Annotated in this window: 46 protein-coding genes and 1 pseudogene (2 of these 47 cut by a window edge); 12 read left to right on the forward strand and 35 right to left on the reverse strand. The window is 38.3% G+C overall.

Annotated elements, in window-relative coordinates; all coding sequences use genetic code 11:
- From AAGF08_RS02455 to AAGF08_RS02465, 3 genes are all read left to right on the forward strand, one after another.
- On the forward strand, nucleotides 1-508 hold the 3' portion of the coding sequence (locus AAGF08_RS02455) for a diacylglycerol kinase family protein (protein WP_343509344.1). 398 nt of this gene lie to the left of the window's left edge; only the last 508 of its 906 coding nucleotides appear in the window; the start codon falls outside the window, past its left edge; its stop codon occupies nucleotides 506-508.
- 72 nt (nucleotides 509-580) lie between these two features.
- A complete protein-coding gene (locus tag AAGF08_RS02460) occupies nucleotides 581-1,390 on the forward strand; it encodes a DUF1080 domain-containing protein (protein ID WP_343509345.1) in 810 nt (269 codons plus the stop codon).
- 79 nt (nucleotides 1,391-1,469) lie between these two features.
- Nucleotides 1,470-2,462, forward strand: coding sequence for an SH3 domain-containing protein (locus AAGF08_RS02465; RefSeq protein ID WP_343509346.1), 993 nt, complete (start codon nucleotides 1,470-1,472; stop codon nucleotides 2,460-2,462).
- Between the two features lie 71 nt (nucleotides 2,463-2,533).
- Here AAGF08_RS02465 and AAGF08_RS02470 read toward each other — a convergent pair whose 3' ends face one another.
- The 8 genes and pseudogenes from AAGF08_RS02470 to AAGF08_RS02505 form a co-directional block, all read right to left on the reverse strand.
- Entirely contained in the window at nucleotides 2,534-5,167 is a 2,634-nt protein-coding gene (locus tag AAGF08_RS02470; RefSeq protein WP_343509347.1) for a valine--tRNA ligase, read from the reverse strand.
- A gap of 130 nt (nucleotides 5,168-5,297) precedes the next feature.
- Nucleotides 5,298-6,680 (reverse strand): RagB/SusD family nutrient uptake outer membrane protein, encoded by a 1,383-nt coding sequence (locus AAGF08_RS02475; RefSeq protein WP_343509348.1) that lies wholly within the window; start codon nucleotides 6,678-6,680, stop codon nucleotides 5,298-5,300.
- Between the two features lie 11 nt (nucleotides 6,681-6,691).
- Nucleotides 6,692-9,670: a SusC/RagA family TonB-linked outer membrane protein gene (locus AAGF08_RS02480; protein ID WP_343509349.1), complete on the reverse strand. Its 2,979-nt coding sequence runs from the start codon at nucleotides 9,668-9,670 to the stop codon at nucleotides 6,692-6,694.
- A gap of 498 nt (nucleotides 9,671-10,168) precedes the next feature.
- The gene (locus AAGF08_RS02485) at nucleotides 10,169-10,669 is read right to left on the reverse strand and encodes a GreA/GreB family elongation factor (protein ID WP_343509350.1); all 501 of its coding nucleotides are present in this window, start codon (nucleotides 10,667-10,669) and stop codon (nucleotides 10,169-10,171) included.
- A gap of 120 nt (nucleotides 10,670-10,789) precedes the next feature.
- Nucleotides 10,790-11,131, reverse strand: a pseudogene (locus tag AAGF08_RS02490) (DUF4260 domain-containing protein).
- A 92-nt stretch (nucleotides 11,132-11,223) separates the two neighbouring features.
- Nucleotides 11,224-12,204, reverse strand: coding sequence for an NAD(P)-dependent alcohol dehydrogenase (locus tag AAGF08_RS02495; protein WP_343509351.1), 981 nt, complete (start codon nucleotides 12,202-12,204; stop codon nucleotides 11,224-11,226).
- Nucleotides 12,205-13,246: 1,042 nt separating this feature from the next.
- Nucleotides 13,247-14,185, reverse strand: coding sequence for an alpha/beta hydrolase-fold protein (locus AAGF08_RS02500; RefSeq protein WP_343509352.1), 939 nt, complete (start codon nucleotides 14,183-14,185; stop codon nucleotides 13,247-13,249).
- A gap of 598 nt (nucleotides 14,186-14,783) precedes the next feature.
- Nucleotides 14,784-16,667, reverse strand: coding sequence for a CocE/NonD family hydrolase (locus AAGF08_RS02505; protein WP_343509353.1), 1,884 nt, complete (start codon nucleotides 16,665-16,667; stop codon nucleotides 14,784-14,786).
- A gap of 222 nt (nucleotides 16,668-16,889) precedes the next feature.
- On the opposite strand from AAGF08_RS02505, the gene fahA reads away from it, so the two are divergent.
- Complete coding sequence (fahA, locus tag AAGF08_RS02510; RefSeq protein ID WP_343509354.1) at nucleotides 16,890-18,158, forward strand: fumarylacetoacetase; 1,269 nt, start codon at nucleotides 16,890-16,892, stop codon at nucleotides 18,156-18,158.
- Nucleotides 18,159-18,398: 240 nt separating this feature from the next.
- A complete protein-coding gene (locus AAGF08_RS02515) occupies nucleotides 18,399-19,919 on the forward strand; it encodes a hypothetical protein (protein WP_343509355.1) in 1,521 nt (506 codons plus the stop codon).
- Between the two features lie 66 nt (nucleotides 19,920-19,985).
- On the opposite strand, the gene AAGF08_RS02520 is transcribed toward AAGF08_RS02515, so the two are convergent.
- Nucleotides 19,986-20,897, reverse strand: a complete 912-nt coding sequence (locus tag AAGF08_RS02520) for a sugar phosphate isomerase/epimerase (protein WP_343509356.1) — start codon at nucleotides 20,895-20,897, stop codon at nucleotides 19,986-19,988.
- A 157-nt stretch (nucleotides 20,898-21,054) separates the two neighbouring features.
- Here AAGF08_RS02520 and AAGF08_RS02525 point away from each other — a divergent pair, with 157 nt between their 5' ends.
- Nucleotides 21,055-21,720: an FAD-binding oxidoreductase gene (locus tag AAGF08_RS02525; RefSeq protein WP_343509357.1), complete on the forward strand. Its 666-nt coding sequence runs from the start codon at nucleotides 21,055-21,057 to the stop codon at nucleotides 21,718-21,720.
- Nucleotides 21,721-21,988: 268 nt separating this feature from the next.
- Here the strand turns inward: AAGF08_RS02525 and AAGF08_RS02530 are convergent, their stop codons facing one another.
- The 9 genes from AAGF08_RS02530 to AAGF08_RS02570 form a co-directional block, all read right to left on the reverse strand.
- Complete coding sequence (locus AAGF08_RS02530; RefSeq protein ID WP_343509358.1) at nucleotides 21,989-23,575, reverse strand: serine hydrolase domain-containing protein; 1,587 nt, start codon at nucleotides 23,573-23,575, stop codon at nucleotides 21,989-21,991.
- Nucleotides 23,576-23,639: 64 nt separating this feature from the next.
- Nucleotides 23,640-24,911 carry a sodium:proton antiporter gene (locus AAGF08_RS02535; RefSeq protein ID WP_343509359.1) on the reverse strand — a complete coding sequence of 424 codons (1,272 nt, stop codon included), beginning with the start codon at nucleotides 24,909-24,911 and terminating at the stop codon, nucleotides 23,640-23,642.
- A gap of 111 nt (nucleotides 24,912-25,022) precedes the next feature.
- Complete coding sequence (locus tag AAGF08_RS02540; protein WP_343509361.1) at nucleotides 25,023-26,267, reverse strand: hypothetical protein; 1,245 nt, start codon at nucleotides 26,265-26,267, stop codon at nucleotides 25,023-25,025.
- Entirely contained in the window at nucleotides 26,264-27,040 is a 777-nt protein-coding gene (locus AAGF08_RS02545) for a DoxX family protein (protein WP_343509363.1), read from the reverse strand. The genes AAGF08_RS02540 and AAGF08_RS02545 overlap by 4 nt, the downstream gene beginning before the upstream one ends.
- A gap of 47 nt (nucleotides 27,041-27,087) precedes the next feature.
- Nucleotides 27,088-27,414, reverse strand: a complete 327-nt coding sequence (locus tag AAGF08_RS02550) for a hypothetical protein (RefSeq protein ID WP_343509364.1) — start codon at nucleotides 27,412-27,414, stop codon at nucleotides 27,088-27,090.
- 53 nt (nucleotides 27,415-27,467) lie between these two features.
- A complete protein-coding gene (locus AAGF08_RS02555; protein ID WP_343509365.1) occupies nucleotides 27,468-27,761 on the reverse strand; it encodes a transcriptional regulator in 294 nt (97 codons plus the stop codon).
- Between the two features lies 1 nt (nucleotide 27,762).
- Nucleotides 27,763-28,374 (reverse strand): hypothetical protein, encoded by a 612-nt coding sequence (locus tag AAGF08_RS02560; RefSeq protein ID WP_343509366.1) that lies wholly within the window; start codon nucleotides 28,372-28,374, stop codon nucleotides 27,763-27,765.
- Nucleotides 28,375-28,465: 91 nt separating this feature from the next.
- On the reverse strand, nucleotides 28,466-29,158 hold the full coding sequence (locus AAGF08_RS02565) for a LytTR family DNA-binding domain-containing protein (RefSeq protein ID WP_343509368.1): 693 nt from the start codon (nucleotides 29,156-29,158) through the stop codon (nucleotides 28,466-28,468).
- Nucleotides 29,155-30,228, reverse strand: a complete 1,074-nt coding sequence (locus AAGF08_RS02570; RefSeq protein ID WP_343509370.1) for a histidine kinase — start codon at nucleotides 30,226-30,228, stop codon at nucleotides 29,155-29,157. The genes AAGF08_RS02565 and AAGF08_RS02570 overlap by 4 nt, the downstream gene beginning before the upstream one ends.
- 213 nt (nucleotides 30,229-30,441) lie before the next feature.
- On the opposite strand from AAGF08_RS02570, the gene AAGF08_RS02575 reads away from it, so the two are divergent.
- The 3 genes from AAGF08_RS02575 (at nucleotide 30,442) to AAGF08_RS02585 (ending at nucleotide 33,658) form a co-directional block, all read left to right on the forward strand.
- Nucleotides 30,442-30,870 (forward strand): MotA/TolQ/ExbB proton channel family protein, encoded by a 429-nt coding sequence (locus tag AAGF08_RS02575; RefSeq protein ID WP_343509372.1) that lies wholly within the window; start codon nucleotides 30,442-30,444, stop codon nucleotides 30,868-30,870.
- 28 nt (nucleotides 30,871-30,898) lie between these two features.
- Nucleotides 30,899-32,128, forward strand: a complete 1,230-nt coding sequence (locus AAGF08_RS02580; protein WP_343509373.1) for an alpha/beta hydrolase-fold protein — start codon at nucleotides 30,899-30,901, stop codon at nucleotides 32,126-32,128.
- A 177-nt stretch (nucleotides 32,129-32,305) separates the two neighbouring features.
- The gene (locus AAGF08_RS02585) at nucleotides 32,306-33,658 is read left to right on the forward strand and encodes an amidohydrolase family protein (RefSeq protein ID WP_343509375.1); all 1,353 of its coding nucleotides are present in this window, start codon (nucleotides 32,306-32,308) and stop codon (nucleotides 33,656-33,658) included.
- A 42-nt stretch (nucleotides 33,659-33,700) separates the two neighbouring features.
- Here the strand turns inward: AAGF08_RS02585 and AAGF08_RS02590 are convergent, their stop codons facing one another.
- From AAGF08_RS02590 to AAGF08_RS02640, 11 genes are all read right to left on the reverse strand, one after another.
- A complete protein-coding gene (locus AAGF08_RS02590; protein ID WP_343509377.1) occupies nucleotides 33,701-34,981 on the reverse strand; it encodes an amidohydrolase family protein in 1,281 nt (426 codons plus the stop codon).
- A 105-nt stretch (nucleotides 34,982-35,086) separates the two neighbouring features.
- Nucleotides 35,087-35,299: a DUF2007 domain-containing protein gene (locus AAGF08_RS02595; protein WP_343509378.1), complete on the reverse strand. Its 213-nt coding sequence runs from the start codon at nucleotides 35,297-35,299 to the stop codon at nucleotides 35,087-35,089.
- A gap of 33 nt (nucleotides 35,300-35,332) precedes the next feature.
- The gene (locus AAGF08_RS02600; RefSeq protein ID WP_343509380.1) at nucleotides 35,333-35,782 is read right to left on the reverse strand and encodes a nuclear transport factor 2 family protein; all 450 of its coding nucleotides are present in this window, start codon (nucleotides 35,780-35,782) and stop codon (nucleotides 35,333-35,335) included.
- 150 nt (nucleotides 35,783-35,932) lie between these two features.
- Nucleotides 35,933-36,742 (reverse strand): ZIP family metal transporter, encoded by an 810-nt coding sequence (locus tag AAGF08_RS02605; RefSeq protein WP_343509381.1) that lies wholly within the window; start codon nucleotides 36,740-36,742, stop codon nucleotides 35,933-35,935.
- A gap of 140 nt (nucleotides 36,743-36,882) precedes the next feature.
- A complete protein-coding gene (locus tag AAGF08_RS02610) occupies nucleotides 36,883-38,283 on the reverse strand; it encodes an alpha-L-fucosidase (protein ID WP_343509382.1) in 1,401 nt (466 codons plus the stop codon).
- 37 nt (nucleotides 38,284-38,320) lie between these two features.
- Nucleotides 38,321-39,121, reverse strand: a complete 801-nt coding sequence (locus AAGF08_RS02615) for a prolyl oligopeptidase family serine peptidase (protein WP_343509383.1) — start codon at nucleotides 39,119-39,121, stop codon at nucleotides 38,321-38,323.
- A gap of 391 nt (nucleotides 39,122-39,512) precedes the next feature.
- Nucleotides 39,513-40,364: a hypothetical protein gene (locus AAGF08_RS02620; protein ID WP_343509384.1), complete on the reverse strand. Its 852-nt coding sequence runs from the start codon at nucleotides 40,362-40,364 to the stop codon at nucleotides 39,513-39,515.
- Nucleotides 40,365-40,621: 257 nt separating this feature from the next.
- Nucleotides 40,622-41,302 (reverse strand): hypothetical protein, encoded by a 681-nt coding sequence (locus tag AAGF08_RS02625; RefSeq protein ID WP_343509385.1) that lies wholly within the window; start codon nucleotides 41,300-41,302, stop codon nucleotides 40,622-40,624.
- Nucleotides 41,303-41,377: 75 nt separating this feature from the next.
- Nucleotides 41,378-42,430: a YncE family protein gene (locus AAGF08_RS02630; RefSeq protein ID WP_343509386.1), complete on the reverse strand. Its 1,053-nt coding sequence runs from the start codon at nucleotides 42,428-42,430 to the stop codon at nucleotides 41,378-41,380.
- Between the two features lie 166 nt (nucleotides 42,431-42,596).
- Nucleotides 42,597-45,152, reverse strand: a complete 2,556-nt coding sequence (locus AAGF08_RS02635) for an AAA domain-containing protein (protein ID WP_343509387.1) — start codon at nucleotides 45,150-45,152, stop codon at nucleotides 42,597-42,599.
- A 170-nt stretch (nucleotides 45,153-45,322) separates the two neighbouring features.
- Entirely contained in the window at nucleotides 45,323-47,677 is a 2,355-nt protein-coding gene (locus AAGF08_RS02640) for an ABC transporter permease (protein ID WP_343509388.1), read from the reverse strand.
- A gap of 394 nt (nucleotides 47,678-48,071) precedes the next feature.
- On the opposite strand from AAGF08_RS02640, the gene AAGF08_RS02645 reads away from it, so the two are divergent.
- Nucleotides 48,072-48,524 carry a small multi-drug export protein gene (locus AAGF08_RS02645; RefSeq protein ID WP_343509389.1) on the forward strand — a complete coding sequence of 151 codons (453 nt, stop codon included), beginning with the start codon at nucleotides 48,072-48,074 and terminating at the stop codon, nucleotides 48,522-48,524.
- 303 nt (nucleotides 48,525-48,827) lie between these two features.
- Here the strand turns inward: AAGF08_RS02645 and AAGF08_RS02650 are convergent, their stop codons facing one another.
- Together AAGF08_RS02650 and AAGF08_RS02655 are read right to left on the reverse strand one after the other, a co-directional pair.
- Nucleotides 48,828-50,183: a D-arabinono-1,4-lactone oxidase gene (locus tag AAGF08_RS02650; RefSeq protein ID WP_343509390.1), complete on the reverse strand. Its 1,356-nt coding sequence runs from the start codon at nucleotides 50,181-50,183 to the stop codon at nucleotides 48,828-48,830.
- Between the two features lie 869 nt (nucleotides 50,184-51,052).
- On the reverse strand, nucleotides 51,053-51,832 hold the full coding sequence (locus AAGF08_RS02655; protein WP_343509391.1) for a DUF6090 family protein: 780 nt from the start codon (nucleotides 51,830-51,832) through the stop codon (nucleotides 51,053-51,055).
- Nucleotides 51,833-52,393: 561 nt separating this feature from the next.
- On the opposite strand from AAGF08_RS02655, the gene AAGF08_RS02660 reads away from it, so the two are divergent.
- Both AAGF08_RS02660 and AAGF08_RS02665 read left to right on the forward strand, forming a co-directional pair.
- Nucleotides 52,394-53,269 (forward strand): carbon-nitrogen hydrolase, encoded by an 876-nt coding sequence (locus tag AAGF08_RS02660; RefSeq protein ID WP_343509392.1) that lies wholly within the window; start codon nucleotides 52,394-52,396, stop codon nucleotides 53,267-53,269.
- A gap of 6 nt (nucleotides 53,270-53,275) precedes the next feature.
- The gene (locus AAGF08_RS02665) at nucleotides 53,276-54,349 is read left to right on the forward strand and encodes an agmatine deiminase family protein (protein WP_343509393.1); all 1,074 of its coding nucleotides are present in this window, start codon (nucleotides 53,276-53,278) and stop codon (nucleotides 54,347-54,349) included.
- 617 nt (nucleotides 54,350-54,966) lie between these two features.
- Here the strand turns inward: AAGF08_RS02665 and AAGF08_RS02670 are convergent.
- The 4 genes from AAGF08_RS02670 to AAGF08_RS02685 all read right to left on the reverse strand — a co-directional run.
- On the reverse strand, nucleotides 54,967-55,266 hold the full coding sequence (locus AAGF08_RS02670; RefSeq protein WP_343509394.1) for a GIY-YIG nuclease family protein: 300 nt from the start codon (nucleotides 55,264-55,266) through the stop codon (nucleotides 54,967-54,969).
- A gap of 193 nt (nucleotides 55,267-55,459) precedes the next feature.
- Complete coding sequence (locus tag AAGF08_RS02675) at nucleotides 55,460-56,170, reverse strand: ABC transporter ATP-binding protein (protein ID WP_343509395.1); 711 nt, start codon at nucleotides 56,168-56,170, stop codon at nucleotides 55,460-55,462.
- Nucleotides 56,167-57,423, reverse strand: coding sequence for an FtsX-like permease family protein (locus tag AAGF08_RS02680; RefSeq protein WP_343509396.1), 1,257 nt, complete (start codon nucleotides 57,421-57,423; stop codon nucleotides 56,167-56,169). The genes AAGF08_RS02675 and AAGF08_RS02680 overlap by 4 nt, the downstream gene beginning before the upstream one ends.
- Nucleotides 57,420-57,671 carry the final stretch of an efflux RND transporter periplasmic adaptor subunit gene (locus AAGF08_RS02685; protein WP_343509397.1) on the reverse strand. Its footprint extends 864 nt past the window's final position, so only the last 252 of its 1,116 coding nucleotides appear in the window; its start codon lies off the right edge, out of view; its stop codon occupies nucleotides 57,420-57,422. Before AAGF08_RS02685 ends, AAGF08_RS02680 begins: the two co-directional genes overlap by 4 nt.

Raw genomic sequence — 57,671 nt, forward strand, 5'->3', positions numbered from 1 at the left:
TGCAGATTTTGGTTTTAATGCCAACTTGGTGAAGAATTTTGAATCAAACGATGGCAGAGGGATGATCGCATACATCAAAGGATCGGTATCAGAAATTTTTACTACAGAACCTAAGCCCTATAAATTGAAAGTAGATGGGGAAGAAAAGCAGGTGATGGCAAAAATGCTTGTATTAGCAAATGGGGATCAGTATGGTACTGGCGCTTTGATCAATTATAAAGGCAAAATGAATGATGGAAAATTTGAAGTAATTGCCTTAAATCCTCAAAGTACAAAAGATTACATTCGAATGATCATGGCTATGTTTAGAGGCGATTTAGAAGAGCAGAATTCATCTATTTTTTATCGCTGTGAGTCCTGTGAAATTGAAAATGAAAAAGAAGTTGATTTTCAAATTGATGGTGAGTTAATGGGAAAGCCACAGTCTATAAACGCCAGGATAGAAAAACATGCATTTCAATTTGTCACTTCAAAAAGATTTTCGCGCTATAAAAAGAATCTTTCTTAGGGTTATTGTCAAATCAAACTGGAAGAATACCGGAGAATTCTCTAAATTCCTTTATTCATTTCTCAAAGCACTATGATTAGAAAAGTTTTTCAATTCGCCATTTTGAGTAGTATCCTTTTTTCTTGTACCCATAATAAAGCAGAAGTTACTGATATTTTTCATGAAGAACCAATTTCGGAATGGGTTCAAATGTTTAATGGCAAAGATCTAGATGGATGGACTCCTAAGATTTACCATCATGAGACCGGAGATAATTATTCCAATACATTTAGAGTAAAAGATGGGATCATCGAAGTCAATTATGATGATTACAAAGAGGGCTTTAATGACCGCTATGGGCATTTGTTTTATGAAAAGCCTTTTTCTTCTTTTCATATGACTTGGGAATATCGATTTACAGATCAATGGCTAACGGATGCTGCAAGCTACACTTATAGAAACAGTGGGGTTATGTTTCATTCTCAGGCACCAAAAACTATTTTAAAGGAACAGGATTGGCCAATTTCAGTGGAATGGCAAATGCTTGCTGAAGAGAAAGAAGGGGTTGCAAGACCTACTGGGAATATGTGTTCGCCGGGAACAGATGTTGTCTATGAAGGTAAAGTGGATCCTAGGCATTGTATTAATTCTTCTTCACCTACATTCAAATGGGATGACTGGGTGAGCGCAGAATTGATTGTATATGGAGATTCCATTGTACATCATTTAGTCAACGGAGATACTGTTTTGACATATTCTTTACCGCAAATAGGTGGTGGTGTTGCAAATGGTTATGATCCTGCTATTAAAATAGATGGACAGGCTTTAACATCCGGTTATATAGGTTTACAAAGTGAAGGCCAAGGAGTTTTATTCAAAGATTTGAGAATCAGAGAACTTTAAGTTTGTTTTAGTCTGTTCGATTAGATTTTTCTAATTAAATTAAATGGAATAAAAATTTTTAACATTTAATCTACATTTAATGGAATCAAAAAATGGTTTTTTAAAGATGACCATGGCGGAATTTGAGCCTTGGCTCCAATCCCAAAGAATTGCAAGAACAATTCTCACTGTTCAACAACATCATACATGGAGTCCAAGTTATATCCATTTTAATGGTAGCAATCATTTTGAACGTCAAGCTGCCATGAAGAATTACCATGTACGGAATAATGGATGGCAGGATATTGGACAGCATTTCACAACTTTTCCTGATGGGACAATTGTTACTGGGAGATCCTTGGAATCAACTCCTGCCTGTATATATGGAGCAAATAGAGACTCAATATGTATAGAGCATTTTGGGAATTTTGATAAAGGTGGGGATACCATGACAAATGATCATAGGGAGACGATCGTTAGAATGACAGCAGCAATTTGTAATAAATTTAGGCTTCCACTTAATAGTTTCAGCATCATTTACCACCATTGGTTTAATCTTGATACTGGAAAAAGGAATAATGGAACTGGAGGTAATAAATCCTGTCCAGGAACAAATTTCTTTGGAGGAAATAAAGTAGATGATTTTAATTCATTCTTCCTGCCTTTGGTAGCTCAACATGGACAGGGAACGGCAGGCACTTTAGCACCCCCAACAAGTATCCAGAAATATGTTACCGTTACAGCATCAGCTTTAAATGTAAGAGAAGCCCCAAGTGGTACAGCTTCACTTGTTTCAGGTAGAGAACCTGCTCAATTGGGAGCGATTTTGAGAGTTTATGATGAATCAAATGCCTGGCTGAAAATCTCAAATAGCCAATCACATTGGGTGTATGGAAGATATACTGAGGATGTAAAAAGAGCGACTGTCAATGCCAATGTCCTTCGGGTTAGAAGCGGGCCCGGAACTAATTTCTCAATCGTAGATAATTTGATGAAATCCGAAGAGGTTTTTATTTCAGAGGAGAGAGATGGCTGGTGTAAAATCAGTTTGGAAGAGAAGTGGTTAAGCAAAGACTACCTAGACTTTTCCTGAAAAAAAGTGTAAGAAAAAAACCGGAGAATTTAATTTGCTCCGGTTTTTTCATGTAGACAGAGTCTTAGAATTTATCCAAGCTTTGCCAGGCTTTCTTCCAATGCTTTTATTTTCCCCTCAGCATCTACCAGCTTTTTTCGTTCCATTTCTATGACCTTCGCAGGAGCTCCATTTACGAATCGCTCATTACTTAGTTTTTTCATCACTGAATTCAAGAACCCTTTTGTGTAGTCCAGTTCCTTCTGAATATTGGCTTTTTCCTCTTCAATATTAATCGAATCACTCATTGGAATAAAACACTCATCAGATTTTACCACGAAGCTGATGGCATTTTCAACCTTTTCCCCAAAGTTTAGAGAGGAAAGATTAGCAAGTTTGTTAAGTACGGATTCAAACCGTTTATATAGATCGCTTTGAGAAGTTTTAATTGTCAAATCCAAAGCTTCTTTGGGAGACATTCCCTTGGATGCTCTCAAATTTCTCACTTGGGAAACTACTTCAAATATTTGATTTGCTTCTTCAATGATTTTTTCTTCGAATTTCTTTTCTTCAGGCCATGAAGCTAGAATCAAGGATTCCTCTACAGTTCTTTCTCTGATTTGGTGCCAAAGTTCTTCTGAGATAAAAGGCATAAATGGATGCAGAATTTTAAGAATATCCTCAAAAATCGAAATCGTCTTATCGTAGGTTTTCTGATCGATCGGATGCTGATATTCCGGCTTGATCATCTCTAGATACCAAGAACAGAAATCTCCCCAAACCAACTTGTAAGTAGTCATCAGGGCATCAGAAATTCTGAATTTTTCAAAATGCTCATTGATTTCTACTAACGCTTGATTGAATCGATTTTCAAACCAATCTATGCTAGACTCATTATCTGAAACATCCAAGTTTGGATCAATTTCCCATCCTTTTACCAATCGGAAGGCATTCCAGATTTTGTTGGCAAAGTTTCTTCCTTGCTCCACCAATTTATCATCATAAGGCAAATCATTTCCCGCAGGAGATGAAAATAACATTCCTGTTCTGACACCATCAGCCCCGTTTTGGGCGATGAGTTCCAATGGGTCTGGAGAATTACCCAAAGATTTAGACATCTTTCTCCCAAGTTTGTCGCGGACGATTCCTGTAAGGTATACATTTTTGAAAGGCCTCTCACCCATGTATTCGTAGCCTGCAATGATCATTCGTGCAACCCAGAAAAACAAAATTTCCGGTGCAGTTACCAAGTCATTAGTAGGATAATAGTATTTCAATTCCTCATTAGGTTTTCCAGTTGAGAAAACCTTGGGATCAAAAACAGAAATAGGCCAAAGCCAAGAGCTGAACCAAGTATCCAGAACATCTTCATCCTGCTTCAAGTCAGCTGCGGTAAATTGTTCGTCAAATTGTTCATTTGCTATTTTCAATGCCTCTTCGGCTGTTTTTGCTACGACAAACTCACCATTAGGTAGGTGGTATGCGGGAATTCTGTGTCCCCACCAGAGTTGACGGGAAATACACCAGTCCCGTACATTTTCCATCCAAGAACGATACATGTTCTTGAATTTTGGCGGATACAATTGGATAACATCTTCCATTACAGCGCTTAGTGCAGGTTTGGTGATTTCATCCATTTTCAGAAACCACTGCAATGAAAGCTTTGGCTCGATAACTGCATCTGTTCTTTCAGAATGACCGACATTGGATTTGTAATCTTCGATTTTTTCCAACTGGTCAATTTCTTTAAGCCTCTTCCCAATCATTTTCCTTGCTATAAAACGATCTTCACCAACTAGTATTTGTGCCTTTTCATTCAAAGTACCATCGTCATTCAAAATGTCAATGACCTCCAATTTATGTTTCAGTCCAAGCTCGTAGTCATTGATGTCATGCGCTGGGGTTACTTTCAGGCAACCTGTACCAAATTCCATATCCACGTATTCATCTTCGATAATAGGGATTGGGCGGTTGATCAAAGGAACAATAGCCTTTTTTCCTTTCAGATGAGTAAATCTTGGATCGTTTGGATTGACACAGATCGCCACATCGGCCATGATAGTCTCAGGTCGGGTCGTAGCAATGGTCAAAAATTCATTTTCAGTTCCTTCGATCTGATATTTGATATAGTATAGTTTTGAGGCAATTTCTTTGGTGATTACCTCATCATCGGAAAGCGCAGTTTTTCCTTTTGGGTCCCAGTTGACCATACGGATTCCACGATAGACTTTCCCTTTTTTGTGTAAATCCACAAAAACAGAAATTACAGCATCACTTAAGCCTTCATCCATTGTAAAGGCAGTACGGTCCCAATCGCAGGAAGCGCCCAATTTTTTGAGTTGTTCCAAAATGATTCCGCCATATTTCTCTTTCCAGGACCAAGCATGTTTTAAGAATACTTCTCTCGAAATTGACTTTTTGTCAATTCCTTGCTCTTTCAGGAGGTTTACTACTTTGGTTTCTGTAGCAATAGAAGCGTGGTCTGTTCCAGGTACCCAGCAAGCATTTTTGCCTTGCATTCTGGCCCGTCGGATTAATACATCCTGAATGGTATTATTCAGCATATGTCCCATGTGTAGTACCCCTGTGACGTTTGGTGGAGGGATTACGATGGTGTAAGGCTCTTTATTCGGATCTACTTTCGAAGAAAAAAGCTTGTGCTCCATCCAGTAAGCATACCACTTGGCTTCCGTAGAGGCTGGATCGTATTTGCTGGCAATAGACATAAATCGGATTATTAATTGAGGTGCAAAAATAGGGGAAAAATAGGATTTTGGTTGAACAGATGAGGCTTAATTGAACTAGAAATCAAAAAAGCTCACTGAAAAATCAGTGAGCTTTATAAAAATTTAAATATTAATTTTCTCCAACGTACTCATCCCAACTTAGTTCTGCTTGTGGATGAGGGAATTCTGTAAATATTGTTCCCCCGTCGTAGCTTGTTGGAATTTCGTCCAGTCTGTTATATCGGCGCGCATCAATCCAACGATGTCCCCAAGGTTCTGCCCAAAGCGAATATCTTCTTTGATATAAGATCTCATCAATCAAGGCGTCCATACTTGTACCTCCGGAATAATCTCCCAAGCCTGCTGCATTTCTGATTATATTGATTGCTTCAATAGCTTGATCTGATTGATTTAAATTAGCATGAGCTTCTGCTTTCAAAAGAATTAATTCTTCATTTCTAATGAAAGGAATCGGTGAGGTATTACTCGCCCATCTGGCATCCTGATGAGTACCCACTAGTGCCCCAGCATCCGTGGTAACGGTGACAGGATTTGTACGCTCAAGAAATTTACTTGCAACTCTCAAATCACCTGGTGTCGCATCATCCAATACAGAAGGGTGAACGACTACAATCGTATTTACTTCTGCATTTGGAACATAATAGAGGGGGTTGAATATGTCAGGAGCAGCTCCATAAGGATGTGCAGGACCTCTCTCAAGATCTCCATCTAAATCCATAAAAGAAGCATCCAGTTCAGTCAGAACACTTTGCCAATCTTTTCTATAAGCGTCCAGCCTTGCAGTAATGGCTCTATTTACTTGTTGAAGTCCCGGAATCGTCTTAAATCCATCGAAACCACTTGTTAGTTCAAAAGGAAAATCACCCGACCCTGCTGCGCCAAGAGCCTGAAAACCTTCATCCAAGATTGCCTTAATTTGATCTAAAGCCTGATCATAAGGGACAAATGGACCTGGGTTTAGTGGGTCTGAGACATCCATTCTGATTCCGTTGGAGTATACGAAGTTGGCAGGGATCATAAATTGATATCCTTGGATTGTTTTCGCAAATCCTACCACAGCGCTTTTTGAACTTGCAGTTATACTCTCTGTATTTTCAGCGGCAAGCTGAAGAACATCTGCTTGATTAATAGCTTGATATGGAGAGGCCCAAGAGCCACCCCCTGTGTTGCCGAATCCAAAATAAGAGTTGTCAGGTACACGTCCATTTTGTCCTAGCCAATCTGTTTGGAACCTTGGATCTGAAGCATTCAAGTACCATATCTCTCTTCCAAAGGTATTCCAAGATCTTGCCACACTCGTAATGTAGCCTCTATGTCTGGATTCAAGTCCTGTGATCAAAAATTGAATCTGTTCTGGGCTTGCATTATTAGCGATACTTCCGACCGAGGGATTGTTTGGATCCTGTATTTCGTCTAATTGAAGTGGGTTACATCCGAAGAGTAAACCGGCGGCAATCAGAGTTATTCCTAGTTTGTTTGCTATATATTTCATGATTAAGCCGATTAAAAGTCAATAGTTAAATGAAAGAAAATTCTCCTTGGAGTAGGATAAGGAGCAATGTCCACGTTGTTGGCCACTGCCTGAGCACCAAATGTTGAAGTCTCAGGATCGTAACCCTTATAATCCGTAAATAGAAAAGCATTATTTACGGAAGAGCCAACGCGGATATTTTGAACCGTATTTCCAAACCATTCGCCAAGCGTGGCTTTAGGTATGGTATAGTAAAGTCCGATCTCTCTAACTTTTACAAAGGTTGCATCTTGAACCCATCTTCCTGCGTTATTATAAGGCTCTGGAGGTCGCTGACGACCATTAGGTGTTCCATCGTTATTATCATCATCAAACCAACCGTTTGTTGTTCCACCGCCGTCAGTTAGGAAGGATGTAAGGTTTATATTATCTCCACCTTGTCTCCAGTCAACAAGAAAAGATAATTCTAGTCCATTGAAAATATTGAAGGTGTTGTAAAAGGACATATTAAAATCTGGCTGAGCATTCCCCCAGATGGTAAAACCTCCCGGGATGGAAGGGTCTGCAGGAGTACCCACAATAGTAGTTGGAGAATATCCCTCTGCATAAAGAAACGTACCTAAGCCAGCACCAAAACCTCCAGAAATGTAAGTAGGTATTCCCAGACGGGTCATTTCAATATCATTCTGCCAGTAAAGAATTCTGGAAAACCAGCGGAAATTTGATTTTTCTACAATTGTACCAGATAATCCCAATTCCAATCCTTTGTTTTGAAGCTCTGCCTCGTTACTTGGGGTGCTGTTTACTCCGGTGGAAGGAGCCAGGTTTAGGTTCTGAAGATTGTTCTGGGTGTTTTTGATGTAATAAGTTGCTTCCAGACTAAGGCGACTATTAAAGAAACCTGCATCAATACCGAACTCAAGCTCAGTGGCTGTCTCAGGCTGAATTTGTGTATTTCCAATAGAGGTAGAAACAGTAGAACCAAGAAGTCCACCGATATTGGTACCTCCTAGTGGAGTAAAGGTTGCTCCAAAGGCAACAGGACCTGCAGTCTCTCCATATGCAATTCTTGGCTTCAACTGACTTATGGCGGAGCTATTGAAGAAATCAAAGTTTGCAAGATTTATTGCTAAACTCGCTCTAGGGAAAGCATAATACTTATTAGGGTCTCCATTCAAAGTAGACTTATCCCATCGAATACCAACTGTACCAATAATCTTATCTTCATAATTTGCTTCTTGTTGTAAGAAAATACCTGCTTCCTGTATTTCACTTTCAAATTGGCTGTTGATCTCTTGAATAGCAGCTTGCTGAAGATTTGTTTGACCTGGTACTAGGCCTCTACCTCTGTTGAAAAGTGAACTGTTGTTAAAGTCAAGTCTTACCAAACCTGCCTGAGAATTCATATTAACTTTTCCTAAATTCCAGTTGTATACCAAAGCTGCCTGGAGATTAGTATTAAAACTTTCTTGACGGCCTATCAGAATATCACCTGGATTTGCCTGTCCTCTTTGAAACTGTAAAAACTCCGGTAAGTAAACTGTAGTAGAATTTTGGAGGTAGTCCAATCCACCTGATATACTGGCTCTCAAGAAACTGTTAGTAGTATTAAGCAAATCAACGTCAAGTGTAAAAGCCTGAATAAAACGATTCACTTCAGAATTGTTAACCCCATTATCTGTGATTGCAACAGGATTGTCAGAGAAGTAAGGGTTTACAGGATAGGTGCCATCTTCATTTCGTCTCAGATCAAAATAATTGGGAACATAAGCAATGCTATAACCTATACTAGCACCTGTATTATTCTGATTTCCGGTAAATCCTCGATCCGTATTGGAACGAATATAGTTAGAGGAAACTCCAAGTTTAATTCCATTAGTTATGTTGTGGTCGATGTTTGCTCTTACTGAATATCGCTCAAACCCGGTTTCTTTTACCGTACCATCTTCTGATGTGATGCCTGCAGATACGAAAAATTTTGTTTTTTGATTTCCACCGGAAACATTAATTCTTGAATTGAGAAGAAGTGCTTGATTGTTATAAAAGTAATCTTCATAGTCTATAAAGTTTCCTGAAGATTGGGCAGCTCTGAATCTTTCTAACTCAACAGGTCTTCTGGATTCTGGAAAAAAGAAATTGATCTTCTCTTCAGACCAGTCATCTACGCCTAGCAACCTAAGTGGTTGTGCAAATCCTACATCCTGGGATAAAGAAACAGTTGTACGTCCTTCAACACCTCTTTTTGTTGTAATAATAATTACACCTGCATTTGCCCGAGTACCATAAATGGCAGCAGCAGAAGGACCTTTAAGGATTTCTATTGTTTCGATGTCCGCTGGATTAAGATCAGCAAGTCTATTGGAACCATCATCCTGATTAGATCCACCAGCACCCGAAACAGATGCACGACCTGTTCGTTGAGAAGCATTATTAATATAGACTCCATCAACGATGATAAGTGGCTGAGAGGCTCCCTGCAAACTAGAGATTCCTCTCAATTGAATAGAAATACCTCCTCCAGGCGCACCACCATTAGAGCGGATTGTGGCACCTGCTACTTTTCCGTAGAGTGCCCCATCGGTGGTTTGAATTGTGGTAGTCCCTGTAAGATCTCTAGCTGAAACAGAAGAAACCGCATTTGCCAGATTACTTCGTTTTACCGAAGATGCCAGACCAGTTACTACAACTTCCTCAAGATTTGTCGCATCCTGCTTCAGTTGTATGTTTAAAGAGTTTAGGGAAGGGCTTACATTCACTGTTTGAGAAAGATATCCTATGGAGGAAATCACTAACTCTGCTCCTTCATTTGAAGGGATTGTCAATGTAAATGTACCATCTAGGTCTGTAATCGCTCCTGTTGTGGTACCTTTCAATAGGATACTTGCTCCTATCAAAGCCTCTCCTGTTCGTTCATCAGATATAGTACCTGATACCGTATATTGGGCCCAAGCCCAACCGACCGAGAGCCACATCATGGCTATCGTTGCTAGTAATTTGTAAGGTTTTGACATAAAAAAGAATATTTGGTTTTGTTTAATTTCTAAAAATTCTATCAGCTATAAAAATTGTTTACCTATACGATTAGGATTTAATTATATGAATGGAAACTACAGGTGACGTTTTGACCAATCTATTATTTTTAAATGTTCTGGAAATAATAAAAGATGGTAAGTTCCATCTTTTATGTTTGAATTAAGTTAAGATTGATTTTAATAAGTTATGATCCGTATTGTTGTTCTATTCAAACTTTTACCTCCATGATGAATGGAGTTAGTAACTATCTCACCTCCTTCTTTCATCCTGACTTCCTTGCCACAGCTTTCTCAGGATCATATTTGTTAGATGGGTTCCTCTAGCTTGAATATTTTCCTTTCTTATCAAATGTTAGATATAAAAAAATGATTTTTGAATAGTTCTTTTATTAATGAAGATCTTAATTCGGATAATATTATTTAGGATGTTTAATCCTGAAACCCGATCCCTAACCTGGGAGTATCAGCGGGACAGCATCAATACTTAATTCCTTTTATTACAAAGACTCTGTCTTCTTTTGCCAACTTTAAAATAGCTTTTTCTCCGACTTTTTTTCCAATTAATAGTTTGGCTATAGGAGAAATAAAAGAGATCTTATTCTTAGAAATATCAGCCTCGTCCACACCTACAATTTGATAGCTTTGAAGCTTGGGGGTTTTTCCGATTTTAAGGGTGACCGTAGCTCCAAAGCGGATTTCACTTTTTGGTTGCTTGCTCAAGTCTACAATTTTTGCTGTGGAGATCCTCTCTTCCAATAAATGGATTTTGGCAGTGATGAAGTTTGATGTGATGCGTTTTTCCTGTTCGGTACTTCCTTCAAAATTTGCCTTCTCTTCAATGAGTGCTTGTTTTTCAGCAATTAATTCATCCCATCCAATTTGGGTAACATAATTGGTCAATCCATTTGGGATTTCAGCTCTAGGCGGAACAAGTGGAGTTACTTCCTGATCATCTTCTTTTACAAATCCTCTACTCATATCGTGGTCTTTATTATCTACCTTAAATAAGGCATAGAACAGGAATTAAGTTTCATGTTTTCGAATTGAGAAAAAGAACAATTGGAAAGTAGATTTTGATAACCTAAACTATACTCGGGTTTATGACCTAATATTCCCAATTTTTCCCAGATGTGTATGGTTAAAGCTATCGTTAAATTTCAAGCTATAGCCCATGATTCTATCAAAAGAAATATGCGCAAATAGGATAATCCCAACTAGTATCAAATACCCATTTCCAAATGCAAGTCCTTAAATGCAAAGACTTGCAGCGACCAAACCGTGATTGAAAAGATTATAAAAGAAGGCTCCAGTTTTTGGGGTGGTTAAATATGCGATCATTCCTATGTCTGGGGCTAGTAAAAGCACTGGAAACCACCACCAGCCAAAATCTAATCTGCTAAATAAATACAGTGGGAGCAGAAATATTGCTGCTTCTTCCAGTTTTGATTAGTTTCGGATTTTCTAGTGAATTATGGAGAGAACAATCATTTTGAAGGAAGTTTTGCTATAATTTTTGCATCATCATAAACTTGTTATGAACGGCCACTCACCTTAATAACAATTTTCCCCTTATGTTTTCCTTCTCCGAAGTATTGAATTAGATCTGCCGTATTTTCTAAAGTATAAGGGCCATCTATTTCAGGTGAAATTTTATTTTGGATTATTAATTGGGCAATTTCATCCAGCCCTTCATTTGGTTTTAGCCCCAGTATTTTAAGTTTTTTGGAAGAGAATAAGGTAAATATCATTCCCCAAAAAAGTACAGAGATTAAACTGCTAGGGTTACCTCCAATAGTTACATAGATTCCAGTTGGCATTAAGGCACGTAAATATGAAAATGGAGATTTGGTTGATTTACAATCCAGAATAAGATCATACTGCTCTCCCGTTTTTGTGAAGTCTGTTTTTTTGTAGTCGATCACCTGGTCATAACCAAGGGATTTCATCATCCCCAATTTCTCGTCTGAGTCCACTCCAGTTACCTCACAGTTGCTGAGCTTAGCTATTTGAAGTCCTATTGTTCCTACACCTCCTCCTCCGCCATTGATAAGGACTTTCTGCCCTTTTTTTATCTTTGCTATCCCACGAAGTGCTTGAAGAGCTAAAAGAGAAGCATGGGGAATTGCCGCTGCTATTTCAAAACTCAATTCATCAGGCTTGACAAGTACTGCATCCTCATGGATACCGATATACTCAGCAAAAGTCCCGAATCCAAAATTTGAAATATCTCCAAATACAGCATCCCCAACTTTTAGTTTGCTAACCTTAGCTCCAATGCCCTCTACCACACCTGCCAATTCCATTCCTACGATTGGATTCTTGGGTTTGGATAGTCCAAATAACAGCCTATGCAAATAGGGCTTGCCCCGGACCATGCTCCAATCATAATCATTGACTGTAGTAGTATAAATTTTAATCAAAACCTCGTTTTCCTTAAGATTAGGGATTGGTATTTCTTTCAACTCAAGTACTTCTTTTGGTCTTCCGTACTTCTCAAGTAAAATGGCCTTCATGTTGTATAGCTTTCATTCGTTCAAATCCCCTTAGCATTATTTCATTGATGAAATCATGTTAATACATTTAAGGATTACCTTCGATAAATTTCATTTTAGGTTAAGATGTATTACTAATGGAGCTTAACATTCCAATTTGGCCAAAAACCCACAAGCATTTTTCTATCTTCTATATTTTAATCATTCCTTAATCTTTCCTCTATTTTGGTGTGAAGTTCAGGTATTCTTACTGCATCGGTGGCTTGTGACAATTAGATAATTAAACTCTACTGATTAATACAGATGAAAGTAGCCATTCTTTCTTATAGAATGTGCCTATTTGCGGAAAAATGAAAAAGTGTAACTCATAGAGTGAGTTGCACTTTTTCATTTCCTTTTAAAAATTCTGATTTCTATTTCTTTATAATTGGAAGTATAATTCTACTTAGATTTTTAGCTCCATAATGAATAGAGGTAGAAGGAATCACACCTACTGTTTGATGAGAAGTTTCATACATTATTAATATTTCGATTGGAGCGAGACCAAGTAGTTTGACCTTTCTAGCAAGTTCTAATTATCTTTATAAATAGGAAAACTGAATTGTGGTATATGGTAGATATGAATTATAACAGGTGCTAGTGTTTTGCTATTTTATGTTTTTATATATAGTAATTGATCTAATAATAATTGTATAGAATCAATTACATTTTGCATATGAATATGTTGTCTCCGGCAAGAAAAAGTTAGAGCCATAAATTTCATTTATTAGTTTTTACTTTGTCAAGTAATCTTAGGCTAAGCGCTCATTAATAGTTCTTTTTCTTGTTTTGAGAATCCATAAGGATACTGGGGGTAACAAACGCTTGCAAAAGGAATAATTATAAATCTATATTCCGGTAAAAGATCTTAGCCAACAACAAAATCCGAACTTAGTAGGATTGATGTCTTCCACTTTATTAGCATCAATTTTAATCCTTTGTTGTTTAATTTTACTCTTTTTGAAAAGAATTTCTATCCTCTACCAAACATAATTTTTTGATTATAAGAGATAAGAAAAAAAGCTCATTTATATATGAATTGAAGACCCTTTTTCATAGACGGTTCTAATACTGGTGGTTTTATTCCTTCAGAATCTTCAGCCTCGAAAGTGTAAAAATCAATATCTAGCCATGGGAACTCTTGTGCCAATAAAAGGTTATTAAACCAATCAGCTCTGCTTGTTCCACTCACTTGAGAAATGTGAATTTTGATATTTTTTGCATCCCCAGAATAGCTGAGATTCTCTACCATATCTGTAATGATATCTCTACTCCTATCTTGTGGGTCTACTGATAAAAACCCCTTGAAAAATTGATCTTCAGGAGCTTTATTTAAAAGTGAAAAGTTAGTAAATAAACCAGAAGGATTAAACCCAATCAAAGTTCTGGCTTCATGATCATTTTCGTAGTTAGCATCAATATAAGGCACAACCTCTTCTATTAGGAAATTGTAAAAATTTAAATGTCCTGCAGTAGTCCCACTGGTTGGAATATAGTCCCTAGCAATTTTATCAAAATTCTCTTCAAATAAATTATCTCCAATTCCAACGATAATAGCCTCTACATCAATGTCGGATGACCAAGTAATCAAATCTTGATAATACGTTTTGCCTTCTAGCAAGTACAGTACAGGAAGATTTTTGGTTTCATATCCTCTTGGTAAATATATCGTAAGAGGATAGGTTTCACCAATGTAAACTGAGTTTATATCTTTAAAAACCAATTGAGTTGAAGGATCTAGTGTATCGTTATCATCATCATTATTATTGACATAACCTAGGGGTTGAACACAATCCGTAATGGAAATATCCGGATTTCCAAGACCATCATTATCGAAATCTTGGTACCAAGTAGTTTCAGGACAAGTATCATCGTCATTTTTACAGCCTGATAAAATAAACATAGTAATTGCAATAAGAATAATAAAAATGGCGGGATTGAGGAAGTTTTCTTTAATATTCATGATTCAAGTATTTTGTAAAAAACCCATTTTGGTTGGTACTAACTTATTATACCCGAAATTGCGGGAATAATTCTAATCTCTATAAAAACCTGGCACTAACTTATTATACCCTAAATTGTAGGAATAATTTAATATCGAAATAAAAAAAATATAATATTTTGAATAAAATTACTTTTTTTAATATTTAAAAATCATATGAATATATTTAATTTTTTATTAAAAAACTATGATAATGTATTATTTATTAAAATAAAAATATTTGTTTATTTCTATTTTAACAAATAAGAATTGAATTATATCTGTCCTTTTTAATTTAATCCTTTAAGAATTTCAACATAATATTTAATTCCAGTATCCCTTAAAGGGTTTTTTATTGGAAAGAGACTGAGGTTATTTGTTTAAGATTTTTGTTTTGTAAAAACAGGAACTAGGGTAGAATGGAGTGGTTAGTTTCCGAAAAGAAAAATAATGATTCTTGGAGAGAAGTTGAGAAACATTTGAAACATTTTTGATCTACTTTATAATGATTAGATCTCAAAAAATGAAAAAGAGAAGATTTGAATTCTTCTCTTTTTTAATATCCTATTTTTAAGTCTTGCTACTTTTTCATAATCGGCAATACTATCCTACTCAGATTTTTACCTCCATGATGAATGGAATTTGTAGCAATCACACCTTCTGTTTCATCGTAAATATTTCCTCCAGTATTCAAATTTCTGTCAAAACGAGGGAAGTTGGAGCTACTTACTTCAATTCGGATTCGGTGACCCTTGTCGAAGTAATTGGAAGTACTCATCGGTGTCATTTTTACTTCATATACTTCACCTTCTTCCATCCATACTTCTTTTTCATAGCCTTCTCTGTACCGTACTCGTTGGATTGTTTCATCAAGGTTGAAAGCCTTTCCATCAGGGTGCACGTCAATCAACTTGATAGTTACATCAGTGTCTTTTGCATCAGACGAAAGATATAAGTAAGACTCTATAAAGCCAGAAACCTCAATACCTTCTTCCAATGGTTCTGAAGTATACACGAGGATATCATCTCGCAATTCCATTTCAGACTGGTCAAATGAACCACCGACTACAGCATTTCCTGTACAGCAGACATTTCCTCCATAAGAAGTTACCGGGTTCATAGGATCATATTGGAACGTGTCTGGATTATCATTTTTAGGTTTTTTAGGAGTCAATTTTCCGTCTCCATTCCTTGTGTTTGCGTTACCTTCAGAATCCAGATACATGGTAGTCATTTCTGCTTCAGCAGGTGGCCATACATCTGATGTCTGCCACTTATTCGACCCCATGGTATAATATTGAATTCTTGGAAGTTCTTGAACTGTTTCATTATCCTCTCCTTTTAGCCACTTATCAAACCAAGCTGTGATTATTTCATCATAGTTAAGCCTTGCATCTCCTACATTCAAGTCCCCAACCATGGTGTTTTCGGTTGCTCGAGTGTAAGAGCAATGCAAAACAGGAGCTATCACCAGATACTGATTGTCTCGTGCCATTTGAGAAACTGCGTTTTCACGCATGTGATTGAATAATGCAATGTTTGGTCCTGCAGACACATCAAACCATGAAACAAACCAGAAGCTTGGCTTATCAAATGGCATATCTTCATGATATAATCCACCATTAAACCACTTAGGATTATTTGGTTTCCGAGTGATCATCTCTTCATAAATTCCCTTTGGACCATGTTGGTTTTGAATAATATCTTGTATTGGAAGATGACTCAATGCCTCTTTGGAATCAATCCTTGGATACTCTGGAGACATGTCATAAAATCTCTGTAGCCTAAGTAAATCCTCTTGACTAATCCCTCTTGGTAGCTTAGGAGCCATTGGGTCATGCTGAACGCTGTAAAGCCAGTTTGTGAAAAGCATTTGTCCAGCTCCACCACGATACCAGTTTCCCTGCTCCCAAAATTCTCCAACCTTACCTACACCAGCTCCAAATCCTTGTGGAACCATTGCTGCCAATGCGGGATGATCTAGCGAGGCAACAGCCATTTGCCATTCAGCAGTTGACGAGCATCCCAATGTTCCAATCTTCCCATTACTCCAAGGTTGCTTGGACATCCATTCAAAAGCATCATAACCGTCCGTTAAAGGCACTCCAAGAATATCCCAATCTCCCTCAGAAAAATATCTACCACGTTCATTCTGAACCACGTAAGCATAACCTTTTTCAACCCAAGAAAGCGCTGTTTGCATTGTTCTTGTGTTTAACTCACCATTTCCCCAAGTATTGAAGTTGTAAGGAGTTCTCGAAAATACGATAGGATATTTTCCTTCGCCTTTAGGTCGATAAATATCTGTTGCAAGTCGAACGCCATCGCTCATTGGCATCATGACTTTTTGATCAACAATAGCAATTTCTTCTAGCTGATCAATAATGCTTTTCTCTTGGGCAAAAGAGGCAGAAACCACCAATACCAGTAGTAGCGTCAGGAAAATATTGTTAAGGTTTTTCATTTGATGGGATTTTTGTTTCAATCTAAGTTATTAAAGACTTCTTTTATATGAAATGAAAAATGATGGGAGGTTAAATTATTTATAGTTTAGGTGATACCTGTCAAAAACCAAGAAACCAAACACTTATGGGGTAATTTAAAAAATGAAATTTTTTACTATTCCATTTAACACTTTTCATTTAAGGTATTAACCCTAAATTTACCACCTGAAAGATTTTTACACATGAGCGATAGCACTACCAACACCTTGGCAACTTGGGTGGAAGTTCCCAAAAATTCTGATTTCACAATTTATAATCTACCGTTCGGTATCTTCAAAAACAAAAGATTGATCCCCAGAACCGGAATTGCGATCGGAGATAAAATTGTTGATTTGAGTGTATTGGATCAAGAAGGCTTTTTTTCGGATCTTTTTCTTCCGGAGGGGATTTTCCTGAATGAGACTTTAAATGATTTAATTTCCCTAGGTAAATCTCAGACAAAGAAGATCCGTGAGCGGGTTCAGGACTTGCTTTTGGCAGATAATGAGAAACTCAGAGATCATTCTGTAAGGGGTAAAGTGATGGTAAATCGAAAGGAAGCAGAAATGCTTCTACCGGTCAAAATTGGCGATTACACTGATTTTTACAGCAGTATTGAACATGCCACTAATGTGGGTAAAATGTTTCGTGACCCAGAGAATGCCTTGCTTCCAAACTGGAAACATTTACCGGTGGGTTATCACGGAAGAGCATCCAGCATTATTCCTTCAGGTGTTCCAATTCATAGGCCGAAAGGTCAATTTAAAACTCCTGATATGGAGTCTCCTGGTTTTGGGCCGTCAAAAAAGATGGACTTTGAATTAGAGCTCGCATTCATTACAGGTAAATCCACCAAGTTGGGGGATTCTGTCAGTACTGCTGATGCCGAAGATTATATTTTTGGATTTACGTTGTTCAATGATTGGTCAGCCCGCGATATTCAGGCTTGGGAATATGTGCCCTTAGGTCCGTTTCTTGGAAAAAGTTTTGCCTCCTCCATGTCTCCTTGGGTAGTTACTTTGGAAGCTTTGGAGCACTTTAGAGTGGAAGGTCCTAAGCAAGATCCTGAAGTTTTACCGTATTTGAAATGTGAAAACCCTCATAGTTTTGATATCAATCTAGAGGTTCAAATACAGCCTGATGGAAAGAAAGCCTCAAAGGTATGTACATCCAATTTTAAGGCGATGTATTGGAATATTGCACAACAATTGGCACATCATACAGTGAATGGCTGCAATATCAATGTCGGGGATTTAATGGCTTCAGGAACCATCTCTGGACAAACAGAGGATTCTTTTGGTTCGATGCTAGAACTTTCATGGAATGGAAAAAATATCATCAAGTTGGAGTCTGGAGAGGAAAGAACATTTCTGGAGGACGGGGATACAGTCATTATGAAAGGGTATGCCGAGAAGGATGGGATTAGAGTGGGCTTTGGTGAAGTCAGATCCAAACTACTTCCATCAAAGTAAAATCTACATAGAATAATATAATTGAGGCTTCTGATAGTGATATCAGAAGCCTTTTTGTTTCTGATTATTATTTTTTTTGCCCACAAATTGTTACTTTATAAGTAGTTGATCCTCATAAACTTGTAGATCAGGTTAGGATTGCGTTAAGGTTCCCTATTCAGGGATTGTTTTTATTTAACCTCCATTTTTTTAGGAGGATTTTATTCCATCAAATTTCAACTTTTACTAAACAAAAAAGTCATGGCAAAAATTAGAAAACTTTCTATTACGACTCCATTGCTGTTTGCTTTTCCACTAAGAAGTGAATGGGCAGTTACTCCAATTGATCCAGCTGCTCCTATAAATTCCGGTGGATGGGAGGATGCAGGAAAACTCAAATTCTCAAGAGGGTATGTAATGGCAAAAAACGATGCTAAATTCCTGTATTTAGCATTAGATGTATTGGAAGATACAGGCAATGATCATGGAACAAATGATTACTTCTGGCTAAGTTTCGATTATAACAGAGATAGAGCAATCACCAGTAATGTGGATGTTAATTATGGACTGTACAAAAACCAGCCAAATAAATTAGCACTCCAAAAATATTTAGGCCCAGGTCAGTGGACAGGGATATCAGTTCCTCCAAAATCTGAAGTAATCCAAGAATTCGGACCGAGCCCTAATTCAGATGTAAGTCATAGAATCTGGAAGTTTAAAATAGAACTTAAAGAAATCAACGTTTCGCTTTCTTGGCCTCTAAGTACTCCTTACACATATTTTGGTTTTAGAGTAAGGTCAAGTAATCCTGCCTTTACAACTGATTTTCCAGGTAAATTCTATAAGGATTTCACCAAGTTGAGACAACTTATTCTGTCAAGAAAACCAACTATTCCCTCTAGTTCTTTAGGGTCATTGATTGGGAGTATTGGTCTTATACCTGCAGGTAAAAATTCCGCTAATCAGGACATTATCAATCAAGTAACAGGTCGGGCTACTACAGATTCAAGCTATTATGTCCATGTGGAAAATGCTGCCTTTGGTGGTACGCTGAATTTGATAGGAAATAGAACAAAACTTCAGCAGCTATGGTCAGCAAATAATAGAAAATATAAGGTGGAAATAGCTCCTCCCGGTGGATCATACACTAAGCTGATTAGCAATTGGTCAAATTACAGATGGACAGGAAGCACCTATGCCCTTCAATCATTTGCTCCTTCTTCTTATGGATATTATCAAATGGCAAATCCAGGAATTGATTATTCTATTGATGATCTTTTGATTCAGTTCCCAACGACGGCCCTTTTGCCTGGTTTATATAAAATCAGAGTGACGTTCTATGTTGGAAGTAGCTATTCGAACATAGCCAGTCAACAAGAGCTAAAAATCTATATAGATAATCATGTGCCTGCTACTAACATTGAAAGTGTGAAACATGGAAGCAGTGAAGTCTCTGCATGTGCCATAGAAACTATTGGAGCTGCACCAGATGGATTGAATTTTAGAATCACGGCAAATGATCCTGAAGGAAATTTAAGGGGAGTGTCCTTCTATGCAACGTATGGCGCTGGTTTAGCAACCACCATCTATTCAGAAGGCTATTCACTCTCCAAAGGAAACTGGACAGGCTTTACAAATAAGCTAATTCCTGTATCTGGAAATTGGAGGCCACCTCAATCCTGCGCCTACAGTTTTATTTTGGTGGCTACAGCTAGAACAACGAATGGCTACTCTTACATCGGTAAGAATACTATTCATAGAAATCTAACCTTGCTTTTATAGAGGCATATTAAATCAAAAAAGCCAACCTCGTGGTTGGCTTTTTTATTGTGATTTCTCTTTCTTTATTTATTGAAAACCAATACTCTCTAAACCTATATGGCTGATTTTAATGGCTTCCATTGGGTCCAACCCGAATGTATTATCTTGTTCAACTAAATAATACTCCATTCCGGATTTTGCTTTTTCATTAAGGATTCTTTGAAAGTCGATAGACCCTGTTCCTACAGGTGCAAAATTCCCTTCTCCGTTCATGTCTTTTACATGCCAGGACTTAAATCTCCCAGGATATTTATCGAAGTAAGTTAAAGGATCGACACCTGCTTTGGTCACCCAGAATAGGTCCATTTGAAAATTCACAAACTCTGGATTACATTTTTCCAAAAGGACATCTTCAATGACAGTACCATCTTCCATTGCTTTGAATTCAAAGTCATGGTTATGATAAAGTAACTTTAAACCTGCATTGGTACATTTTTCTCCTAACGTATTTAAAATTTCTACCAAATCTTCTACTGTTCCTTTCATTCCCATTCCGTTAGGGCCAAAAGTAAACATACCCATTGGTGGGACTGGAATAACAAAGTATTCAATTCCAGCAGCCTTTACATCAGCAATTAACTGATCAGCGTTTTCCATGGTAACCATCCCCATATGAGCACTTTTTGCAGTCAAACCGATTGATTCTAAATAGGATTTGAACTCAGCCGGAGTCATCCCATAAAATTTGCCATCTTCATAATTTGCAGCTTCTACATAAGCGTATCCAGCATCAGCAACAGCTTGGAGTGTGGATTTAGGATTTATTGCCATTGAGTCTCGCAGCGTATACAAGGCCAATCCTCCAAAAGAGGATGGCTCAGCCACTACGGGTTCCATGGTATCTGTACTTTCTTCAGTGGAGGTCTTAGAGTTGCATGATGTAAAACCAATTAAAGCAAGTAAAACCAACGATGAGAATAAACTAAAATATTTTTTCATAAGGGTTATTTTAAGAGGTTGCAAGTTAGCCAAATCATATAAATTTTGAAGAAACTTGGATAGAATGTCTATGAAAGACTTTTAAATAAACTGGATGATTTTCTGAACAAAAACGCTGTTCATCGTTTGTATTAATACAACCAACTTTAATTTAACTATGCCTTTTACAGTAAAAATTTTAGATATCAAACCACTCACACATGATGTAAACCAATTTAAAGTAGAGAAGCCTAAAGGTTATTCTTTTATTCCAGGACAGGCTACTGAAGTCGCAATAAATACTGAAAAATGGAAAGATGAACTCAGGCCTTTTACATTTACATCATTGCCAGAGTCTGACTTTTTGGAATTTGTGATAAAATCATACAAAGACCATGATGGAGTAACCAATCAGCTAGATAATATGAAGGTTGGGGATGAACTATTGATTGATGAGTCTTGGGGAGCAATAAAATACAATGGAAAAGGAGTATTTATTGCAGGAGGAGCTGGAGTAACGCCTTTCATAGGAATTTTCAATTTACTTCAAGAAAAAGGTGAGCTAGAAGGGAACAAACTCTTTTTCGCGAACAAAACTAAAAAGGACGTGATTTTAGAAGATCATTTTAGAGAAGTTCTAGGTGATAATTTTGTTTCTATACTTGATGAAGAGGAAGCATCCGGCCATGAAAGTGGTAGAATAGATGAGGAGTTTTTGAAAAAACATGTCTCTGATTTTTCTCAACATTTCTATGTGTGTGGCCCTGATCCTATGGTGAAGGCTATCAGTGAAACACTGGAAAAACTAGGAGCAAAGCCTGATGCCATTACTTTTGAGAAATAATATGATATCAAAGGTCATTTTCAAGATTCCTCGATTTGCAGTTTAAAATCCTCTGCTAGTTTATTGTACTATTGAGTAGAAAAAAATCACTGAAACATTGAAGAGGTTTCAATGATTGATTTAACAAGTGTTTATTATTGGACTTTATGCTTTGAGTTTCTCTTTTTAAAATCCTCAAATCAAGGAATGTATTTCCGGTCAGACTTCGCTAAATGCTCTGATTAATCAGCTGTTTTAATTCGGTCAGTTCTGAATTTATTCGCATTTATCATTGATTTTCTTTCTCGACAACGGCAAATAGCAATTGCTGTATTTTGGCATCTTTCATCGGGCTCAAGGTAAAGTAGATGATAATATCTTTCACGTCACCGTGAATCCTAAAAGTTCCTCTCAATTGATTTTGAGGAGTTATTTCTGAAACAGAAGTGATTGTTCCAATTTCTTTAAGGGCATCTGTCATTTCCTTGATTCGATGATCTCTACTTTGGTCTAGAAAGAAATTTTCTGAGAAAATATCCTCTTGTAGTGCATTTTCACCCTTTAGAAAAGATTCTTCCACTTGTTTTTTTCTTGACTCCAGAATGTTTGAAATAGGCAATTCTCTTTCCTGAAGTTCCAGTTTATCAAAAAGCAGTTGTTGAATTTTCTGAAGAGGCCAAGGGGTGGTATAAGTCAAGTTACAGAAAGCCATGATACCGATTCCATACTCTGGATAAAATACATAATTGCTCCCAAACCCTGGCAGCGCTCCGCCATGCGAAACCCACTTTTGACCCTCACAGTTTTGATAAATCCCCAATCCAAAGCCATATCCAGCAACGATTGGACAAGGTTTGTCCCGATAGTTTCTCGCATTGTTGTTTAGCCTGGGGAACTGGGGAGTTTGCATTTCCCTGAGAGAACTTCTTTTTATAGGACCGATTTCTTCCTCATTTCTTGGAGGCCAAGCAGATAAGTGAAAACTTACATAGTTACTAAAGTCTTCTATCGTCGTGATTAATCCGCCCATCGATCCAAATGAACCATCATGAAGCATGGGCTCTAGTTTCCATTCCTCGTCTTCCCATCGGTATCCTATTGCCAACTGCTCAGCAGGAACATTATCGACCTCCCAATAAGTACTGTTCATTCCGAGCGGGCTGAGTATTTCTTCTTTGATATAATCCTGATAGGGTTTTCCAGATACTTGTGAAACGATGTAACCTAGCATGGCATAACCGGTGTTGCTGTATTCATATTGAAATGAGGGAACGTTTGAGAATGTAATTCCTTCCGAAATCATATCCAATAACATTTGATTGGGCTCATCTAACTGGCGATCGCCCCATGGATTATCTTCCGGAAATCCCGCTGTCATCGTCAGTAGGTTTTCAATATCAATAGTAGGAGCATCTTTGGTTAAATAGGTGATGTTTGCCATCTCGGGAATATAATCCGAGACAGGATCATTTAGAGCGAGCTTACCCTCATCTCTAAGTTTTAATATGGCCATCGCGGTAAAGCTTTTGGTCATAGAGGCAATTCTAAAATCAGTATTGGTTTTTGCCGGAATTTGATTTTCCAGATTCATAAAGCCCACCGCATCCGAGACAACCAAGTTATTATCCACCACAATTCCATAAGCTATCCCAGGGATGTGATTTTCTTTTCCGTATTCCTCCATCAAAGCTTTGATTTCCGCCTCAATGCTTTTGATTTTTTCAGCTCTTTGGTCATTTACAAACTCGGGCTTTTTATAATCAGAGGAAAAAGAATGATTTATTGAGGAGTCTAAACTTGATTTCTCCTCTTTGGGAGCTGAACAACCTGTAACGAATAGAAAGATTAAAATGAAAAAGGCGAAGGAATTTTTCATAGTTCATAGAATTAAATAAAAAGATACGGAAGCTTTTCTGGAAGCCAATAAAAGCATGAGGATATCAGTTATCGCTTGGCTTAGAGTTAAAAGATGGATTCCTGTCCAATACCTTTTTTACTAAAGAACCAATCGTCAATCCCTGAGCGATAATTGAGAATACCACAATTACATAAGTGATTGTAAGGAAAAGCTCTCTCGCCATTTGTGGCTCTAAGGAAAGTGCTAATGCAATAGAAATCCCACCTCTAATGCCTCCCCAAGTCATTATTAAATTTGTTTTTGGAATAAAATCCAGTTTTTTCTCAAAGAGCTTAACTGGTCCGACAAGAGCGATATATCTGGCAATAAGTGCTATCGGAATTGCCAAGAGTCCGAAAACAAGGTAATTGCCATTCATCGAAATTACCAATAATTCAAGCCCGATCAAGACAAAAAGTATCGCGTTTAGCAATACATCCAAGAGTTCCCAAAACTTATCTACGTAAGTATGTGTGGTTTCAGACCATGCAATCTTTGGGGCTTTGTTCCCAAGGAAAATCCCGGCAACAACCACTGCAAGAGGTCCAGATACATGGAGATAATGTGCCAATGCGGAAATTCCCATTACCAAGGCTAGAGTGATTATTACCTCAGTTTCATAGTGATCTATGACCTTCATCAATCGGAAAGCACCCCATCCACCAATAAGTCCAAGAACAATTCCTCCAACAACTTCCTCGATAAATAGTAATCCCACATCGCCAAAGCTCATGGAGTCGATACCCTGTTGAGCGATTTTGAATAGCACGATAAAAACCACAACTCCGACTCCATCATTAAAAAGAGACTCGCCCACGATTTTGGTTTCCAGTTTCTTGGGAGCGTTCGCATCCTTCAAAATCCCCAAAACTGCAATCGGATCAGTAGGAGAGATAAGTGCCCCAAAAAGCAAGCAATAGATGTAATTGATCGGATAGTTAAAAGCCAGAAAAAGGTAATACATCATACTGCCAATCAAAAAAGTAGAAAGTACTACTCCGATAGTAGCAAATAAAGCAATTGGTCCTTTTTGCTTTTTAAGCGAATCAAGCTTAGTATGAAGTGCACCCGCAAAGAGCAGAAAGCTCAACATAACGTCCAACAGTGCCGTTTCAAAGTCTACTGATTGGATCAATAGTTTTGCTTCATCTAAAATATAGTGATTGAAGCTCCCAAGAATAGTGATTCCCAAAGTGAAGACGATAGCGATGATCATCAGCCCGATGGTAAAAGGAAGCTTAAGAAATTTAGTATTAATAAAGGCAAAACCTGCTGATAGAATAATCAGGATTGAGATGATGTTAAAAATGCTCATTACCTAATATTTATTTTTTTTAGACATCGAGCAAATTACAACCATTTTATGGATTGCTTCAAAATTTGCAGGCATCAAAAGCTTTTATTGATGCCTGCTTTTTTTATGATTTTATTGAAAGTTGAAAAGAAGAGGGAAAATAAAGACAACAAAAGCTGCCCAAATAGCATAAATAGGAATAAATGAAGCGATAGACTTTCCTACTTCTAGATCTTTTGTTTTTCCTTTAATCGTTTTGAAAATTTTAAATGTTATGATCAAAAGGTGAATCAACATCAGGATATTACTTCCAAGTACAGCCATTCGATTAGGAGTAATTCCCCATTCTGAAATTCGGAACAAAATTGCTGAAAGCGCAATCCCATTCACTATGATAGTCACCAAAGAAAGGAGCATAAGAACCCATATATCTAAAGAGATTTTTGCTTTGGCGGAGTGCTCTGCAATAGAAAAGAAAATCAATGCCATTACTCCGATTAGGAGCAGGTTGAAAATTAGAAGGAATTCTCGGTCATTGTAAGGGTCTTTTCCAGTATAAAAAATTGCACTCAAATAAACAGTCAACATGACCAAAACTGCAGGGCTGAATAGTTTTGCAATGATAGGGGTTACTTTATTGACAAGCTGGGGATTGGTTTGTGTCAGGAAAGCTGCAAGAATTGGAACAGAAGGTAGCCCAAAGACAATAATGTAATTTTCAAAAATTGGCTCCATGTCGATTCCGATTAACTCAAAAAGACCAAATGAAATCGCTGTTAATAATGCTCCGGCAATTCCAATGACTGCACACATCACTGCAGCCTCTCCATTGAAGCGAAGAAAGTCCAATCTTGGATTGATTTTTTTAAATTCTTTGCCCGCAAAAGAAACCCCTAAGACTACCCAAAGGAGAAGGGGTAGATGAATACAAGCCAAAGTCAGTGTGTCACTTTCCAGATTATTGGGTAGCACATTGATGTAAATAATACAGATGCTGATGATTCCAGCAAAGATCCCTACGGCTTGTTTTGAGAGTTTATTTTTCCATGCGAAGTAAGCGATGAGTACAGGGAAAACGATGAATCCGATATTTCTGGGAAAGAAAAAATCTTCAGAAATGGAGAAAATGGCTGGAAGCTTTGCGATCATCCCGGCAATAAAACATCCTATTGCTACATAGAACAATTCATTTTTCTCACCCCATGATATGGAACTGCTTTCGTAACTGAATCTGGCATTCCAGAACTCTGCTACGGGTTTGGCCTGAAGTTGTGTCGAAATTTCTGAGAAGGATTCTTTGAACAGGGACTTATTGGATCGATAGAGCTTCTCAAGGCTAACAGGATCATCTATGTGAGTTAATATTTTGTCTTTCATGGCTTTATAGTTTTTAGAGTGTTTTCCAAAGAACTGGTTTGTTGACTATTGATTTTTGCAGCTTCATATTCTTCTAAGCAATTGTCTAAAGGGTTTCCTTGAGTATGTACACATTCGCAAAATGCAAAACCAGCAGCTTCATTTTCTTTTCCAATAAATTGATTTTTACAGGATTCTAAAGAATTTTGAGGCATCACTTCATGGCCAAATCGGGAGAATAAAACGAAGAAGACCATGGTGGAAAAAACTCCAGCAGCAAAAAGATAAGGGAATTTTAGACTGTATTTATTGGGCTTTCCTAGGCTTACCTCTTTAGAATACTTGTTGAAAGGTAAAATATACCTCAGTTTATCATAATGCCAGGCCAGAAGGTAGAGGTTTGCCAAAACCATCAAAGGCGAAGTAATGTAGGAGCCGACAAAGCGCACTGCAAAGGATAAAATCCAGATATTAACGATGATAGGTAAATAGAGTAATGCTCCCATCAAAACTGTGCTTGGGATGAGAAGTAAAATTCCTGCTGTTACTTGTGCATAGCCTATAAATGTATAATAGTAACCCGTATGATGAAGCGCTTCCAGGTAAGCTCCCATAGGGTGAATTTCAGATAAGCCGCTGGCAAATCGTTCACCAAGTATTTTCACCATTCCTGCTACGATAAAAGCATAGGCTAGCAGGATTCTGCAAAAGAGCTGGAATATCCAATGCCATCTGTTCTGCTTGATGCTGTAGTAGTAGTTCTCTAATTTATTTGAAATGCTAGATGCTTTCATTTGCTGTCGGGTTTTGGTTGTTCAAATTAATTGTTGAGTTAAATTGATTATTCCCAAAGCCCAACAAGGCTAAAAGCAAAGACAGCGCTTAGCCAAATAGCTACAAAATAGACTAGGGTGCTGAAAAGGGTGGCTCCAAGTTTTTTTCCTCCTGAAGGAAACCAAACGAAACCCATCAAGTAGAAAAACAAGCCTCCAAATACTCCACCTAATGGGATAAATGTTAAAGGAACCCACATCCAAGATTCGAATATTTCACTTTTGACAAGGATGAGAAACATTAACCAGGAGAATGGGATGCTTACTCCGATCATTCCTGCAACCAATGCGGATTTGGGCTGGAAACCTTTAAGAAATTCAATTTCAGTTTTCATAGTTTATCATATTGGAAAGTACTTTGAAATTCAAAGTAGATGGGTAAATTTTTTTAGCTTTTATTTTCATTAATCAAATTTTCGAGGAAGTCCAGGTGATCCTGGAAGGCCTTTTTACCAGTTTTAGTCGCTGTATAAGTTGTCAATGGTTTTCTTCCGACAAAACTTTTATTGACTTCTATGTACTCTTGTTTTTCCAGATTTTTCAAATGCGACGCCAAGTTCCCATCGGTCACATCCAGCATTTCTTTGAAGGAATTAAAATCATATTCCTCATTGACCATCAGGATGGACATGACTCTAAGCCGGACCACATTTTCAAAGGCCTTATCGTAATTCCCCTCCACTTTATTTCTCGTATTTATAGTACATCATGGTTCCATATATAATATGGACTACACCAAAGCCAATTGACCAAAGAATCAAGCCCAAGGAAGGTAAGAATGCTGAAATTACTCCTAAGAATAGTTGACAATAGCCTAGATATTTGATGTCGCTTAAAGTGAAATGAGAGGCATTTACCAAACCGATCCCATAGAAAATTAATGTTGCCGGAACTAGCCACTCAATCTGCTCCCGCATAATCAAAGCCAAGCAAAATATTCCACCAACTAAGACAGGTATAAATAGAGCTTGTGCAAATCTTTTGCTGGCCGAAGACAAAAACGCATGAGCATTTTTTTTGCTTTTGTTTTGACTCATGATCCAGGCTGTAGAAATGGCAAGAACCATCACGATCAGAGCTGTGATCAGGACTTGATGCAGAAGCCTTTCATTATAGTCAGTTGATGGAGGCCCGATGGGTGAATTTGGATAATAAATCCAGCCATAAGCCAAGCTTGCTCCAATCAATGCATAGGTTCCAGTTAATATTCCAGAAAGTCCACTCAAGGATAAAAAGCGGGTACTCCGCTCCATCATAGATTTGATTTCAGCTAATTCTTGTTCTGGTTTTTTCATTTTTAAAAGTACTTTGAATTACAAAGTAAAATTAAAAAAAATAATTTCACATAAATTGAATAACAATTTTTTGAAAATTTAGGAAAGGAGGCTATTCGAATTGCTGTAATCGCCTCAGGACCTCTTCTTTATAGGATCTACTTATCGTCAAGGCTTTACCTCCAATTTCCAAGAATTCGTGCGTGTAAGAGTCTATTGCTGAGATATTTCCAATATAGGATCGATGAAATCGGATGAATTGCTCGGAAGGAAGTTTGGTTTCGAAATTTGAGATACTTTCCCTGACCAGAAGCATCCTGTCTTTCAAATGGATTTTGATGTAATCCGAATAGCTTTCTACAAATTGAATATCCGCAAAATCTATTTTCTCCATTTTTCTATCTTGCTTGACAAAGAGAAATTCAGATTTTGATTGAATCTCTGATCCGCTTTTTGAAATGGATTCTTTGACTTTTGCGACAGCTTTCAGGAATCGATCAAAAGGGATTGGTTTCAATAAATAATCGGCCGCCTGAAGATCAAAGCCTTCAATGGCATATTCCCTATACGCAGTGGTGAAGATTACTTGGATTTCTTGGGGGATGATTTTGGCAAATGCCATTCCGTCAATTCCCGGCATGTTAATGTCCAAAAAAATCAGATCGATGGATTGTTGTTGGACTTCATTAAAGGCCTCGTTTGCATTGGAACAGCAACCTACAAGATTCAGATAGTCCACTTTAGAGATAAAATCCTTGAGGATATTCTGAGCGATAGGTTCATCATCTACAATCAGGCAATTCATGATTTCTTGGTTATTATCTGAAGTTGTACAAGGAAATAGTCCTTCTCTTTTTCAATGTAAAAAGAATGCGATTCTGGATAAAGCAATTGAAGGCGCTTTTTGATGTTGGCTAATCCTATACCAGATGAGGTTAGATTTGAAATGTTTTCGTGTTCATCTCTGGAGTTTTTTAATGTGAAATTTATTGTTTCATCATTTACTTCTAAAGAAAGGTCGACAAAAGCTTGTCCGTTTTGAGATTTGCCATGCTTAAAGCTATTCTCCAGCAAGGGGAGTAAAAGCATGGGAGCAATTTTGATTTTCTCCGTATTTTCCGGCCAAGAGGTGCTGATTATCAACTTTGATCCATGCCGGAGTTTTTCCAACGCTAAATAATCCTTTAAGTGATCAATTTCATCCTGAAGAGGAACTTCGGATTTTTGAGTTTGGTATAAAATGTAATCCAGTAGATTGGAAAGTTTGAGTATCAATCCTGGCGTTTCCTCTCTTTTTGCGATAGCAGAACCATAAATAGTATTCAGTGTATTGAATAAAAAGTGGGGATGAATCTGCATTTTCAAATAAGAGAGTTCTTCTTGCTTCAGCTGTAACTCTCCATTGAGCAGGGCATTTTGAAGCTCCTTGTTACGAAGGTGGACTTTATAGCTTTCCCGATAAGCAGAAAAAAGAGAGGCGAGTAAGACCACAATATATACCGCCACAATGATGAGATAGAGGTTTTTGGTCAGAATGAATTCAGTACCCAAAGATTCAAGCGAATTGATATAGAGAAAGGCATAAAAAGCCGATAAGGCTATTAGAAAAATAGAAATGACAATAGTATAAACTGTGTAGAGCGCAAACCAAAAGTATTTTTGCGTAAATAGAAATTTAGGGATCAGATAAAAGCTAAAGACATTGACCATTCCAATGGTCACAGGAAGCAAAAAAATACCGAAGGTGAAGGCAGGGCCGAGATTAGAAATCGTAACCCCAAAATAAAAACCATAAAATAAAAGTGCCCCCAAACCAATGGAAACCTGTTCTATCATTTTTTTTGCTGCCTGAGTGATTATAAATTTTTTACTCATAATTAAGATAGACAAGGTCTTTTAAAAAAATGTATTTGCAAAGAATATGCGGTGAACGACGAGTTATCACCTGCAATTAGCATTGATTATCCAGTTAAATTCAAAAGCTGTTAATTTCTAGTCAAATTACGCCTTCAATTCGTCATTGATCGCAAATACTACCATAGGAGTACTAAACTGGATATAATTGCATCAAACTAAAGCATGAAATTAATGGACACATTCACTACAATTCTAGGACAAAACATGGTGTTTTTAAATGTTATAACTGATCGTTTTCAAGAGGGCGGCTCTCTTGGAATGACATTAGTTCTCATATGCTTATTATTGGGAATCTATTTTGCCATAAAAGCTTTTTCCAACATAAATAGTGATTTGCCCACTTTTATGAAGTATAAAAAACTGGTGAATCAAGTGGTGCTACTTGGTCTGGTGATCTCTTTCTTAAATTCATTATTAGGGATGATTCAAGCTTTTGATGCGCTAGAGGCAACGGGAGGAGCTGATCCTTCACTTGTAGCTGGTGGATTAAAGGTGACCCTACTCTCCCCACTTTTCGGTTTACTCGTCTTTATTTTGGGCTATGCCACTACGTTTATCTTAACTTGGATTCGAAAAGCAGATGCTGAAGAAGTAAAATAAATTCCCTCTCTTCTAAATACCCAAAGCGATGACCCTACTAAATCAAAAAGTACTTCTTTGCCTCGCTATTTTATTTAGCATTATAGGAGAAGTTAAAGCTCAATATTTATCTCAAATAGGGATAAGAGACTCTATTTATTCAGAAGTATTGAATGAGTCCAGAGAATTTTATGTAAAACTACCTGCGGGCTATGATCCCGATAGTGACAAAAAATATCCAACGGCCTATCTTCTGGATGGAGATGTTCTTCTATCTGCTCTGAGTATCACTCATGATTATTACCATGGAGGTTTCATTCCTGAAATGATCCTTATCGGTATATCCAATAGTCAAAATAGAGATAGAGATCTGACACCTTCCGTGGTGGAACCAAGTTATGTTCAAAATGGAGATGCTTCAGAATTCTTGAAATTTATTAGTCAAGAACTCATTCCTACGATTGAAAAAGAATACTCAGTAAATGATTATAGGACCTTAATTGGGCACTCTTTTGGCGGGCTTTTTACAGTTAACACCTTAATTCATCAGCCGGAATTGTTTGAAAACTATCTTGCTATTGACCCCAGTTTGGATTGGGATGATCAATTGATGTTACGCCAAGCTCAAGAGATCTTCACAGAAGGGAGTCTTAAAGGCAAGTCATTATATATTTCGCTTAGTGGTCAACTGCATATGCAAAAGCCTGAAATGACTCTTGAGACTGTCGTTCAAGACGATTCAGAATTCACTCTTTTTGCTCGGAGCAATATTTCTTTTTCTGAGTTCATGGGGTCAAAATCAGGGCAGGGTATACGCTTTCATTGGGAGTTTTTCCCAAAAGATCTTCATGGTACTGTCCCTCTACCATCTCTTCGCAATGGCTTGATTTCCTTATTTGAATGGTTTCAAATGGAGAAAGTTGAATTATTTAATATTCCGGAAACTCCCTCTGAAGTTTTACTTGATTTGATGAATTATAGAGCAAAGAAGTTAGAAAGAAGGTTTGGCTATTTTGTGCCGCCATACCCTGAAGATTTGATGAATGTTTCAGGCTATATGAGTATGGAGAATGATGAGATGAAAAGAGCTAAAATGTTTTTTGAACAAGGCATTCTCTACTATCCGAATAGTGCAAATATGTATGATTCTATGGCAGATTATTATGAGGCAAACAATGAACTTGAGCCAGCTTTGGAATTTGTCAAAAAAGCCTATGCGATCAGTGGAAGTGATTATCATAAAAACAGAATTGAAGAGTTGACTTTGATGATCAGGTAATTTTCCAAAAGCCATCTCCCAGCTTTGGGTTTGCCCAACCTACCAGAATTCGCATCAGGTGAAATTCGTAGGTTGGAATTTTTGTGAAAGCAATTTTTGGAGACTTGTATTCAAATTCTTCCCAGTTGAAAATCTGTATATTTAAAACTGAATTTCAATCCAATTACTCCCAGTTCAATGAAAAAGCACTATTCTCTGGCAGCACTTTTACTCGTGTTGGGAAGTTTTCAAGCCTTCTCTCAAAACCTGCTGATCAAAGGAGGATGGGTGTTTGATACTTTCAGTAAAAGTTTCCGGGAGAATTCCGGGATTTATATAGAAGATGGACTTTTTGGAGAAGGCGAAGGTAGAAGCGATTGGGAAGTGATTAATCTTAGTGATGAAGATTACCTACTCCCGGGCTTAATCGATTTACATGCCCATTATCGGGTAAGTTATGAAGGAAAAGCTTTTGATGATACGGTCGCTATGCCGAAAATTTTTCTTGCCAATGGGATTACCAGTACTTTTCCGGCAGGAGAGATAGAACCGGAAAAGATATGGGATTTGCAGCAAAAAATCGATGCTGGTAATATTCCAGGGCCAAGAATCTTGCATTCAGGTCCGTATTTTGGTACAGCGGCTCCTGATTGGAATCTGGGATTTACCGAGCAGGATATCCGAGATCGGGTAGATTATTGGGCTGATAGAGGTGCTTTTGGTTTCAAAGCTAAAGGGATAATAAAAGAACATCTTGCAATTCTAATCGACCAAGCTCATAAGCATAACCTTACTGTAACCGGTCATTTAGATTCTGGCTTTAGAAATTCTGTCAATCCTCAGGATGCGATCAAAATGGGGATTGATCGAGTAGAACATTTTTTGGGAGGAGACTTGTTAGTAGCTACTACCAGTGCCTATAACAGTTTAAAAGACCTATACCCAACAGACCCCAGATTAGAAGAAATCATACAATTATATATCAAAAACGGAGTTTATTTTGATGCTACTCTTGGAACTTATGGAGCTATCGGTTTGATAGATTCCCCGATTTTTGAGGATTGGGCAGAAGAAGATCAGTACTTCATACCATTTACAAAAAATGTATTAAGCAAGGTAAAACCATCAGCCTTTAATGAGCTGTGTGCGTTAATCTATCCAGTGAAACAGGGGATTCTAAAACGCTATTATGATGCAGGCGGATTGATTACCGTAGGAACTGACCGTCCTCTTTTATTGGATAATTATTTGGGTGGAGGAATTGGTGGATTTTTTATTCATAGAGAAATGGCTGCTATGGTAGAAATCGGGATTCCTGCAGGAGATGTTCTTTACTTTGCGACCCAGCAAAATGCAGAAGCATTTGGGATTGATGATCGGGTTGGTAGTATTTCTCCCGGGAAATGGGGGGATCTGATGATTATCAAAGGAAATCCACTCGAAGATATCAACAGAACCAGATCTGTTCATACGGTTGTCAAAGCAGGTAAAGTCTTTGATTCCAAAGCTTTGCTTGGAGCGGCTAAAGGAAAATTGGGGCCGGAGAATTAAAATGTAAGCTTTGAAGGAACTAGATTTTTGATCTCATAAATTCTATTCGATTCCTTTGATGATTTTTCCGCCTTTCATTACAAATTCAACACGTGCTAATTCTGTAATATCATCAATAGGATTATTCTTCGTTGCGATAATATCTGCAAATTTCCCAGCTCGGATACTTCCAATTTCTTGGTCCTTCATCAATAATTCTGCATTCACTTTGGTGCCAGCAAGTATGGCCTGCATAGGCATCATTCCTAATTGAACGAGTAATCTGAATTCATTGGCGGCGAAATTTGGAGGAAACCCCACATTGTCAGAACCAAGCCCAACTTTAACACCTCTTTCAATCGCTTTCGAATACATCTTCCAGGATTCTTGTCTATGCTTTACTGTTAATTCATACATTTTGGCCTGGGCTTCACTGTCTTTCCAATTTTCAAGTCCATATTCTCCAATACTGACAGTGGGAATTAAATAGGCATCATGCTCCAAAAACAGATCAATACTTTCATCATCTAGAAAGGTACCGTGTTCTATGGATCTCGCTCCAAATTTGATCGCTTTATTGATGCCTTCTGTTGCGTGCGCATGAGCCATAACGGGAACGCCTCTTCTTTTAGCCTCTTCTATTGCTGCTATTATTTCCTCATCACTAAACTGGACGTTTTGAGGGTTGTCCCCTTCAGACATAAAAGCTCCCGTCACCAAAAGTTTGATCCAGTCGCTTCCATATTTGATCTCTTCCCGAATAGCCTTAAGAATTTCATCTTTTCCATCAACCACGAGCCCATCTGCAATTACGGATTGGTCAGGTGATAAGAAATTAATGTCGCCACCACCTCCTGTTACGGAAAGGTAATGCCCTGCACCATAGATTCTTGGCCCATCAAATAAACCGGAATTAATGGCATCTCTGATTTCAAAATGGGCATATTGAGTGTCTGCATCACCTGCCACTCTGATTGAAGTCCAGCCTTCATTCAGCCAATTTTGAACTGTTTTTAATCCCCTTAGCGCATTAAAAGCCGAGGACCCTTTTATATGATTTACTTGGTAGTCGTCCCCATAAATTAAAGGGTGAACATGTGCATCTATCAGTCCAGGCAATACGGTATATGCTGATAAGTCTATTATTTCATACTCCGATTTAATAATATCCCTATTTCCGATTTCTAAAATCTTATCAGCTTCAATTACAATGACTTTATTATTGTAAACCTGATCATCCTCAGCGGTTATAAGTTTGCCGCAAATGATCGCTATTTTTACCTGAGCATTCAAGCCAAGGGAAAAAAGAATCATTAGTACGGATAATAGAAGTCGGTTTTTCATTGTTTTTACATTAATAATTCAAAATCCTTTCTGCTTGAATCTTCAACAATTGAAACAAAATTTCGAATCTCAAGGGTATGAAAAGGTAATAGAAGCAGGGATTTCTTAATTGTCTTCAATTGTTTTCATAATTTCCTTAACCCGTTCTAAATCCAAATCAGAAACTTGAAGCTCTACCATGAAAGTAGGCATATGACTCATTATTTGAGTAGTCAATTCATTTTTCAAATAACATTGGATTCCTTCAGATTCTAATCTACTTTTCAAGACTAATAAATCTGAGACTGTGTGAGATTCTTTGATAGTTATTAAACTCATTGGTATCTAAATAAATTTGTAGACTTAAAACCCCTATTCTTCCTCCGGAATCGCCATGGTATGATTTCCAACCAAGAGGCATTTTCCATTTACTTCCACATAGGTTCTCATAAAGTGATATTTAGCTGGATTAACTGGTCTGTCCACATCTGTAAATCCAGTTACTATAGCAGTATTGCCTGTAATTGCCACTTTAACATCACTTTGAGTTCGGGATTTAATATTGCTACCACCCCTAGCTTTTTGTCTTTTTCTACTTTCCACGGTTGTTTCTTTTGTGTCAACCATAGAATAGTGATTATGCACCCAAATGAATTTATCGGCTAAGATTGATTCTAAAAAATCAGGGTCTGGATGCAGGATTGCTTCTTCCCATTGTGCGTCTAAAGCTTTGATATTTTCCTCAGTCATACAGGTTCGCTGTGCAAAAGCTGAATAAAATGTAATACCAAACAGTAAGATTAAAAGGCTGAGGGATTTCATTTTCTGGAGGTTTTGTGTTTGGGAATTCAAGTTAAGGAAATTCCTTACTTATTTTCTTTGGACCTTAGATAGTGGTTTATTCTTTGGGAGCTTAATTTTTAGTCTCATTTGATTGTTAAATGAGCCTAGAAAATCAATCAAGTCTAATTTCTATCCTAAAGCAACGTCTAAAACCATCATTGTTGCAAAACCGATCATAGCACCAATGGTAGAATAATCTGTTTCATTTCCTGTCTGTGATTCGGGTATTAATTCTTCCACTACTACAAAAATCATTGCTCCCGCAGCAAATGAAAGCGCATAAGGTAATAAAGGTTCTACTGTTAAAACTAAATATGCTCCAAGCACGCCTGCAATCGGTTCAACTATTCCGGATAATTGTCCATAAGTAAAAGCTCGAAGTCTTGAAAAACCTTCTCTGCGCAAGGGGATTGAAACTGCTGCCCCCTCCGGGAAATTCTGTATACCAATTCCGATTGCCAAAGCAACGGCACTTGAAACCATTCCGATATCCGGATTATTGGCTAATGCACCAAAAGCTACCCCTACTGCTAGGCCTTCCGGGATATTATGAAGCGTGATTGCCAGAATTAAAAGTACGCTTCGCTGCCAGGATGTCTTAACACCTTCTGCTTGCTCAATAGGCAATCTCATATGTAAATGAGGTAAGGTTTTGTCAACAATTAATAAAAAAGCTCCACCTGACAAAAACCCGACTAAGGCAGGTACCCATGCTATGGTTTCGTTTTCTTCAGCCATTTCAATCGCTGGTTTTAAAAGCGACCAAAAGCTAGCCGCAATCATTACTCCTGCAGCAAATCCTAGCATCGAATTGAGAACCCTTTTGTTTATCGTATTAAAAAAGAAAACCATGGATGAGCCTGCAGCAGTAACAAACCATGTGAATAGGGTTGCTCCCAATGCTAATAAAATAGGGTTATAATCTAATAGCCTTTCCATTGCCTTCCTTTTCTTTTTTTAAAAATAGTAATCAAGCGCTCAGTATGCTTCGTTTTTCAATTGATATATGTCAGAAAAAATGCCATTGTGTTTACCCAAAGTTGGATTTATAAAATAAACATTGAGATTTGGGGATTAGCCTATTTCTCATTAAAGAAATAAACACTAAAATCCTTTATCTGGGGCTCACCCTTTGATTCCTGTATCTTCAAGTGGAGTTCAGAAACTTCTATTTCGTCAAATTGATGAATGAATTTATGTCCGATTACAGATCCTTCAAAAATGGTCTTCCATCCTGTTTTGGTTTTTCCTTCAACTAGAAATTTTCTTACTCTTTCACCTTTGGCAATATCTTCCATCAATACCAATTGATTGATTTTTTGCCTTCCTGTAAGTTTAAGTTTGAATAGTTCACCAACTCCTGAAGTAGCGTTTATTTTGTTTTCAAATCTTCGCTCTATCTCATCACCTAGTTCTTTCAATCGCTTGGCATCAGCATCTGGAATCAAGCCCTCAGCATTGGGAGTAAGGCCTAAAATGAGACTGGAATTATGGCCAACGGAATTGTAATACATGTTGACCAACTTATCCAAAGGATAAATAATATTATCCCTTCCAGGTTCCCAGAACCAATCATGCCCTCCATTACCTCTCAATGGAGCATCGCTCATGGCAGGCATATAATAAGGTCCGTCTGGGTCTCCGGTTTTTAGCAAGGCAAAATTGTTTTTACTGATTTCTGCTCTAGCACTTTCCCCTGAGCCAATTGCAGGGTAGGGAAATGTACCCCAACTTGGATAAGGAACAGTACCGGATTCACTGCCTCCCCAGCGCATATCTGCTCGCTGCAAATTGTGATAAAAAAGTCCTTTTGGTTGATAGGTTTCAAAAATTGAAAGTACATCTGGGCCTCCCTGTTCGGGACCATGAGCTCCTCCGTCAAACCAAACCATTGCCCAATCTCCGTAATTAGTGAAAATCTCCTTGACCATTCCTTCTACCATGGTATTGTAGTGCTGTTGCCGGTTCTTGGCAAATTCACTGTCACCCTCCACTTTGAAATCATGGATACCATAAAAGGAATTCCATCGAATTCCTATGTAAACTCCTGCCTGAATCCCATACTTTTCGCAGGAAGCCTTAAAGTCCCTTAACAAATCTCCTTTTCCATCCTGCCATTTCAAGGCTTTCATGCTGTAAGGACTGTAATCGCTTTGGAACAATGCAAAGCCCGTTTCATGCGTGGCTGTAAGAATGGCTATTTTAACTCCTGCATCTTTAGCTGCTTTTACCCATTGATCAATATCCAGTTTCGTTGGATTGAAAATATTGTAATCCGGGATGGGAGTAATTCGATTATAAGACTGATTATAAACCTTGCCATCAAAGACATGGAGGTCATAATGAAAAACAGCTACCATCTCTGCATTTTGCCAGTTTAGCTGGGCTTGAGTTGGAATTGGAACTTGATTTTGAGCAGATGCAAAACCTATTGAAAATATGAAAAAACAGAATGTTATCAGGGAATTCTTAATCGACATTTAGGGTATTTGTTTTTACTAAAATAAGAATCTGGACTTATCGGGAGTTCTTAATACTTTCTAAAATAAACTCCAAAATAGGAGTTGGATCTTCCAAACTATGAGGATGATGACCGACACCAGGCTTTCCGATCAACTTGATTTTTCCTCCTGCTTTTTTAAATTCTTCTGCCAATAATGCGGTGTTTTCTGCAACTGGTACAACATCATCTGCTTCTCCAAAGACATGGATTACCGGGATATTCGCCTTAGCAACAGCAATGCTGTTAAAGATCGGAATTCCTTTGAAATCAAGTACAGTTGTGGCATTCAGACCATAAGCTTTTAGACATTTCTCCCAATCAGATGGACTTCCTTTGCCTAAGTAAAGTCCTCCCGGCCAACTCTTGATATTGCAAACTGGGGCATCTGCATAAATGGTAAAAACTTTATCCGTGTTTTTTGCCGCCCAATTATAAATAATCAAACCGCCTCGACTCATGCCTTCCAAAACTACTTTTTGGTTTAGGTTAAATTCCTTTCTGCAGTAAGCATAGAAATCATCCCAAATTTTTACTGCCTCCTCATTTCCATAAAGATCCGAGACATCCACATAGACCACATGAAACCCCTTTTCCAACAATGCTTTGTCCAACTGGGGTTCATGTCCCCAAAATCTTGCTCTCCAAACCCAATACCCATTTTCATTGGCTTTGTTCGGAAAAACTACTTTGGCAGCATGTCCCTGAAAAGAGAAGTTTCGGATGGTATAGGCATCAAAGATTCTTTGTTGGGCTGAAACTCCAGAAACAAGTGAAAAAGAGAAGCAGAGGATGAAAAGTAGCTTTGGGATATTCATGGGGATAGATTGAAAAGGAATTATAATTTTCAATTTAGCCAAAATGAGGAGAAAAAATATTGATTTAATTCCTTCCCGAATTTTCAGTAAAAACCATTTTTTAGAAGTTGTTACATCTCCTATTGATTGAGTTTTCTAGTAAATTTGAGTGTTTTTGATTTTAGATAGATTTAAAAAAAATCTACTAATTATCCCTAAGTCTTTAGAAGAAGTCCAAAATGGGCCAACTGCCAAAAGCAAAACAACACTATTGAAGACTTCATTGTATTAGGCCAAAAAAGCTATTATTTTCCAGAGAACCTTCGAAATACTTCCAAAGTATAATTTTTAGATCAACCCGTTGAAAGTATAAAACTCTATAATTAAGAGAAAGAAGAGTTATAGGTAGGTTTTATTTCACGTTTTCGATATACCCTGTTTGCAACATGGGGCCGTTTTCATTGCTCAAAAGCTTATATAGAATAGGGTCACTGAGAATCTCTAATACCGAAACTACCTCCCCATCCAGGATTACTTTTTCATTCATCAATCGAATCCCGTGACTGTAATCTACATACCAATCCACGTGTCCGCTATACACAGGCTGAATCGGGACTCCATCCAATTTATGCCAACCATAGATCACTACTTTATTTGGGGAATTTCCCAGTCGATTTGAAAGGATCACATCCTTCTTAATTCCTGCGATTAACTGACCATCTTCACCATTTGCTTCAGATTTTTGCTTTTCTATCTGATGGTTGTGGAGGATAAACTTCTCCACACTTTCATTTTCTCTTCCCACCGGTTTGTAGAAAAAAGGATCCACTTTTACAGTTGCGTTTTCATAAATATGATCCGAAATTTTTGCAGTAATCAGTGAGGCTCCAAATAAGTCTGCCAAACGCTGAGCGGTATGAGGATTCATAGGGATTCTGCAAAAATCAACCTCATTTCCAATGGCCAGGTAATCCGGCATTACCTCATAAATAAGCTCATGTGATCGACCAAGTAAATCTTTAAAGGTAGACTTTAGCCGAACCGCTTTCCTCAGGAATTCAGGTATATTGCCAGACGCAAGAGCCTTGTAAATTTCTTCTTCCCGTTCTTCCAAAGTCAAGGAAATCATTCGCTGCATAAAAGCAGAACCTGTCTCTGCATCCAGTTGTCTCTTAGGGATTTGGAGCGGCTTGATCCTGGTTTGATCGAATGTGAAATAGGGAATAAAAAATAGGAGGAGAAAAGGTGAAATCCGTACAGACATGATCTTTATAAAACAGAAGGTTGATAGAGAATCTAATTTACTATGCTTCCCTTGTTTTTACTTAGAAAAGGGGACTTTCTGTCTCGAATTTCAAGAACGGAGGATAAATGGGGAGGATCAAAGCCTAAAATAGGGAGGATAAAATTTTTTAAATGAAATGCTGTTTTGCAATCTTAACCTCGGACGGGGGTAATTAGATTCAGCCTTGAAAAGGCTAGTTTATAAGATTTTATAAGCTCATAGACGCTTTCCCTAAATCACCCATTACCAAGCGTATTCGCCAAAAAACTTGCCCAACTTTCCGATTGTCCAAAGCCTGCAATAAGTCCGATTCCAATGAAAACTACGACCATCCCAATCATGGTTGCCCTAGATACTTTTTTCAGTGTTTTCTTATCGTGAATTACGAGCATTACGATTAAAATTATCAAAAAAAGGATACTCAATAAAGGAGAGAAATTCAATGCCGTAACTAATCTAAGTAGCGCAGGTAAGATCAGTGCAAGGCTTGCAAAAGTTATTAACCGTTTGTGTTTGGTGGGATATTTATAATAATAAAGCGCCAATGCATATAGAATGGTAAAAGAAACAATATTGATCAGGTTAACCATGACATTTGGTGCTAATCCCCTTCGAGCATAAGAACTAAATGAAAGAATGATACCCGAAACCACTATTCCAATGGCTAGGACAATACTTAATTTCCCAATTTTCTTATGGACTGCCACCTTGTTCCCTCTGATTAAGCCGGATTGAATAATAACCAATAAGAACCAGCTAATCATAAAAGCACTATGCACGATTATTAGAGTTGAAATAGGAGGGAGATTTTCCGTGTTAAAGATGGCATTTATCGCAAATCCAAGGACTACGATCGTGAGCATGAGGATATGGAAAAGAAAGAAAAAAGGATCGCGTCTTAAGGGATTTGCTGACATAGGCTGAACTTATAGTGATACATAAAAATGTATACTCATTATTGAAAAGGATACCTCATCTAAAGGTAATGAAGTTTACTTCGCAATAAACCAATCCATTCCATCGGGATTTTGGAGATCGGGTATTTCTTTGATTACGGTCCATGTGTTTGTGTCGATCACGACTAGTTTGTTGCCCGCGCTAACGGCATAGTATGCCCGCGGTCGAACCGGATCGATGAAGATGCCTTCTCCACCAGCGCCTACGTCAATGCGTTTTACCTCTTTGCGTGTTGCCACATCCCATACCCGTAATTCATTTCCCTGTAGCTCATTCATCAATACGTATTTTCCGTCCTTCGTAAACTTAATGCGATTGTTCAACCCGCCTTCAAATGAAATTTTATCGATTAGTTTCTTCTCTGGTACGTTGATGATCGATATTTCCTTCTCATGCATATGCAGGGCCCAAAACTCGGAGCCGTCGGGAGAAAGTGCCATACCTTCCATTCGGGTGTCGCCGGGAAATGTAGTGTAAACAAAATTCTTTCTGCCTCTATTATTTGTTACCCGATCGATAATGGCAATCACCCTGCCATTGCTGCTTGCAGTGAAAATCCGCTGTTCATCGCGAGTGACTATAAGCATGTGTGACCCACCTGGAAGTCCGATGACCTCGTCAAACTTCTTGGTAGCAGGATCATAGCGGGAGATCAGGCGGTTGGTTTCATGGCCAATGTAAAGATGGCTGCCCGCGAACGTAATGGCATGCCGGTCTCCAAATGCACTGATGTCGATGGACTCAACCCGCTTTTGAGCAATTGCATCCACTACCGTGATTCCTGGAAGATTCGAACCGATGTAAACATATCGCCCATCTGTGGCTAGTTCATGAAGATTTCCTCCTGCCGGAATCCGTGCAACGATTTCTAGTGTCTCGGGATCGATAATCACCAGCCGGCCTGCATCCTTCTCACCCAGAAGCAAAGCTTTTTTTGGAGTGGGGGCAAAGCTTATTACCGGCGAATCCGGATCGACAGCTTGATTTTTCCCTTGCCCTCCAGATGTTGTGACCTGGGAAAGTAAAGGCTGAGCCTTAAAAAGGAGAAGTGTGATTAGCAGGAATGGAATAAAATTTGAAATTTTCATAACAGGAATTTGGACAATAGTAGTTATGAAAACCACCTAGTTAGATCGTCCTGTACTGTCTTGAAGATTCCGCTCTAATCTACTTGAATTTTAAATTCATATAAATGGGAAGGCGTAGTTTTAACATATTTCTATAAGAAATTTTTTTGTTAAGGTTAAGGTTTACTCACCTCAGCTTTTTATTTAGCAATTCAGATAGCTTATTCTTAATTTTTTCCTTTTCGTTGCTCTCGTTTGTCCTCAATCGTAAAAGAGGGAAATTGTATTTTTTAAAAATTTTGTCTTTCATTTTATCTCTTTCAGCTTGTTTGGTACCCTCTTTATGAAATTCAAAACCGTCCACTTCAATTGCAAGAATAGGGACATTGCCCAATTTATTGTAAATCAAAAAATCTACATGGGTTGATGGATGTGAGGCATATTTGATTTCTCTGTGGTCCAACCTTGAAAAATCTTTTATAAGATTTCTTACTTGAAAATGAGGGAGGACATTATATTTTAATAGATTTCCCTCTGATAAAATTTCTTGGATTAAACCATACATTAAGTTTTCGCTATCAAACTTCGAGACCTTGCCGGACTTTTTTATGATTCTTTCTCTTATTTCTTCATAGTCTTTGTACAAGAAATCAAAGATTGAGTTTAATTCACTTTCAACTACAGAAAAGTTATTGTATTCAATGTACTGCATCAAATCAGTGATGTTGCTGTCTTTTTGATTTTCATTTCCATTGATGACTAGGACTAATTGGTCTATTGCCCGCGAAACAGCCACATTTAATCTATTGGGATTATCTGTGAATTCAGAAATTTCGTTATCAACCGTTGAAAGTATGATCACTTTGTTTTCCCTGCCTTGAAATTTATCTACTGTGTCTGCTTTGATTGAAGTCCCGTCAAAAGCTTTTTGTAATTCCATTGTCTGATTCCGGTACGGCGTAACAATACCCAAATCAACTTCTTCTAGGTTTTCATTGGGTATGATTTCCTGTTTTATTACATCTATTTGTCTTTGGTTGTATCGTCTTCTTGCATGATTGCCTGGCACGGTTTTATAAATAACAAGAGGTTTCCGATTGGAGGTGAGCTCGGTATGGATTATGAGTTGGTTATCGTAAAACTTTTTGTTGCAGAATTCAATGATCTTAGGGTGGCAACGATAATGCTCTCTTAGTAAAGTTTTTGGGACCTTCGGGAATAATTCAACAATAGACGATAATAAACTATGATCTGAATAGCGATAGGGGTTGGGCAATTTATAGGAATCAAAAACTAAATCGGTTCTTAGTTGCATTTCGGAATCCACTACATTTGGTAATTGCTTTATATCACCAACAATGACCACACGTTTTGCGCAGGATAAAGCTAATGCACCCGTTGCCAAATCTACTTGGGAAGATTCGTCGATGATCACATAATCATATAATAGAGTTTCAGATAAGCTTTGCCTCAACGAATAAGTTGTGCTCATGATTACAGGATAATCCTTGATAAACTCTTCTGATTTAAATCGAAGCTCCGAAATCGAATAGGGTTTGCGTATTTTTTGAAAATAGATTTTTTGGAGTCCTCCTTTAAAAAGTCGCATGGACAAATCGGTGTAATCCTTCATTTTTAAGTCAAATGCAAAATTGTTCAACTGCCGATTTAAGAAATCTATTCTCTCTTGTATTTCAAGAATTTTGTTTGGGTAAAAAGTGGATTGGCAAATTAAGACCATTTCCTCAAATGAATTCCTGAAAAATGCGTTTGACTTAATTCCGTAGATAAGCCGGTAATAAAGTCTTCTTAAAAATCCCAAACCTTTATTTCTATTAGCTAAATTTTCTAATTTAATCCATAGCTCTAGAATTTTATCAGAAGAGGTGTATTTAGAAATTACAGTCGTTTGATTCGGTTTTGTTTTTTGAGAGTCTTTAAAATGTTGATATTCTGTATTGAGATTTTCAACCTGTAGACTCAAAGAGGCTAATTCATTTTTATATGCTAGATTTTCAGAAAGCTCATTTTCCAGAATGGATATTTTTTCTTTGATTTCTTTTTTTTGAGCATCGGTTAAAAAGGATTCTGATAAATCTGGGATTTCTTTTTGTGAGTCTATAAACTCTTTTTTGTTTTGGGAATTCCCTAAAAGAGCAGCAATAAATTCAACCCCATTCTTTTCCAGTTTTTCATATACATTTTTTGTTGCTGAATTATTACTTGAGACCACTGCAACACTTTGTCCATTCAAAATTGCATTCGCAATAATATTTAAAATGGTTTGGGTTTTTCCTGTGCCAGGAGGCCCTTCAATAATACTTAATCTATGTTTGAAAGCTTTATATACAGCAGTTTGTTGACTAAGATTAAAACCAAAAGGAAATAAAATCTGGTTAGAACTATTAGTTTCACTTGGTGGTAATGATCGATTTAAAAAACTACCTAGAATACTATCTTTTGGTATCTCATCAATGGTATCAAAACTTTTTGAAAGAATATTATTGCCTTCTTCTGTGGTCAGACCAACGGTGTTTGCAATTTCTTTGAGGTAATTAAAAACATCAGATGATTTTGCTGGAATGATTTCTTGCCTGACAATTTTTGCCCTGTTTTTTCCGTAGGAAAATTCCTTACCACTGTTTTTGAAAATGACGACGCATTTGTCACCTCGATAGAAATACTTGTCAATTTGATCAGTTACATCTTTTCCATCGATAAAGATCAGTTCTCTTAGGGGCATTATTTTTCAACTCTTCATTTGAAAAAGGATTCTTGATGGTTGAGCTCAAGGCTTGGCTAATCCTTTTATTTAACAAGGCCTAAAATCAATTTAGGCACATTATAATTCTTAAAAGCTAAATATAGACCAAAAGATAGAGGTTACAATAGACAAATGTCTGGATCCAATCCCTATTCATCATTCTGAAGGGAATTGATGGGGTTGATCCAGGCAGTCTTGATCGCATGATACCCCACGGAGAGGAAGGTCAGTCCCAACATCAACAAGGCTGTGAAGAAGAAGAGCGTCCAGCTGATGTCTGTATGGAAAGTGAAGGAGGAAAGAAATTGCTGAATGATATACCAGGCGACAGGAAATCCGATCAGTAAACTTGCCAAAATCAACATAGCGAAATCGCTGCAAAGCAAAAGTGAAAGACTTCTAGAAGAGGCTCCAAGTACTTTTCTGATGCCGATTTCTTTGGTTCTTCTTTCTGCTGTGAAAGAAGCCAGACCAAATAGTCCAAGTCCGGAAATCAAAATGGCAATCAAGGTAAAGGAAAGTGCCAGTTTGCTAATGACCTGCTCATTTTGATATTCTCTTTCAAAAACCTCCTCCAAAAAGGAAAACTCGAAAGGATAATCCGAATTGTACTTTTTGAAAACCCCTTTGACTTGATCGATCGAAGCAGTCATAGAGTTTTGGTCGGATAGTTTGATGAAATAATGCGAACCTAGATTTTCTGAAAACATAAAGATCATCGGTTCGATATCAAACTTCAGGTTGTCATTGTGAAAGTCTTCAGTGATCCCAATAATCTGACCCTTGCCATTCCACATTTCCAGCTCTGTTCCTACCGCGGTCTCAAGGTCTAACCCCATTACCTCGGCAGCTTTTTTGTTGATGATGTAGTTAGAAGCATCTTGTGTTCCAAGGAAATTTCTCCCCATGCTCACCGGAATATCCAGTGTAGGGATGAATGCTTCATCGCAACGGAAAATTTTAAAATTGATCTCTGAGCTTTCAGGTTTTCCGGCCCAAATAGGATCAGTTGTAGTGATAGGAACAGAAAATATGCTGTTGCCACCGAAAGCAATGTTTTCTACTCCTGATTGTTGCATCAATTCATTTTTTATCCCTGCATAGTTTTTTACAATGCCCTCATTTTGATCTACCAGGATGATATTTTCCTTATTGAACCCAAGGTTTCTCTCGCTGATAAAGCTGATTTGCTTATAAATAGCGATGCTGCTGACAATCAAAATTGCTGAAGTGGTAAACTGCGTGATGACCAAGATTTTCCGCAAACCCTGACCTTTAAGAACAGAGCGACTGTCACCTTTGAGGACGGTGATTGGGTTGAATCCTGATAGAATAAATGCTGGATAGGTTCCGGAAAGCACTCCGGTAAGAATGGTGATGGAGAAAATGCCTAGCAAGAAAACAGGGTTTGACAAATCCAGTTGAAGTGACTTTTCAGTGAGTTGATTAAAAAAGGGTAGGAGCATCTGCACCAGAATCAGGGCAAATCCCAAAGCCATCCAAGAGAGAAGCACTGATTCAGTAATAAACTGAATGACAAGTTCGGACTTATTGGCTCCAATAGATTTACGGATCCCAACCTCTCGGCCTCTTGAGCCTGATCTAGCCGTAGCTAAATTGATGAAATTGATGCAAGCCATGATCAGAATTAATATGGCAATCGCTCCAAAAAGATAAATCTGCTGAATTCTTCCTCCTGCAGGTACTCCATTTTCAAACTCCCCATGAAGCCTGAGTTGATCGTAAGGATATAGAAAAGGTTGGCTCGTACATTCCGAACAGTTTTTCTGGATCAGGTCGCCAATTTTACTGGAAGGGTTTTCTGCGTTTTCATCTAGCAAAACGGTGGTTCTCGAAGCCCCGCTAGCCCAGTTTTGCATCCAAGGATTTTGCTCCAGATAAAGAGCAAAAGGAGCAACAAAATCAAATTGTAAAGAGGAGTTTTCTGGGATATTCGCAAAAACACCTGCTATGGTCATTTCTTGGCCTTCCCCTAGTTGAATGGTTTTGTCTATGGGGTCTTCTTCCTGAAAGAGTTTTTGGGCAAGCTCTTCTGATATATAAAAGGTAGTTGTTTTATTCTGAAGTGGATCGACTCTTCCTTTGACCAAAGGGAAGCTGAATAGCTGAAAAAAGTTTGGATCGGCATAGAGCCCAATTTCATTGAATCCATCTTCTTGGTATTTCACCAAATGGGCCGTTTCATAGCTGTATTGCGTTGCCAGCTTGATCTCTGGAATTTCATTAACCAATGTTTCTTTTATTCGGGAGGGATTGGCGGCATAGGTATCGATGGTGCCGTCAGGCCGCTCGCTATTGATCATGATGCTATAAATCCTGTCTCCATTTGCATGAAACTTGTCAAAAGAGACTTCATCCAGGATCCATAAAAAAATAAAAATGCTGGCTACGATCCCTGAAGTAAGCCCAAGGATATTGATTAGTGTATAGCCGGTATGTCTTCTAAGGTTTCGAAAAGAGGTCTTGATGTAATTCTTCCACATAGTGATTTCAATTTCGAAGAAAAAAGGATGTTTCTTCTAATGATGCCAAATAAAATCCAAAATGCATGCCTTCCTAAAATCCGCTTGAATGCATTTAGGAAGGTTTTTTCGATTTCTTCTAAAATTTCATCGGACAATTTTGTTCGATATTGGGAAAAATCAGAGGTAATAGTTGGGTAAGAGGATCTTTCCTATCAAAGCTGAGAAAGTAAAGAAATACTGGATCTGGCTGAATATGAGCACCTGAGAGAATAAGGCTAAAAAGAGAACAACTAATTGAAAGCGGATTCGTTTTAGCTGAGTGCATTGACAAATTAAGAGTTTAATAAGTTGGTGCTTAAGCGTTGTTTACGTTCCTAACCTGCTTACTTTTGCCGCGTACAAATCCTGCTGAATGTTTTTAGATTTACTCACTGCCATGCTTTGGAGCATGTCTCCATTTGGAGAAGCCAAAGTTGGAATTCCTTATGCGTTATTAAATGGGGTGAATATCTATCTGGCATTGATTTTTACCTTTTTGGCCAATCTGCTGGTTTTCCCTTTTATGAATTTCTTTTTCGATAAGGCCAACCGTTACTTCCTGAAGTGGTATTACTATAAAAAAGCCGCACTTTTTGTTGGGCGCCGGGCAAAGGCTGGCGCCGGAAAAAATGTCAAGAAATATGGGTTCTGGGGATTGATGGTGTTTGTTGCGATGCCTGTACCTGGAACGGGTGTCTATGCCGGAACCATCGCAGGTTATCTTTTTGGGCTGGATCGCAAGAAAGCGTTCTTCGCCAATGCAATCGGGATTCTAATTTCCTGCCTGATCGTCTGGGTAGCGACGCTAACAGCGATGAGGATTTGAGGGGGATTGAATCTTTAAATGAAAGCCTGAAACAATACCTGCTCTTCGAGATTTGCAATCTCGAAGCTTTATCTGAAGATTTACAATCTTTTAAATAATATGTTTCTCTATTTGCCAGGATTGAAAATCCAATGAAATTGGTTCAGGATTACAAATCCTGAACAGCGGGGTTTGAGGGGTAATTGATTTCCAAATACTTAAAATAAAAAGGTGTAGGAACTATGCCTTTTGGAGCTTCTCAAAGATATGTAGGGATTTTACAAGAGATACCTAGTGGAGCCCAATAAACTTCTTGATCTGAATTCAATAAATGTTTAAGTCCAAATAAGCATTTCTAAACTTTCCAGAGGGATCGTATTGCTTTGCTAAAGCGAGGAATTCAGGAAACTTGGTATAGCGTTGGTGTAAAGTGGCCGGGTTGACCTTGAATAATTTTCCCCAATGAGGTTTCACAGAGAATGGCGCTAGCACCTCCTCAATTTTTGGAATCAAGGCCATTACTTCGGTAGGATTTTGCTTCCAGGTGAAGTGGATACTCACGCTGTCTTGATGGTAGCAAGGACTCATCCAGAAATTATCTGAGGCGATAGTTCTAATTTCTGTGACCAATAATTGTGGAGATATTTCAGCATTCAGTTTTTCAACTGCCAATATCCCTTTTACAGCATTGGATCTAGGGATGAAAAACTCAGATTGTAGTTCCTCTCCTGCACTGGGAGTGAATCCCATTTTGAAATGTGGCAAGCGATTGTACCAAGGCCCAGGAACTCCCATCTGCTCGGAGCAAGGCTCTGCTGAAAGTGCCTGAATAGGATGCATGTTTTTAGTTGCGGCAATTGCCCCAAAAAAATCATTACCTAGATCTTCTGAATTGGAATCGACTCTCCTTTTGACCCATACTTCGCTGATGTTTTTATTAGTCCAATCAGTAAATAAACTGACACTGTAGCCGCTAGACATGATTTCTTCAAAATTTTTCTCCATGCTCGCCAATGGAAGATTTAGGAATACGTCCTGTCGAACCTGAAATGTGTCTTCTACTTTTAGGCTTACTTTAGTGATGATTCCAAAAGCTCCTAAGCCAACCACCATTGCTGGAAAGTCCGGATGGTTTTGATCGATGGTCATTAGTTCTCCACTTGGTGTTACCAGCTCAATTCCTGCTACCTGCGTAGCGAGATTTCCGTTTTTTACTCCGGATCCATGAGTTGCTGTGGCGCAGGCACCTGCCACTGTAATGTGTGGAAGTGAGGCCAAATTGGCTAATGCAAATCCTGCTGCATCCAACTCTTCTGCAAAATCCCCATACCTTGCTCCTGATTCCACAGTCAGGATTTTTTTCTCTTTGTCCAAAGAAACAACCTTGTTCAATTTCTTGGTGGATATTTGGTTTTCCGGGCTGTCGGCGATGTCGTTGAAACAATGGGTAGAGCCCAACGCTTTTTGTTTGGATAGTTTTAGTACTAGTTCCTGAACCTCTTCAACTGTTTGGGGCTCATATAAATTTTTTGCTTGGTAAGTGTAATTGCCAGCCCAGTTTTTTCGGATTTCTTCTTTGATTTCCTCCACCCGAGTTTCTTTTGAGGAACAGGCCCAGGGAATCATCATGCTACCAGTCATTGCGACGGAGGTGATTTTTAGAAACTCTTTTCTAGTCATAGGTTATACGTTGAAGATCAACAGTTTTGGGTGAAATTGCATTTGATTAATAATAGTGATTAATCCTTAAAATGTAAAATCCACCTGGTGCTTGAGAAGGATATTTTCATCGCCTAATCAGATAGATTTCCCCTTTATGAATTTCATTTTTAACTAGTCCCTGCTACTTTCTGAAGGGATATTTTTATAATAAGACGGCACTTTTTGCGGGTCGACGGGCAAAGGCTGGTCCTGAAAAATGTCGAAAAAATACAGGCACTATTCATTTATAATCTTTTAGGGCTGGATCGAAAGAAAACTTTCTTTGCCAATGCAATCGGAATTTTGGTTTCCTTTCTGATTGTTTGGGTGGCGAGGCTAATGGAGATGAGGATTTGAGTGTCAAAGAGTGAACGTTGACTATTCAAGTATAAAATTTTATACTCAGAGAGTGAAGTTTCAGGGTCAAAGAGTAAACATTCATACAAATAGAATGAAAATTCATTCCCAAAGACTAAACGTTGACTGTTCAGGTATAAAATTTCATACTCAGAGACTGAACTTTAAGTGTTGAAGAGTGAACGTTCATACAAAAAGAATGAAAATCGGAGCTAAGAGAAGGGATACTCACTGTTATAGTATGAAATATAAAGTACCTACATCACATGAAGTGTTTTTTGATTTCGCAACTTTTTTTCTATCTAAAGTATATACTTTTAGTAATACTTAAGACAGGACGATGAAAACTCTATCTCTAAAACTAGACTATGAAATCTTTGAAGAAACCGAGGAGGGTGTTTGATACTTCCAGTAAAGTATGTTTTTCTTATTATGGTCTTTTACTGAAAATAAGAAGGTTTTTTTGATGTGCCTTTTTGTACTATTATCGTTTAATTTTTATTAAAATTCACTCCTTCTCTTATTTCCTTCATCAATTTAGTTCCTATTCGAATCAACCTTTGATATCGATCATTTTTTTGTAGTGCAGTTCTAAATACAGCGGATTTGAATGCATTACTCTTTAGATAAGGCATTAATGCCTCTTGATTTTTTTTGATCCATTCCTGATTTTCAAAATCAATTTCATGTTCACTAGCATATTCGCGCGATTGTATAAATTCGAAAATTGGTGTTTGGTCAATACTCGAATTTAATTCGACTTCCATTCTTTCAATAAATGTGTTATAGCTATTCTCGGAGATCTCTATCGACTCAACCTCCACGTAATAACTTGTCAATAAACTATCAATTAATGGATTTTTGATTCTTCCCAAAAATTGCGAATTTTTAAGGGCTTCGTATCCGCTCTTGTTAGCACTAAAATAGAACTCATAAAAACATCGTATGCCGCCAATCATGGTTTCAAAATCGGTAAAGTCTTGTTCCATTAGAAGTTTTGCAGATCTCTTTGCTTGAATGAACACAGTATCGCGTCTGACCTGTAATCTATTAAGGGTCTTAATATCCTGATCAATATTATCAGCAATCTTGATCAAATAATTTTCAAGTTCAATCCTGTCTTTTCGCTCCTCATTCCAGTTATTTATTTGAAGTGCAATTAGAATACCTATCACAACGAGTACAACTTCCCCAACTGCATACAAGAGATAATTATTGAACTTATTTTCTCTAAGTAATCTTTGGCGAATTTTACTGAAGAATTTGATCATTGGTTAGCAGACTGTTAGTGAATACAATACTTATTATATACCCAATTGCGTATATATCCGATATAGATTTTAATTCACTTTAATTTTTAATTATTTGAATATAAGGTGTTTAATTAAATATTTCGACCATAAATCACAATAAGCGATTATTGCCTTATATTTTGTTTTGAGGACTAAATACTTCTATTAAACTATTGATACTTAAACGATCCTATAAGAGTGTCATGAAACCCTTTAGTTACTATACCCAACACTGGGTATTTCTTGATTAAAAGTGGATTGAATTTGGGATTACTTCTCAGGATTCTTATGGTACTTTGAAATTAAGACATTTGAGATTTCCTGCCTTCGGTAGGCAAGCTCTCTAGTCGAAATGGCCTTATTTGACGAGATTGCCACGCTTCGCTCGCAATAACGATAAAAAACTGAATGAATCATTTTTAAAGTTTTCCCATTATTCTGATCCTTTGCTAAATGCTTCCCAGAATTTCAAAATCTGAATTTGGGATTGGCATCCCTCAAAAGTATCTTTGTACCCTTCACTATTAAAACCGATCAATCGTGGCAAATAAATCTGTAAAAGTAGGCTTGGTCCAGTTGACTTGCTCTGCGGATGTAGCAGCAAATTTGGAGAAAACCATAGCAGGTGTCAGAAAGGCTGCGGCCCAAGGCGCTCAAGTGGTCGTGCTTCAGGAGCTGTTCCGTTCCCTTTATTTTTGTGATGTAGAAGACTACGAAAACTTCAAGTTGGCAGAGGCCATCCCTGGTCCGTCCACAGATACTTTTGGTGCCTTGGCGAAGGAACTGGGTGTGGTGATCGTGGCTTCACTTTTTGAGAAAAGAGCAGAAGGTTTGTATCATAATACCACCGCAGTTTTGGATGCAGATGGAACCTACCTCGGCAAATACAGAAAAATGCATATTCCTGACGATCCAGGATATTTTGAGAAGTTTTACTTTACTCCTGGAGATTTAGGCTATAAAGTATTTCCTACCAAATTCGGGAAAATCGGTGTGCTGATCTGTTGGGATCAGTGGTATCCGGAAGCAGCGAGAATCACAGCTTTGAAAGGAGCCGATTTCTTGGTGTACCCAACTGCCATCGGTTGGCACAAGGATCAGGATGACTTGACTAATGATGAGCAATACGGCGCATGGCAGACAATCCAGCGTTCGCATGCTGTAGCCAATGGCATTCCGGTCGTTTCTGTAAACCGTTGTGGCATCGAAGGAGATATGAAATTCTGGGGAGGAAGTTTTGTGTCCAACCCGTTTGGAAGAGTGATCTTCCAGGCAAGTCATGAAGAAGAGCAAATCCATGTGGAGGAACTTGATTTTGCAGGTTCCGATAGATATAGAACGCACTGGCCATTCTTGAGAGATCGTAGAATTGATTCTTACCAACCGATTACAAAACGATTCCTGGACGAAGAATAGGTATTCATGGTAGACATTTTTGAATTAGCAAAATCAGGAGAAGTCACTCCGGCGGAGCTGGGATATTATTTCCCAGCCGAATTTGCACCCCATACCAGTACCTGGCTGAGTTGGCCGCATAAAGAAGAATCCTGGCCGGGCAAAATCCACACGATATACCCTGCCTATTCGGAATTTATCAAGATCGTCGCCAAAGGTGAGATCGTGAATATCAATGTGGCTGATGAGGCGATGAAGGCCTTTGCTTTGGCACAACTGGAGAAAGCAGGAGCTGACCTAAGTCAGATCAGGTTTCATTTCTTCCCAACCAATGATGCCTGGTGTCGCGATCATGGCCCTGCATTTCTTATCAATCCGAATGCTGCTGAAAAGAAGGCATTGGTGAAATGGAATTACAATGCCTGGGGAAATAAATATCCGCCACATGATCTGGATAATCAGATACCCTATCGCATTGCGGAGCATCTGGGAATTCCTTGTTTTACCCCTGGAATCGTCATGGAAGGCGGTTCGGTGGAGTTTAATGGCAAAGGAACGCTTTTGACTTCCCGTGCTTGTCTCTTGAATGAAAACAGAAATCCACATCTGATCCAGTCGCAGATCGAGAAATATCTTTGCGACTATTACGGGGTCAATCATATCCTTTGGGTAGGAGATGGGATCGTGGGAGATGATACCGACGGGCATATTGATGATATCACACGCTTTGTGAATACCGATACGGTGGTGACGGTGGTGGAAGAAAATAAGCTGGATGAAAATCACTTGTTGCTGGAGGAAAACCTGCAGGAATTAAAACAAATGCGTCTGGAAGATGGCAAACAGTTGAATATTGTGGAGTTGCCGATGCCGGAAGCGAAGTATTACGAAGACCAGCGTTTGCCGGCATCTTATGCGAATTTCTACATCGCGAATGAGGCTGTTGTCGTACCGACATTCCGTGATAAAAATGACCAAAAGGCATTGGATATTTTAAGTGATTGCTTCAAAGACCGCAAAGTTGTCGGTGTCGACTCACTCGATATCATCTGGGGCTTGGGTAGTTTTCACTGCTTAAGTCAGCAGGAACCTGCTGTGTAGTCACCTGTATTGATAATTCTACCGTCACTGCGAGCGGAGCGTGGCAGTCCCGCTAAATATTCGAGATTGCCACGTCGGCTTATGAGCCTCCTCGCAATGACGTTCAATTAAAACGAGATTGCTTCGGTCGTTCCTCTTTAGTAATAGCACCGTCACTGGGAGCGTAGCAGTCCAGTTTAAAAGCTCAAGATTGCTTTATGTTCGTCATTGTGAGCGCAGCGTGGCAATCCATATAAATTGCTCGAGATTGCCACGCCGGCTTAAGAGCCTCCTCGCAATGACGTTCAATTAAAATGAGATTGCTTCGGTCATTCCTCTTTCGCAATAGCACCGTCACTGTGAGCGGAGCTTGCGGAGCGAGGCAGTCCCGTTTATTAAGAATAATAATGACTTATATATGGGGATTGCCACGTCGGCTTAAGAGCCTCCTCGAAATGAAGTTCAATTAAAACTAGATTGCTTAGGTTGTTTCTCTTTCGTAATAGCACCGTCATTGCGAGCGCAGCGTGGCAATCCAGATAAATTGCTCGAGATTGCCCTTCGACTTACGAGCCTCCTCGCAATGACGTTACAATATTTGGTGTAGGATTATTTTTCTGCTGTCATAGAAACAAACTTTACCATTCCTTGATATCATTCCATAAATCTTTCCATTCTGGATTGATGGAATTGATCAGTTCTTCCTTCTTTTTTCGGCTTCTACCTTTGATTTGTTTTTCTCGAATTATACCTTCTTCAATAGAATTAAAAGACTCAAAATATACTATTTTGATCAAATTGTATTTAGAGGTAAATGCATTTGGATTTAATCCATTTCTGTGTTCAGAAATTCTTCTAAAAAGATCATTGGTAACACCAGTATAAAGCACAGTATTCCTAGCATTAGCCATGATATAAACTGCTCCTCCTTTTTGCATTTCCTGAAATTAGAAAAATATTATTTTTATAGAATTTCGGTAAAACTATGTGATGCTACATTAATTACGAGATTGCTTCCTCGTACCTCCTCGCAATGACGTTCAAATTCCCGAGATTGCCACGTCGTCGTTCCTCCTCCTCGCAATGACGTTTAAATTACTAAACTACTAACTGCTCCCTAATCCCTACTCCCTACTCCTCCCTTCCCGAACTATGCCCTTTGATGATTTTTCCATCTTCCATCTCGATGATCCGGTCGGTGCCTTCGGCGAAGTCCTGGTCGTGCGTGACAATAAGTAATGTCTGTCCGAATTCATGCGCCAATTCCTTGAATTTGTTGAAAACGATGTCTGCGTTTTTTTGGTCCAGATTTCCCGTCGGTTCATCACCCATGATGAGTAAGGGATCGTTTATTAAGGCCCTCGCAATGGCAACCCGCTGTTTTTGACCTCCGGAAATCTGGTAAGCTTTCTTCATGGCATGGTCTTCCATCTCGAAAATCCTAAGCTTTTCCATTGCCCGGTGTTCCAATTCCTCTCTGGAATATTTGCCCAGCTTCAGCCCTGGAATCATGATGTTTTCGAGCACTGTAAATTCATGTAATAGGTAGTGGAACTGAAAAACAAACCCGATCTTTTCATTTCGAAGCTTGGCAAGATAATTCGCCGGTTTTCCGGAAATTAATTCCCCGTCCATCCAGAGCTCCCCGGAAAAAGCCGTGTCCATGGTGGATAAGATATAGAGCAGGGTAGATTTCCCACATCCCGATTTTCCAACTACTGAAACAAATTCACCTTTTGGAATATCAAAAGAGATCTTCTTCAACACCTGAGTTTTTATCGGGTTGTAAAAATACTTATCGATGTTTCGGGCTTCCAAAGCGGTAGGTTTTTCCTGTTTCATTTTCCTCTGATTATATCTACCGGGTCTACGCTACTGGCTTTTCTTGCTGGGAGAAATCCGGCAAAATAGGTAGTGACTATTGAAAATATCCCACCAATCAGGTAGTACTTGATGCTAAAATCTACAGGGTAAGTCTTGATAGTCGGCAATGCTTCCGTTTCAAATGGGATTCGTTCGATTCCCAAACAAGCAAAATATCCCAAAATCAGCCCAATGCTTCCTCCGATTACGCCAATGGCCAAAGCGATTGTTATGAAAATACGTTTGACATCTGTTGAGTTAAACCCAATTGCTTTGAGAATTGCGATGGTGTCCAATTTCTCATAAATCATCATGTTCAAGATATTGTATATACCAAAGCCTGATACTACCAGCAAAGTGATGCCGACCACATAGCTGATCAAATTCCTGATGGAGGACCCTGTTTCAAACTGAGCATTGACTGTCTGAATATCATCTGCATCAATTCCAAAAATCTCTCGATACTCTTTAGCCATAGGAGGGGCAAGATCCAGATCCGTCAGTTTTACTTGAATATCAGTGATGTAAGAGGCAGGCTCGCCCAACATTTTTTGTACGGTTTCAATCGAAGCAAAACTATTGACATTATCATAATCGGCTAATCCCGATTCATAATAGCCTACTACCTTCAGTTGGATGGTATTCCCTCGGGCAGAAGTAGCCTGAATCACATCTCCAATATCCGCTAGCATTCGATTGGCGGCACCTTTTCCAAGTATGATGCTATTGGTCTGTTTTATTTCTTCGTAATTCCCTGCTGTGATATAATCCCGAAAGGCAAAAAGTTCGGCTTCTTTGTCTACATCTATTCCATTTACTACCCCCGTGACATCAATCGCTCCGACATTGAAAAATACCTGCGCTGAGATTTTAGGGCTGAGCCCCTTCACGCGAACGTCTGATTCCAAGGTTTTCATAATAGACTCGCTGTTGTGAATAGAAAGCCTACTGGTACTTGGTTTGATCGACCTAATGATATTCAAAGAATTCGAAAACTCTTCACTTAAATCGATTGGTTGATCTGGATTAGGCTTGATTTCATTATAGAATCGGATATGTGGCGTTCTGTTCAATACCAGCCCATCCAACATGGTATTCAACCCGTTCATAAAGCCAAGCAAGGTCACAAACATGGTGATGCTGAAAGTCACCCCTACGGCAGCCACTAAGGTTTGCTTTAACCTGGCGGTCATCAGTGCTTGGGAGATTTCAAGTATTAAACTCCACTTCATAAAGTTGGCTTGATCAAAACGGTTGAAGCATCGATTCCTTCTAAAATTTCTGCGAACTGGTAGTTTTTGATTCCTGTCTTAACTCTCAAGGTGTCTTCATTTTCATTTATCACTAAAGAATCTGCAATCAAATAACCTCTCGGAATCACCAGTGCATTTTCTTTCACCTCGGTAATAATATTTGCTTCCAAACTGAGATTCGGATAGAGCTGGGGAGGGGCTATACTAAATTCTGCCTCAACGGTAAA

It is taken from the genome of Algoriphagus sp. SE2 (assembly GCF_039563885.1).
In the GTDB taxonomy this organism is placed as follows: domain Bacteria; phylum Bacteroidota; class Bacteroidia; order Cytophagales; family Cyclobacteriaceae; genus Algoriphagus.

Excerpts from the sequence above, each read along its gene's own strand:
- AAGF08_RS02460 (WP_343509345.1), top strand. The coding sequence starts at position 581 with ATGATTAGAAAAGTTTTTCAATTCGCCATTTTGAGTAGTATCCTTTTT.
- AAGF08_RS02465 (WP_343509346.1), top strand. The coding sequence starts at position 1,470 with ATGGAATCAAAAAATGGTTTTTTAAAGATGACCATGGCGGAATTTGAG.
- AAGF08_RS02470 (WP_343509347.1), bottom strand. The coding sequence starts at position 5,167 with ATGTCTATTGCCAGCAAATACGATCCAGCCTCTACGGAAGCCAAGTGG.
- AAGF08_RS02475 (WP_343509348.1), bottom strand. The coding sequence starts at position 6,680 with ATGAAATATATAGCAAACAAACTAGGAATAACTCTGATTGCCGCCGGT.
- AAGF08_RS02480 (WP_343509349.1), bottom strand. The coding sequence starts at position 9,670 with ATGTCAAAACCTTACAAATTACTAGCAACGATAGCCATGATGTGGCTC.
- AAGF08_RS02485 (WP_343509350.1), bottom strand. The coding sequence starts at position 10,669 with ATGAGTAGAGGATTTGTAAAAGAAGATGATCAGGAAGTAACTCCACTT.
- AAGF08_RS02495 (WP_343509351.1), bottom strand. The coding sequence starts at position 12,204 with ATGAAGGCCATTTTACTTGAGAAGTACGGAAGACCAAAAGAAGTACTT.
- AAGF08_RS02500 (WP_343509352.1), bottom strand. The coding sequence starts at position 14,185 with ATGAATATTAAAGAAAACTTCCTCAATCCCGCCATTTTTATTATTCTT.
- AAGF08_RS02505 (WP_343509353.1), bottom strand. The coding sequence starts at position 16,667 with ATGAAAAACCTTAACAATATTTTCCTGACGCTACTACTGGTATTGGTG.
- fahA (WP_343509354.1), top strand. The coding sequence starts at position 16,890 with ATGAGCGATAGCACTACCAACACCTTGGCAACTTGGGTGGAAGTTCCC.
- AAGF08_RS02515 (WP_343509355.1), top strand. The coding sequence starts at position 18,399 with ATGGCAAAAATTAGAAAACTTTCTATTACGACTCCATTGCTGTTTGCT.
- AAGF08_RS02520 (WP_343509356.1), bottom strand. The coding sequence starts at position 20,897 with ATGAAAAAATATTTTAGTTTATTCTCATCGTTGGTTTTACTTGCTTTA.
- AAGF08_RS02525 (WP_343509357.1), top strand. The coding sequence starts at position 21,055 with ATGCCTTTTACAGTAAAAATTTTAGATATCAAACCACTCACACATGAT.
- AAGF08_RS02530 (WP_343509358.1), bottom strand. The coding sequence starts at position 23,575 with ATGAAAAATTCCTTCGCCTTTTTCATTTTAATCTTTCTATTCGTTACA.
- AAGF08_RS02535 (WP_343509359.1), bottom strand. The coding sequence starts at position 24,911 with ATGAGCATTTTTAACATCATCTCAATCCTGATTATTCTATCAGCAGGT.
- AAGF08_RS02540 (WP_343509361.1), bottom strand. The coding sequence starts at position 26,267 with ATGAAAGACAAAATATTAACTCACATAGATGATCCTGTTAGCCTTGAG.
- AAGF08_RS02545 (WP_343509363.1), bottom strand. The coding sequence starts at position 27,040 with ATGAAAGCATCTAGCATTTCAAATAAATTAGAGAACTACTACTACAGC.
- AAGF08_RS02550 (WP_343509364.1), bottom strand. The coding sequence starts at position 27,414 with ATGAAAACTGAAATTGAATTTCTTAAAGGTTTCCAGCCCAAATCCGCA.
- AAGF08_RS02560 (WP_343509366.1), bottom strand. The coding sequence starts at position 28,374 with ATGAAAAAACCAGAACAAGAATTAGCTGAAATCAAATCTATGATGGAG.
- AAGF08_RS02565 (WP_343509368.1), bottom strand. The coding sequence starts at position 29,158 with ATGAATTGCCTGATTGTAGATGATGAACCTATCGCTCAGAATATCCTC.
- AAGF08_RS02570 (WP_343509370.1), bottom strand. The coding sequence starts at position 30,228 with ATGAGTAAAAAATTTATAATCACTCAGGCAGCAAAAAAAATGATAGAA.
- AAGF08_RS02575 (WP_343509372.1), top strand. The coding sequence starts at position 30,442 with ATGGACACATTCACTACAATTCTAGGACAAAACATGGTGTTTTTAAAT.
- AAGF08_RS02580 (WP_343509373.1), top strand. The coding sequence starts at position 30,899 with ATGACCCTACTAAATCAAAAAGTACTTCTTTGCCTCGCTATTTTATTT.
- AAGF08_RS02585 (WP_343509375.1), top strand. The coding sequence starts at position 32,306 with ATGAAAAAGCACTATTCTCTGGCAGCACTTTTACTCGTGTTGGGAAGT.
- AAGF08_RS02590 (WP_343509377.1), bottom strand. The coding sequence starts at position 34,981 with ATGAAAAACCGACTTCTATTATCCGTACTAATGATTCTTTTTTCCCTT.
- AAGF08_RS02595 (WP_343509378.1), bottom strand. The coding sequence starts at position 35,299 with ATGAGTTTAATAACTATCAAAGAATCTCACACAGTCTCAGATTTATTA.
- AAGF08_RS02600 (WP_343509380.1), bottom strand. The coding sequence starts at position 35,782 with ATGAAATCCCTCAGCCTTTTAATCTTACTGTTTGGTATTACATTTTAT.
- AAGF08_RS02605 (WP_343509381.1), bottom strand. The coding sequence starts at position 36,742 with ATGGAAAGGCTATTAGATTATAACCCTATTTTATTAGCATTGGGAGCA.
- AAGF08_RS02610 (WP_343509382.1), bottom strand. The coding sequence starts at position 38,283 with ATGTCGATTAAGAATTCCCTGATAACATTCTGTTTTTTCATATTTTCA.
- AAGF08_RS02615 (WP_343509383.1), bottom strand. The coding sequence starts at position 39,121 with ATGAATATCCCAAAGCTACTTTTCATCCTCTGCTTCTCTTTTTCACTT.
- AAGF08_RS02620 (WP_343509384.1), bottom strand. The coding sequence starts at position 40,364 with ATGTCTGTACGGATTTCACCTTTTCTCCTCCTATTTTTTATTCCCTAT.
- AAGF08_RS02625 (WP_343509385.1), bottom strand. The coding sequence starts at position 41,302 with ATGTCAGCAAATCCCTTAAGACGCGATCCTTTTTTCTTTCTTTTCCAT.
- AAGF08_RS02630 (WP_343509386.1), bottom strand. The coding sequence starts at position 42,430 with ATGAAAATTTCAAATTTTATTCCATTCCTGCTAATCACACTTCTCCTT.
- AAGF08_RS02635 (WP_343509387.1), bottom strand. The coding sequence starts at position 45,152 with ATGCCCCTAAGAGAACTGATCTTTATCGATGGAAAAGATGTAACTGAT.
- AAGF08_RS02640 (WP_343509388.1), bottom strand. The coding sequence starts at position 47,677 with ATGTGGAAGAATTACATCAAGACCTCTTTTCGAAACCTTAGAAGACAT.
- AAGF08_RS02645 (WP_343509389.1), top strand. The coding sequence starts at position 48,072 with ATGTTTTTAGATTTACTCACTGCCATGCTTTGGAGCATGTCTCCATTT.
- AAGF08_RS02650 (WP_343509390.1), bottom strand. The coding sequence starts at position 50,183 with ATGACTAGAAAAGAGTTTCTAAAAATCACCTCCGTCGCAATGACTGGT.
- AAGF08_RS02655 (WP_343509391.1), bottom strand. The coding sequence starts at position 51,832 with ATGATCAAATTCTTCAGTAAAATTCGCCAAAGATTACTTAGAGAAAAT.
- AAGF08_RS02665 (WP_343509393.1), top strand. The coding sequence starts at position 53,276 with ATGGTAGACATTTTTGAATTAGCAAAATCAGGAGAAGTCACTCCGGCG.
- AAGF08_RS02670 (WP_343509394.1), bottom strand. The coding sequence starts at position 55,266 with ATGCAAAAAGGAGGAGCAGTTTATATCATGGCTAATGCTAGGAATACT.
- AAGF08_RS02675 (WP_343509395.1), bottom strand. The coding sequence starts at position 56,170 with ATGAAACAGGAAAAACCTACCGCTTTGGAAGCCCGAAACATCGATAAG.
- AAGF08_RS02680 (WP_343509396.1), bottom strand. The coding sequence starts at position 57,423 with ATGAAGTGGAGTTTAATACTTGAAATCTCCCAAGCACTGATGACCGCC.